This window comes from Bacteroidales bacterium, assembly GCA_012519055.1.
Lineage (GTDB): Bacteria > Bacteroidota > Bacteroidia > Bacteroidales > Salinivirgaceae > JAAYQU01.
The window spans coordinates 1-57671 of sequence record JAAYQU010000014.1; the positions used below are offsets into that span (position 1 = coordinate 1).

46 protein-coding genes and 1 pseudogene (1 of these 47 running past the window's edge) are annotated in these 57671 nt (G+C 36.0%); 5 read left to right on the forward strand and 42 right to left on the reverse strand.

Going from position 1 to position 57671, the window contains the following annotated elements:
* The 3 genes and pseudogenes from GX311_02765 to GX311_02775 all read right to left on the reverse strand — a co-directional run bounded on the left by GX311_02765 (window position 1) and on the right by GX311_02775 (window position 4624).
* Window positions 1-94: pseudogene (locus GX311_02765) on the reverse strand (bclB domain-containing protein).
* 708 nt (window positions 95-802) lie between these two features.
* On the reverse strand, window positions 803-3484 hold the full coding sequence (locus tag GX311_02770; protein ID NLK15297.1) for a hypothetical protein: 2682 nt from the start codon (window positions 3482-3484) through the stop codon (window positions 803-805).
* Window positions 3485-3535: 51 nt separating this feature from the next.
* On the reverse strand, window positions 3536-4624 hold the full coding sequence (locus tag GX311_02775; protein NLK15298.1) for a DUF262 domain-containing protein: 1089 nt from the start codon (window positions 4622-4624) through the stop codon (window positions 3536-3538).
* A gap of 133 nt (window positions 4625-4757) precedes the next feature.
* Between GX311_02775 and GX311_02780 the strand changes: the two genes are divergently transcribed.
* Complete coding sequence (locus GX311_02780) at window positions 4758-6113, forward strand: peptidoglycan synthetase (protein NLK15299.1); 1356 nt, start codon at window positions 4758-4760, stop codon at window positions 6111-6113.
* Here the strand turns inward: GX311_02780 and lipB are convergent.
* The 5 genes from lipB to GX311_02805 all read right to left on the reverse strand — a co-directional run bounded on the left by lipB (window position 6110) and on the right by GX311_02805 (window position 13633).
* Window positions 6110-6793: a lipoyl(octanoyl) transferase LipB gene (gene lipB, locus GX311_02785; protein ID NLK15300.1), complete on the reverse strand. Its 684-nt coding sequence runs from the start codon at window positions 6791-6793 to the stop codon at window positions 6110-6112. The two genes, GX311_02780 and lipB, sit on opposite strands and share 4 nt — an antisense overlap.
* A gap of 30 nt (window positions 6794-6823) precedes the next feature.
* The gene (lipA, locus tag GX311_02790; GenBank protein ID NLK15301.1) at window positions 6824-7666 is read right to left on the reverse strand and encodes a lipoyl synthase; all 843 of its coding nucleotides are present in this window, start codon (window positions 7664-7666) and stop codon (window positions 6824-6826) included.
* Window positions 7667-7843: 177 nt separating this feature from the next.
* On the reverse strand, window positions 7844-8980 hold the full coding sequence (locus tag GX311_02795; GenBank protein ID NLK15302.1) for an ATP-binding protein: 1137 nt from the start codon (window positions 8978-8980) through the stop codon (window positions 7844-7846).
* A gap of 553 nt (window positions 8981-9533) precedes the next feature.
* Complete coding sequence (locus GX311_02800) at window positions 9534-11750, reverse strand: T9SS type A sorting domain-containing protein (protein ID NLK15303.1); 2217 nt, start codon at window positions 11748-11750, stop codon at window positions 9534-9536.
* Between the two features lie 155 nt (window positions 11751-11905).
* Window positions 11906-13633 (reverse strand): hypothetical protein, encoded by a 1728-nt coding sequence (locus GX311_02805; GenBank protein ID NLK15304.1) that lies wholly within the window; start codon window positions 13631-13633, stop codon window positions 11906-11908.
* Window positions 13634-14497: 864 nt separating this feature from the next.
* Between GX311_02805 and GX311_02810 the strand changes: the two genes are divergently transcribed.
* The gene (locus GX311_02810; protein NLK15305.1) at window positions 14498-15124 is read left to right on the forward strand and encodes an inorganic pyrophosphatase; all 627 of its coding nucleotides are present in this window, start codon (window positions 14498-14500) and stop codon (window positions 15122-15124) included.
* 285 nt (window positions 15125-15409) lie between these two features.
* On the opposite strand, the gene GX311_02815 is transcribed toward GX311_02810, so the two are convergent.
* Together GX311_02815 and GX311_02820 are read right to left on the reverse strand one after the other, a co-directional pair.
* On the reverse strand, window positions 15410-16942 hold the full coding sequence (locus GX311_02815) for a GNAT family N-acetyltransferase (protein NLK15306.1): 1533 nt from the start codon (window positions 16940-16942) through the stop codon (window positions 15410-15412).
* Window positions 16943-17251: 309 nt separating this feature from the next.
* Window positions 17252-19297: a Zn-dependent oligopeptidase gene (locus tag GX311_02820; GenBank protein NLK15307.1), complete on the reverse strand. Its 2046-nt coding sequence runs from the start codon at window positions 19295-19297 to the stop codon at window positions 17252-17254.
* 138 nt (window positions 19298-19435) lie between these two features.
* Here GX311_02820 and GX311_02825 point away from each other — a divergent pair, with 138 nt between their 5' ends.
* Window positions 19436-20584, forward strand: a complete 1149-nt coding sequence (locus GX311_02825; protein ID NLK15308.1) for an MFS transporter — start codon at window positions 19436-19438, stop codon at window positions 20582-20584.
* 329 nt (window positions 20585-20913) lie between these two features.
* On the opposite strand, the gene asnS is transcribed toward GX311_02825, so the two are convergent.
* The 3 genes from asnS to GX311_02840 all read right to left on the reverse strand — a co-directional run bounded on the left by asnS (window position 20914) and on the right by GX311_02840 (window position 25321).
* On the reverse strand, window positions 20914-22356 hold the full coding sequence (asnS, locus tag GX311_02830; GenBank protein ID NLK15309.1) for an asparagine--tRNA ligase: 1443 nt from the start codon (window positions 22354-22356) through the stop codon (window positions 20914-20916).
* A 93-nt stretch (window positions 22357-22449) separates the two neighbouring features.
* The gene (locus tag GX311_02835; GenBank protein NLK15310.1) at window positions 22450-23928 is read right to left on the reverse strand and encodes a cysteine--tRNA ligase; all 1479 of its coding nucleotides are present in this window, start codon (window positions 23926-23928) and stop codon (window positions 22450-22452) included.
* A 46-nt stretch (window positions 23929-23974) separates the two neighbouring features.
* Window positions 23975-25321, reverse strand: a complete 1347-nt coding sequence (locus GX311_02840) for a phosphomannomutase/phosphoglucomutase (GenBank protein ID NLK15311.1) — start codon at window positions 25319-25321, stop codon at window positions 23975-23977.
* 550 nt (window positions 25322-25871) lie between these two features.
* Here GX311_02840 and GX311_02845 point away from each other — a divergent pair.
* A complete protein-coding gene (locus tag GX311_02845; GenBank protein ID NLK15312.1) occupies window positions 25872-26987 on the forward strand; it encodes a methyl-accepting chemotaxis protein in 1116 nt (371 codons plus the stop codon).
* Between the two features lie 221 nt (window positions 26988-27208).
* A complete protein-coding gene (gene ppk2 / locus GX311_02850) occupies window positions 27209-28087 on the forward strand; it encodes a polyphosphate kinase 2 (protein NLK15313.1) in 879 nt (292 codons plus the stop codon).
* A 6-nt stretch (window positions 28088-28093) separates the two neighbouring features.
* Here ppk2 and GX311_02855 read toward each other — a convergent pair whose 3' ends face one another.
* The 29 genes from GX311_02855 to GX311_02995 form a co-directional block, all read right to left on the reverse strand.
* Window positions 28094-29689, reverse strand: coding sequence for a hypothetical protein (locus GX311_02855; protein NLK15314.1), 1596 nt, complete (start codon window positions 29687-29689; stop codon window positions 28094-28096).
* Window positions 29679-30758: an undecaprenyl/decaprenyl-phosphate alpha-N-acetylglucosaminyl 1-phosphate transferase gene (locus GX311_02860; protein ID NLK15315.1), complete on the reverse strand. Its 1080-nt coding sequence runs from the start codon at window positions 30756-30758 to the stop codon at window positions 29679-29681. Before GX311_02860 ends, GX311_02855 begins: the two co-directional genes overlap by 11 nt.
* Before the next feature lie 248 nt (window positions 30759-31006).
* Entirely contained in the window at window positions 31007-31684 is a 678-nt protein-coding gene (locus GX311_02865; protein ID NLK15316.1) for a sugar transferase, read from the reverse strand.
* Window positions 31685-31697: 13 nt separating this feature from the next.
* Entirely contained in the window at window positions 31698-32915 is a 1218-nt protein-coding gene (locus GX311_02870) for a polysaccharide biosynthesis protein (protein ID NLK15317.1), read from the reverse strand.
* A gap of 5 nt (window positions 32916-32920) precedes the next feature.
* A complete protein-coding gene (locus GX311_02875) occupies window positions 32921-34111 on the reverse strand; it encodes a LegC family aminotransferase (protein ID NLK15318.1) in 1191 nt (396 codons plus the stop codon).
* A gap of 37 nt (window positions 34112-34148) precedes the next feature.
* The gene (locus GX311_02880; protein ID NLK15319.1) at window positions 34149-34907 is read right to left on the reverse strand and encodes a DUF218 domain-containing protein; all 759 of its coding nucleotides are present in this window, start codon (window positions 34905-34907) and stop codon (window positions 34149-34151) included.
* A 79-nt stretch (window positions 34908-34986) separates the two neighbouring features.
* Window positions 34987-35688: a sugar transferase gene (locus GX311_02885; GenBank protein NLK15320.1), complete on the reverse strand. Its 702-nt coding sequence runs from the start codon at window positions 35686-35688 to the stop codon at window positions 34987-34989.
* A gap of 74 nt (window positions 35689-35762) precedes the next feature.
* Window positions 35763-36833 (reverse strand): peptidoglycan bridge formation glycyltransferase FemA/FemB family protein, encoded by a 1071-nt coding sequence (locus tag GX311_02890; GenBank protein ID NLK15321.1) that lies wholly within the window; start codon window positions 36831-36833, stop codon window positions 35763-35765.
* Window positions 36826-37680, reverse strand: a complete 855-nt coding sequence (locus tag GX311_02895) for a DegT/DnrJ/EryC1/StrS aminotransferase family protein (protein NLK15322.1) — start codon at window positions 37678-37680, stop codon at window positions 36826-36828. The genes GX311_02890 and GX311_02895 overlap by 8 nt, the downstream gene beginning before the upstream one ends.
* A 50-nt stretch (window positions 37681-37730) precedes the next feature.
* Window positions 37731-38483: a GNAT family N-acetyltransferase gene (locus GX311_02900; GenBank protein NLK15323.1), complete on the reverse strand. Its 753-nt coding sequence runs from the start codon at window positions 38481-38483 to the stop codon at window positions 37731-37733.
* Window positions 38473-39642, reverse strand: a complete 1170-nt coding sequence (locus GX311_02905) for a glycosyltransferase family 4 protein (protein ID NLK15324.1) — start codon at window positions 39640-39642, stop codon at window positions 38473-38475. The genes GX311_02900 and GX311_02905 overlap by 11 nt, the downstream gene beginning before the upstream one ends.
* A 28-nt stretch (window positions 39643-39670) precedes the next feature.
* A complete protein-coding gene (locus GX311_02910) occupies window positions 39671-41071 on the reverse strand; it encodes a phenylacetate--CoA ligase family protein (GenBank protein ID NLK15325.1) in 1401 nt (466 codons plus the stop codon).
* Between the two features lie 21 nt (window positions 41072-41092).
* Window positions 41093-42349, reverse strand: coding sequence for an O-antigen ligase family protein (locus GX311_02915; protein ID NLK15326.1), 1257 nt, complete (start codon window positions 42347-42349; stop codon window positions 41093-41095).
* 12 nt (window positions 42350-42361) lie between these two features.
* On the reverse strand, window positions 42362-43648 hold the full coding sequence (locus GX311_02920; GenBank protein ID NLK15327.1) for a glycosyltransferase family 4 protein: 1287 nt from the start codon (window positions 43646-43648) through the stop codon (window positions 42362-42364).
* A gap of 806 nt (window positions 43649-44454) precedes the next feature.
* On the reverse strand, window positions 44455-45003 hold the full coding sequence (locus GX311_02925) for a GNAT family N-acetyltransferase (protein NLK15328.1): 549 nt from the start codon (window positions 45001-45003) through the stop codon (window positions 44455-44457).
* Window positions 44990-45805 (reverse strand): hypothetical protein, encoded by an 816-nt coding sequence (locus tag GX311_02930; GenBank protein NLK15329.1) that lies wholly within the window; start codon window positions 45803-45805, stop codon window positions 44990-44992. The genes GX311_02925 and GX311_02930 overlap by 14 nt, the downstream gene beginning before the upstream one ends.
* Before the next feature lie 28 nt (window positions 45806-45833).
* A complete protein-coding gene (locus GX311_02935) occupies window positions 45834-47114 on the reverse strand; it encodes an oligosaccharide flippase family protein (GenBank protein NLK15330.1) in 1281 nt (426 codons plus the stop codon).
* A gap of 11 nt (window positions 47115-47125) precedes the next feature.
* The gene (wecB, locus tag GX311_02940; protein NLK15331.1) at window positions 47126-48226 is read right to left on the reverse strand and encodes a UDP-N-acetylglucosamine 2-epimerase (non-hydrolyzing); all 1101 of its coding nucleotides are present in this window, start codon (window positions 48224-48226) and stop codon (window positions 47126-47128) included.
* A 14-nt stretch (window positions 48227-48240) separates the two neighbouring features.
* Window positions 48241-49377: a DegT/DnrJ/EryC1/StrS family aminotransferase gene (locus tag GX311_02945; protein NLK15332.1), complete on the reverse strand. Its 1137-nt coding sequence runs from the start codon at window positions 49375-49377 to the stop codon at window positions 48241-48243.
* Window positions 49378-49387: 10 nt separating this feature from the next.
* A complete protein-coding gene (locus GX311_02950) occupies window positions 49388-49954 on the reverse strand; it encodes an N-acetyltransferase (protein NLK15333.1) in 567 nt (188 codons plus the stop codon).
* A gap of 8 nt (window positions 49955-49962) precedes the next feature.
* On the reverse strand, window positions 49963-50925 hold the full coding sequence (locus tag GX311_02955; protein ID NLK15334.1) for a Gfo/Idh/MocA family oxidoreductase: 963 nt from the start codon (window positions 50923-50925) through the stop codon (window positions 49963-49965).
* A gap of 20 nt (window positions 50926-50945) precedes the next feature.
* Window positions 50946-52214 carry a nucleotide sugar dehydrogenase gene (locus tag GX311_02960; protein ID NLK15335.1) on the reverse strand — a complete coding sequence of 423 codons (1269 nt, stop codon included), beginning with the start codon at window positions 52212-52214 and terminating at the stop codon, window positions 50946-50948.
* Between the two features lie 155 nt (window positions 52215-52369).
* On the reverse strand, window positions 52370-53494 hold the full coding sequence (locus tag GX311_02965) for a Fic family protein (GenBank protein ID NLK15336.1): 1125 nt from the start codon (window positions 53492-53494) through the stop codon (window positions 52370-52372).
* A gap of 178 nt (window positions 53495-53672) precedes the next feature.
* Entirely contained in the window at window positions 53673-54653 is a 981-nt protein-coding gene (locus tag GX311_02970) for an SDR family oxidoreductase (GenBank protein ID NLK15337.1), read from the reverse strand.
* 167 nt (window positions 54654-54820) lie between these two features.
* Complete coding sequence (locus GX311_02975; GenBank protein NLK15338.1) at window positions 54821-55312, reverse strand: UpxY family transcription antiterminator; 492 nt, start codon at window positions 55310-55312, stop codon at window positions 54821-54823.
* Window positions 55302-56324 carry an NAD-dependent epimerase/dehydratase family protein gene (locus GX311_02980; protein NLK15339.1) on the reverse strand — a complete coding sequence of 341 codons (1023 nt, stop codon included), beginning with the start codon at window positions 56322-56324 and terminating at the stop codon, window positions 55302-55304. The genes GX311_02975 and GX311_02980 overlap by 11 nt, the downstream gene beginning before the upstream one ends.
* Window positions 56325-56326: 2 nt before the next feature.
* Complete coding sequence (locus tag GX311_02985; protein NLK15340.1) at window positions 56327-56761, reverse strand: hypothetical protein; 435 nt, start codon at window positions 56759-56761, stop codon at window positions 56327-56329.
* A gap of 2 nt (window positions 56762-56763) precedes the next feature.
* Complete coding sequence (locus GX311_02990) at window positions 56764-57387, reverse strand: HAD family phosphatase (GenBank protein NLK15341.1); 624 nt, start codon at window positions 57385-57387, stop codon at window positions 56764-56766.
* 43 nt (window positions 57388-57430) lie between these two features.
* On the reverse strand, window positions 57431-57671 hold the final stretch of the coding sequence (locus GX311_02995) for a hypothetical protein (GenBank protein NLK15342.1). Its footprint extends 812 nt past the window's final position; the window shows 241 of its 1053 coding nt (coding positions 813-1053); the start codon falls outside the window, past its right edge; its stop codon occupies window positions 57431-57433.

Sequence of the window (57671 nt, forward strand, 5' to 3'; positions counted from 1 at the left end):
CTTGTTGCCCAGCAGGTCCAGTAGGTCCCTGAGGTCCTTGTTCGCCTTGTGGTCCAGTTGGTCCAATAGGTCCTTCTGGTCCTTGATTACCTGTTGCTGCGTACATGGCGTATGGTACAGACATAACCGGAGATGTCCCCATATGAACGTAATCGTTGTTATCGGCTTTTAATTCAATTTTTATCAGTACTATTTCACTGCTCCAGGGAACATCGGCGAAATTGCCAGATAGTATTTGGCCTTGCCCTATTGTTAAGTTAACAATACCGAGATTGTTAGTTGTACTGTTGTGTAACTCAGAGTAATAAACGGAACTGTTACTTTGGTTAATCAGACTAATCCGTAAATGTACATCTTGGTTTTGAAGCGTAGTGCCATCTTGTTTTTGTATGGCTGCCTGGTAGTTAAATCCTTGTTGTTGTGCTGTTGCTGTTGCAAATACCGTTATGCACAATAAGATAGAGAATAAATATCGTTTCATAACACCTGACTTTTAGTTAATTATATGTTTTCATGTTTCTCGCAATGTAAATTAAAACAAAATAAATTAAAAATGCAATAGGTGTTTTTAATAAATGGACGAAATTATTTCCACCACCACCATAACAAGGTGATTGTCAGCGACATGAACCAGGTGTGTTTTGACAACAAAAATGTTAATGATTTGTTAATAAAACAAGAAATTAAAAAGCAGAAGCTTGAAATAAAGGCAATCAAAAATTGAAACCAAAGGGTATGTAAATAAAAAAATGAGGCTGTAACAAAATAGAGGCGATTTTATTTCAGATATATAAACAATCTTTTACTTTGTCTCCCTTATTAATTTTAATGATTTTTCCAGACCACTTTCGTGTTTTATATTCAGTATCATAGTAGAAGTTGAGAGAGAGTCTAAATTGAGCCTATAATCTCCTTCTTGTTCCATACGAATGTTTCTTATGTCTATGGTTTTACCTTCCAAAGTGTTCAGAGAAATAGTGTATTTGCCACTTCTGGGGAAGTATATATTTACATAATCTTTAGCAGGATTTGGGAACACGCGTAGCTGAGAAATTGAAACTTCATTTACAGATGTTCCGCTTTCTACTATTAGATCCAAATCGTATATACGCCCTTTATCCACAGGATCTGCTCCCAAGTCAGCGTAATGAGTTGGGCGCCATGCATCGGTATATACCACTCTTATTCTGGTTTTACCTAACTCTGCTGTAGCCGGAACAGTTATATTTTGTGAAATATTTAATACAGTAGCACTATTATTTGCTTTTCTTTTCCCAATAATGGCAATTCGTTCTCCTTCATCTGCAAAATCATAATCCTGATTCCAGTCAACTAAAATAATTGCTTGACACCATTGTAATCCATCAGATTGATCGGGAAGTGCGGTTAGATTCAAATCAAAAGAATTGCCACGCTTAACTGTCACTACTGTTGAGTTGTGATAAATATAGTGAGAAGGAGGTGGAGTTAAACTTGTATAATCAATATTTGTTTGCCCTTCTTCAGTAGTTATTTTTGTTACATATCTATCAGGTCCAACTGGTCTGTATTCTACCGGTATAGAATAACCTATCGTGTAGCTTGCTGATGACATTAGACTATTAGCCATTCCCTCTTTTACAGCAAATGCTTTTATGGTTGCAGAGTTTTCTAAAACAATTGGTTCTGTATATAACAGAGAGTTTTTATTTGGGACTGAACCATCAAGCGTGTAATAAATAGATGCTCCTTCTGTAGCAGATGACAAAGTGATTGTTTGAGGTGGATCATAGCTTCCTGATTCCAATGAAAATTCGGGTTGTGCCACGATTTCTGTTCCTACTTCTGTAAGGCTATCAGCACCATTCGTTAGCCAGTTTAATGAGAAGTTCAAGAAGTACATTTTGTATGGTACGGTCTCATCTTCTTCCAAGTAAACACCTATTGTTCCATCAGGAAGAATAGTAATTGATGAATAAGCTGATTGATTAGGCGCAATAGTCCTCTTTATAGGCCAAGTTGTTCCTTCATCGTAGCTTATCCACATGGTTACGTTTCTTCGATTGTTGTTATTTGGCAAAGTGTGTAAAATTCTATCTTTGTCGTAACCATCTTGGGTAGATGTGTAGCGGACAATATCTGCGTCACAGGCATTGCCCCAAATTTCCGACCAACTGTTTTTTGGTCCCCAAGTTACACCGCCGTCAGAAGATTTTGCCCAAAGTCTGTTTCCTGTTGTACGGCTACTCATTAGGATATCGCCACTGTTTAATTCTACGACCTTGGCTTCGTCGCCGCTAATAATTGCTCTTTGTGAGACCTGCCATGTTTCTCCATCATCGTCTGAGTAAACTGCATAGTTATGCAATCCGGATATTCCCGGTTCACGTACAGCTACTACAGCCATTAATCTGCCTTCTTCGGTACATAAAGCGTGACCCGAGCCAAAGAAGAGACCAAGCCACAGCTGACGAACAGGATCATCACATTCAGGACCGTAAATTTGCGGTGTAATATCTGTTGGGGAAGTCCATGTTAATCCGTTATCATCGCTTGTTGACATATAGGTGCGAATCAGATTATTAGGGTTAGAGTCCCATAATCCGTTTCCTCCTACAAAAAGCGCAACAAGTTTTCCGCTATTTGATTTAATAATTGCGGCGTCACCAAATCCCCCGCTTGGACTTCCTTGAGCCACCAAAATAGGCTCTGACCAGGTTTTTCCACCATCGGTACTTCTGTTAGCAACGATATCAATATCAGCAGGGAGGTCATTGGCGTTGTTTTTTCTCTTATCTGTCAATATCACCAACGAACCGTCTGAAGCAGTCGTGATAGCTGGAATACGATAGTTTGTTGAACCGTAATCTCCGGGAGCGTAAATCAGTTTTCTACCAAGCATAATTTCACGACTTCCAATAGGATTACCTTTATCAAATGTGTGAGTTTCAGTTGCCGTGGAAATAGAAATTGCCTCAGCATCAAGTCTGTTTCCCTCTTTGGCTGTCTCTTTCACTTTGAAAGTTACCCAAATATTATTGTTTCCGGGTGTAATATCTCCATTTAAAGGAATAACTATTTCATTTTCTTCGGGATTCGCAGTAGCGAGAAGTTGTGTAAACTCATTAATCGGGTTACGTGGGTCAAACAGAGTGGAGGTTCCTGTTGTGTAAATTTTGATCTCTTCAATATCATTTATATCAGTAGTGCCATTCAGATTCATTACTAAGTTCTCAAATGAAGAGGGGTTATTTCCTGTAGTTGTTAGTTGTATTCTCAAAATCTCTTCATTGTCATTTCCTATGCCGGAAAAGTTATTATCCTGAAATACGATTGAGCCCGTTATGTTAATATCTCCCTTTGTAGAAAATTCAGCAAATAAAGTAGGGTAGTTGCCTTTAATATCTGCAGTAACATTATCGGTAGTGTTTTCAAAACTATAAGCTGTAATAGCTACTGCTAATATAGTTATGCACAATGGAAATGATAGTAAAAATTTTCTCATAGTGGCTTATTTTTAATTAATTGCGTAATGTCACTTTTTTGGTTTATGGTATTATTCGCTTAGTAGTTCAACCATCCAAATAGCATCATCTTTAATTTTTTTGTAGGCTAATGTGCTGTATCGTTTGGCAAATCGGGAGTCCCAAAACCATTTTTCTACCGTTTTTCTGTGTTCCTCGGGTATCTCTGTGCTGTTGGTTTTAAAAAAGTAGTATTGTAAAACAATCAAGTGGGTTTGATAGGTTGAAATATCGGTTTTTATTGACATATCAATCAGGAAATCAATTGCTTTGCTAAGTGCATTTCGAGTTTTAGTCCAGATGTTTTTTGCAATCTCCGGATTTAGTTTAAGTTGCGAGCTTGAACGGCAATCGTCAAAAGCATTCATTGCGAGAGAAAAGGTGAAAACACGGTCGTTAAGTGCCCCAAGCTTAGCGACTTTCTGCATTGAATTAAACTCTTTCATCTTCTCTTTCAAATCAAACTCAGTGCTCCACGTAGTTGCATGAACAAGATCGAACGATGTTAATCGCTTGCCACCCTGGTTAATACGTTCGAATATCTCAACTACATCATCAATTTCATAATTCAGGGTTTTAACTATGCTGACAGGGTATTCAAGCAGAAGTTTTCGAGCATTTTTCCAGTTTTCGGCAAATCTTGGTGAATCTGCGGTAAGGGCATTTAGAGTCTCTTCAAACTCTTTTTTGTCAAACAGTTTATATGCGGGTATATTATATTTTTCGCTTTTGCGACGAGGCACCTTAAATTTCTTTCTGGCAGGATTAAAGCATATTTGCTTATAATCAATTCCTTCGGCTTCCAAACCACGGAATGTCCTGTAAAGAGATAAAAGCCTTTGCTGTCCGTCTAGAATAAATTGAAACTGTTGGTTTTCAGTATTATGATTTGGCAAATCGTCAACTGTTCTCACAAAACGGTTGTACTCCTGAGGTGCAATCCACATAAAAAATGTTCCTATGGGATATTGCAAATAGAGACTATTAAGCAACAGAACAATTTTTGGTCTTTCCCATACGTAATCACGTTGAAACATGGGGATTTTGATATTTCCTTTTTCCAACTCGTCAATAAGTTTTGGAAGTGTCCAACCGGCAACAATTTCAATTTTTGTATTCATGGGTTATTATGTTTAAGTAGCTCGAAAGCAATTAACAAATACCAATTTTGTAATTTAGTGATTAAAGTTAAAGGTTATTTCTTAAATAGCAATTTAAAAAACGTTACTTTTGTTTCGATTGAAAAAAACTGTTATGCGAAATATCCATTTTATAGCCATTGGTGGTGCAGCCATGCACAATTTGGCTATTGATTTAAAAAACAAGGGATTTAATGTTACCGGTTCAGATGATGAAATATTTGAGCCTTCACGTTCACGATTAGAAGCACATGGTTTGTTGCCGGAGAAGTTTGGTTGGTTCCCCGAAAAAATCACGCGTTCTATAGATACCGTTATTTTAGGGATGCATGCAAAAGCCGATAATCCTGAGCTTTTAAGAGCCAAGGAGTTAGGTGTTTCTGTTGTCTCTTACCCCGAGTTTTTATATAATCAGACAAAAGATAAACTTAGGGTAGTTGTTGCCGGAAGTCATGGCAAGACTACTACAACTGCCATGATACTGCACGTTCTGAAAACGCTTAACCGTAAGTTTGACTATATGGTCGGTTCACAAATAGAGGGTTTTGAGCTTATGGTAGGTTTATCAGACGACGCAGAAATAGCTGTCTTTGAGGGAGATGAATATTTGTCCTCGCCAATTGATTTGCGAAGTAAGTTTCATTGGTATAAGCCCGATATAGCTATTATAACAGGTATTGAATGGGATCATGTTAATGTTTTTCCAACTTTTGAGGAGTATGTGGCTACTTTTAGAAGCTTTGCGGATGCAATTCCAGAGACCGGCAAACTGTTTTGGTATAAAGAAGATATTGAATTACAACGTATTGCCAAATCAGCTGGCATAAAAGCAGATTTGAAACCATATGAGAGATTGGACTGGGAAAAACGCAATGACTATACAGTTATAAAATTTAATCGCAAGGAGTATAAGTCGCATCTGTTTGGAAATCACAATTTTCAGAATATGAATGCTGCAATGCTCGTTTGCAACGAGTTGGGCATAGATAGCGACAGCTTTTTAAAAGCTATGGGGGATTTTAAGGGTGCAAGCCGAAGGCTACAAAAAATTAAAGACGCGGAAAATCCCGTATTTTTCGACTTTGCACATGCTCCATCAAAAGTGCGAGCAACTGTTATGGCTGTGCGCCAAATGTTCCCTGACAAAAAGGTAGTTGCTTGTTATGAGCTGCATACATTTAGTTCGCTAAACCGAAAGTTTATACCTCATTATAGCAACACTTTAGATAAAGCTGATAAAGCTTTTGTTTACTACAACAGCGATGTTTTGAAACATAAAAATATGCCTGAAATAGAGCCTACTTTTGTGGCAGAAAGTTTTAAACACTGGAACCTTGAGGTTTATACTGAAAACAGTTTAATGTTTGAGCAAATTGCGCGTGAGTGGCAAAAGGGTGCGGTTATACTTTTGATGTCGTCTGGTAATTTTGGGGGCTTAGATCCTGTTAAGTGGTCGGAATTACTGGTTTAAATCACTAATTCAGCGTTAAAGACTTGGGCAATATGCTTTCGTAGCAGGATTTTCTCATTTTCGTAATCAAACTTTTTACCCTTGATTTTTTCCAAGCTTGTTACTCCCCTGTTGGTAAATCCACATGGGTTGATATATCCAAAATATCTTAAATCGGTGTTTATGTTTAATGCAAATCCGTGCATGGTAATGTAATGACTTGCTTTTGTGCCTATTGCACATATTTTTTCAGGACCTCTGTCGGCACTAACCCATACTCCTGTAGCATCATCTAATTGATAGGCAATAATATTGTGCTCCTTTTTCAAATATTGGATAATAGATTCTTCCAACTTGTTGATATATCCTTTGTAGGTTAATCCCATAGCTTCGAGATCGAAAATGGGATATCCTACAATTTGTCCCTGTCCATGATAGGTAATATCGCCACCACGGTCAACTTTGTAGTAGGTTGCGTTAATAGCTTTTAACATCTCGTCGCTAATAAGCATGTTTTGACTGTTGCCACTTTTGCCTAAAGTGTAAACATGTGGATGCTCAACAAAAATCAGATGGTTTTCGGTAGGTTGTTTCTCTGTCTTTAGCTTTACTTGACGGTTGAAGATTTCTTGCTGCATTTCCCATGCTTTACCGTAGTCGGTTAGTCCGTAATCAAGATATTTTATTGTGGATTTAGGCATGTTTTGTGATTTTGTTAAGTCTTGTTTCTCCTATAAATGTTTTTCGGCGTGATATGACGAACGTACTAAGGGACCGCTTTCAACAAATCGGAAGCCCTTTCGTAAGCCTATTTGTTTTAGTTCGTCAAACTCTTTGGGCGTTACGTAACGTTCTACGGGTAAATTTTTGGGCGAAGGCTGTAGGTACTGCCCGATGGTCATAATATGGCAATTGACGCTTAAAAGGTTGTCCATTGTTTGCAAAATCTCCTCTTTCGTCTCGCCAAGTCCGAGCATAATACCGCTTTTGGTGGTAACGCCTATAGAATCTAAGTAACGCAAAGTTTCTAACGATGTTCTGTATTGTGCTTTTGTGCGTACTTGATTGGTCAGACGTTCAACGGTTTCTAAGTTGTGTGATATGATATCGGGTTTGCTTTTAGCCACAATATCAAGCAGATGGTGTTTGCCATCGAAATCGGGAATAAGGGTTTCTATTGTTATATTGGGGTTTACCTCTCTGACTTTTGTAATTGTTTTTGCCCAATGGTTGGCTCCGCCATCTCCCAAGTCATCGCGATCGACTGACGTGATAACTGCATGTTTGAGCTTTAGAAAACGTATGGCTTCTGCTAATTTTTGGGGTTCGTCGGCATCGGGAGCTAACGGTTTGCCTGTGGTAACGTTGCAAAACTTGCAGCCTCGTGTGCATATATCGCCGAGAATCATAAAAGTAGCTGTTCCTGCTGCCCAGCATTCGCCCATATTAGGGCATTTGCCACTTGTGCATATAGTGTGAAGATTATTTTTTACGATTAAATCGTTTAAGGCTTTGTATTCGTTGGTTTTGGGAAGCTGTATTTTAAGCCATTCGGGCTTTCTGGATATTTTCATGTGTTTTAGATTTGTGAGTAGCAAAAGTAATCAAATTTTTAATTGGAACACTGAAGATGCGGATTTAACGGATTAACACAGTTTTTTAGTTAAACGCATTAGATTTTGGCACAACAATCCGTTAATTTGATTGAATTTGCGGATTATATTCCTTGAATTTGATTAAATTTGCGGAAATTATAGTTGTTCCATACCGATAAATTCATAAAAATTTTCAGGAGTGATAGTGGTGTAAATGGCATTTGGGTATGATTTTATAAAGTCGGAGGGAACACTCGTTTTTTTATTTTTACTCCATTTGATTTCAAAAGCATAGATTACACCATCTTTTTCTTCTAAATAATCAATCTCTTTTTGCGTTTGTGTTCTCCAAAACCACGAATTGGCATACGAGCGAGAGTAATGATTCTTTTTCTGCCTTTCAGAAATCAGAAAATTCTCCCACAGTGCGCCGACATCGTTTCGCAAGTTGACGGGATTAAAATTTGCTATCAATGCATTACGAATTCCATTGTCGTAGAAATAGATTTTTTTACTGAATTTCAACTCATTTCGTTGATTGCGACTGAAAGAATTTAATCGAAAAATAATATAAGCCTGCTCCAATAGTAAAATATATTTCTCAATGGTTTTGGCATCCAATCCGCATATTCTACCCAATTCGGTATATGAAACCTGCGATCCTACTTGAAAAGCCAACGCTTGCAGAAGTTTTACCATTCGGTCGCTTTTTTGGATATTCTCCCATTTTAGCACATCTTTGTACAAATAACTTGTGGCAAGTCCCTGCAAAACTTCTACCATATTTTCAGCCTTTTGCATTACCACTTCGGGATAGTAACCGTAAACAAGGCGTTGTTCCAACATGCTATATTCCTGAAAGACACCGTGATATGCTACCATTTCAGCAAAAGATATGGGATACAATTTGTATTCCCATTTTCTTCCTGTCAGCGGTTCATTGATTTTATTAGCTAAGTCAAAAGATGAGCTTCCTGTTGCAATTACCTGAATATCTTTCATTTGATCTATAATGATTTTCAACTTAATGCCGATATTCAGAATATTTTGTGCTTCATCAATAATCAAAATTTTCTTATTGCCAATTAGTGTTTTAGCAAATGGAAGGCTAAAATTCTCAAATAAGAGCTGTGTTTCCAAGTTATCACCTTCTAACCAAAGCACGTCAGGATTTCCATCAAATTTACTATAAAGCAATGATGTTTTTCCAACCTGTCTTGCTCCCTGAATAATAATCGCTTTTCCGTCAAACAAGCGTTTATCTATCTCTTTGCTTAAAATTCGAGTAATCATATTTCTAATTTTTTACGAAGATAAATAAATAATCCGTGAATTTGATGAAATTTGCGGATTATATTCCTTGAATTTATCAGCAATTAGTAATGCAGTGCAGTGAGCGTAGTTGTAGTGTGCAATGCGATGTACTGAGCTAAGCCGAAGTGAACAATTAACACTTAAGTGGCTAGTTATCAAAGAAATCACCATTCGATAACTTTATTTTTACATGTATTTCTAAAGTTGGACTTTAGATTTACAAAACTGAAACATGGTTGACACGGGTTTAGCAGATTAATTATGCCACCCCTTCGGGGTTTTATAAATCCTTAATATTCAATGGGCTATAATAATTCCATCCCTTCGGGATTGGCGATTAAAGTTAAAAGCGGTGCACTAAGTGTAGTATTTCGGCAGGCTCAATAACCATCTAAGTGTCGAAAGAAAATAGAACGCAGAACACACAGATTAGACGGATTTACGCAGAATGATTTTAGACAGCTTCTCGGATTTCACGCAAAAGAAAAGCGACTCTTGCGAGTCGCCTTCCTTGAATTCTTATGAAAAAATATTACTCTTTTACGATTTTTCCTTGCATATTGCCGTTTTTGGTGGCGATGTTGTAGAAGTAGATACCACTATTCAGTGCGCTGCCGTCGATTACAAATTCGGTGGTTTCGATGCATCTTATGCTTTCAGTATAGACCTGTATGCCGAGGATATTATATACACTTACCTGAGCCACACCGTTGACGGTTTCGCTTGAATTGATGCGAACCATGCCGCTAAATGGGTTAGGATAGACACTATGGCTGAGGCCTGAGATTTCAGAGATGGAATTGTAGTCATCAACGTAGAATAAGTTCTGAAGTTCTTGCTCTTGAAGGTTGCCCTCCTCGTCGGTAATGACAAACTTAACGGTGACCCACTGTTTGTTGACTTTCCCAATAAGTTGTGACATGGGTGCTTCATAGAAGTTACCGTAGTTGATATGAAACATAGCTGTGTTTTCAGTAAATTCAAATGGCTGATAATCGCTGTCGGCAGTCTTATAATAAAGCTCAATATTGGCTGCCTCTTCATAAACCATGTTCCCATACATTTCAAGGTCAACATGGAAATCGCCAGCGGCAAAATTTATCTTGCCATTATAATCAACAACAATCGACTCCTCATTTTCGCTATTTACAATTTGTAAAATTGTAAGTGTTGGTGGTACACCATCCGCCTTGTTCATGTCGTATGAGATATGCGCTGTGTTAGTCTTTGCAATGCCATCAACTACAAGATTATCGTTTACAATATCATATTCAACTTCGGCTGCATCAGCAAAATTCATCATGATTTTGTTTGCCAAATAGAGACTGTCGTTGAAAAATTCTACGCCGTTGTGTGTGATTCTCAAAGTGCGCTCTTCGTCTTTCATTCTTTGTAAACCGCCATCTCCTAAAAAACCGATTTTACCCCCAAAGAAAGACTCTTCGTCTGGGCTGTTGTCGGCGTTAGACGAAACAGCATGCTGATATAACATGGGGGTTCTGTAGCCAAAAGTCATAGTCTTCTCAGGATTGTAGGTGTACATTGCCGGTGTATAAGGAATGTGTTCCGGATAACTTGCTTCTCCAAATCCCGTTTTCAAAAATAAGCCATAAGGTTCTCGTATCATCTCTCCATCATCATTTAAGGCGTAAGGGAATAGAGTCATAGCATCAACAAAATCTTCATTAATACTAAAAAATAGATTAAAGGGATCAAAACTTTCATAGATTATTGGAGCAGCCATGAATTTCATCAAAGTACCATCAGCCGTCAAAGGCTCATCACTAACTTTTACATTGGTAACAACTGTTAATGGTTGGAAAGGATCAAATGTTTGCCAACTGTTCCAGCTACTAATAAAATAATAAGATTCTGGTCTAGGACCAAATTTATAGCTAATCAATGAAAAATAGGCACTGTCAGGATTGTTGATATTGTAGTACTCTTTATGTGAAAATAAATCTTGTGGATTGTTGGCTAAAGTATAGATTCCATTTATACCCTCGGTTATGGTAGGAAATAGAATGTCGTAAGCTTTTTGGTTTTCAACAGAAAACGACACTGTGTTATATATGGCGCTGCGATTGCCGAAATCATTGAATAACAGACCTGTATTATTGGATTCGTTGAAATCTTCTGCAATAAAAAGGCCTTTAATAATATGAAAGTTCCATGAGCCGTGACTCATTACAAAATAAGTATGAACTAAGATTGACGCTGAGTCGATGGGCAATTCCGCAAAAGCGGTTTCATTTTCATCGTAGCCGTCTAAGTGGATATAATTAGTAGCTTCACTCATTGAAGGATTGAATATGGTATCTCTTGCAACCTCAAACTGGTCATATACGAGTATTATGGGTATAGGTGCAAAATCTTCTGCACGACCCCTTACAACAATATCATAGTTGCCTTCTGAGACTTCCTGTTCGAAAGGACCATCCTGTCTGCGTTGATAGAATTCATATCCTTCGTCATTATTGACAATAATTTGTCTCCAATCTCCTTCAGGTGCGATTGTTAATGTGTAAGTTGCTTTGCCTTCACTCATGACAGAGCTATTTTTTACTTTTGAAGTGACAGTGACGATATTGTCGCTTAACTTTTTCACTATTTGGTCGTCAGATGTTTGAATTGTGCTCAAAAATGTTTTGCCATCGCCAATTTGGCAACGATTTTGGGCTTTAAGACCTGTGGCACCCAGCATTAAGGTTGCCATAAGAAGCAATTGGTAGAATTTTTTCATTTTCATTTTGCTAAAATTTAGTTTGAACTTTGTGATTGATTTTCTTATAGCAAAAATAAATCGCTTTGGGTTAGTGTCAAGAAATTCACGGTTTACTTGAGGTGTAAACGCAAAAAAAGCAGGTGTATATTAGGTGACACTCATATTTAATTTACAAAAAATCAATACTTTCCTAAAAATTTGGAAAGAGAGGCATAGGGGTCTGTAATACATAATTTTTTACGCAATCTACTGCGTGCTGTTTTTACGCTATCAGCACTGACGCCTGTTAATTCAGCCACCTCTTTTACATTCAGGTTGCTTTTAATATAGGCGCATAATCGTAAGTCATTAGGTGTCAAATCGGGGAAATCGGCTTGCAATTTTTTGTAGAAATCGGGGTGAACCTGGGTAAAAAAATAGTCGAAATCTTTTGCTGAGCCGTTGTCAATTAAGCCTTTTAGGTCGCGAATTGTAATATCTACAGCGTTGTTATTGCCTTTTGGATTGTTGGCAAAATAAGTGAGTTTAGTTACCACTTCTTGCAGTACCTGGTTGAGATGCATTTGCTCTAAAGTTTTAGAAGTTACTTCGCGATTGCGTGTATCAAGAACTGCAGCTATAGTTTCTAATTTACGCTTTCGGTTAAGCATAAAGATAACAGTTAATAAGGCACCCACTACAAACAAGAATGCAAATGAAAGCCATATAAGACGATGCCTTTGCCGCATAGCAGCCTGCTGGAGTTCGTACTGCTGTTCCATAGCCATGGTCTCTTGTTGGAATTTTTGAATTTGTACCTTCTCGACATTCTCCCTATTATTAAGGGTATCTGTTAGGGTAATAAAATAACGCAAGGTTTCCACTTCTCGCTTGTATGCCTTCATATTATCCAGAATATCTGACTTTAATTTCACTGCCATCCATTCAATATTAATTAAATTAGAGGTGTTCGCTATATCAATGGCATTGTCAATGGTTTTGAGAGCCTGCTCATATTTCCCCAAGCCATTCAATGCATCTGCACGAAGCAGTAATTCTCTTGAAAATAATGATTTGTCACCGTACTGAGCCGTATAATATTTAGATGCATCTAAACTTTTAATAGCCTGATCCCAAAGATTAAGATCTATAAAAACAAGAGCTTTTATCTGATAAGCTCTTATTAGCTGATATCCATCATTACCGTTCATTTTTTCCATCTTTGTTACATAGCTAATGACGGAATCTACATAAAAAACGGCAGAATCGTATTGATGGAGTTCTCTGTATGAAGCCGCTATATTTGGCAAAGCACTTAAATTAAATTTATTTTTTAGATTTTCTTTGAAAATATCAATGGCATCTTCATATTTTTCCAAATGCTCAAGCATAGCTCCCAAATTACCTAAAAAGAGGTGTTTCAAACTATGAAACCCATTCTTTTCAGCGATTTTTAAGCCATTGTTAATACTTTCCTGGCATTCTGGGAAGAGGTTGTTGTCGAAGAAGTAGGCACTTCTTGCCAAATAAATTCTTGCCAGAAGCAGTTGCGAAGCCTCGTTTTTTCGAAGGGTTTCTGCTATACGGAGTGCCTTGTTAGCATGGGCTAAGAACTCTGCATTGTAAGTATAGTAAACACAAAGCGCTTTGTAATAGTGGCTTTTTGCTATCCAATAATTGTCGTGTATGCTGTTGGCAACATCTCCCAATTCATTGATAAAGCTTGTGGCATCAACAATTCTGTGGTCGTCAAAATAAAACATAATAACATCATCTAAAGCCATGGCGCGGTTAAGGTCAGTGCCACGGTTTTCCTTCAGCCTCTCAACTAACGAGTCGGGGAGCTGTGGAGTGCTGTACTCTTCCTGTGCTACGGCTACAAATGAGAGAAAGAGACTAATCAGCAATATAATGATGGAGTGTTTCATTTCGCTTTTTACAGGTTGGAGTATCATACCAATCGTACAACAAAAATAATATAAATAGTTTAGAATATCGATTGTACAAATACATATAATCAATTCTGAAAGGTTGACATGATAATAAATGTAAAAAAATAGAAACAGTTAATTAGGGTTCACTGAAAAAGTCTATGCTGTTTTAGGGTGTAGGTTTTGTGATTGGTGGTTAGTGATTGGTGACGTTAACTAAATAACCATTAAGGAGTTAAGGAACATTTAGGAAAGATTGTGTCTTTATGATATGGTTGATTTTTGAAGATTCATATTTTCGGATTAGTGTTTGTTTTTTGTCCGTAGGACAACATATGATTAACCATAGGCGCAAGCCTATGGGTGTGCAACAGCACACAATCCCACCCGTTAGGGTGGCACATTACTTTAACGCATAAGTGTCGCCCTACGGGCGAAAGTCGGGGGGGTGTCGTTTCCGTAAGATAAATCTTACGGTTAATCACATGTTGTCCTACGGACAATTCCGACTTCTAATTAAATTTAAGTTTAAATATTAGTGCACGGATTTTTCGACAAATATTAGTAAAACCTTGCACTTAAATAAGGAAAAACGCATATATCTTACTTAAAATCAAAAGAATAAGACTTTTTCAGTAGACCCTAATTAACCCCGAAGATGTGAAATAATGTTTTGATAATCAATGTTTTCCGTTGTACGGATTAATTATGCTACCCCTTCGGATTTTGGTAAATATTTGTTATTCAACGGGCTTCCGAACGACCATTACAACAATATTATTTAGTTTCAAAAATAGTTTTGTACTTTTGTAAAAAAATCAAGATAAAATGGACAAATTTTCAGACCCAATTGGAAGATTAATGGGATTGCGATATAAATCTCACCCCTGGCACGGAATCGCTATCGGTGAAGACGCACCCGAAGAAGTTACAGCTTTTATCGAAGTTGTGCCTACCGATACTGTAAAATATGAGATTGATAAAATAAGCGGTTATTTGCGCGTTGACCGTCCTCAAAAATTCTCGAACGTTGTTCCGGCACTATACGGATTTATCCCCCAAACCTTTTGTGGGAAAAGGGTTGGTGAATATTGTGGTCAAAAGGCAGAAAGAACAGGAATCGTTGGTGACGGCGACCCAATGGATATTTGTGTGTTAACCGAAAAAGACCTTTCACACGGCGATTTATTGGTAAATGCAATTCCTATCGGCGGATTCAGAATGATTGACGGTAGTCAGGCCGATGATAAAATAATTGCTGTTCTAAAAAATGATGCAATATATGGACATTTCGATTGTATAGACGACCTTCCTGAAATTGCAATTAAAAGATTGGAACACTATTTCCTAACCTACAAGGATATGCCGAATGAAGACAGAAATACAGAAATTACACATATATATAAACGTGACGAGGCATTACATGTAATTCGTCTTGCTGTTGAGGATTACAACGAAAAGTTCGATAACATCGGATTAATGCTATAGCAATGTGCAATTAGCAATTAGCAATTAACAATTAAGTGACTGATTTTCAACTAGTAGCCATGTTTTTTTAAGTCTTGGAATGGGTTAATCTCAAACCCTGAATTTTTAGGTAAATAGACATTCGAAATACTTCGCACAGTCACCGTTACCGGTGGCTGAGCTTGTCGAGGCCACCACAAAGGAGCCTATGACAGTCACACTTCGGCAAGCTCAGTGCACCGCTTCGATGGTTGTTGAGTTTGTCGAAATACAGGCTTAGTGACCGTGCTCCAGTGCACCGCTACATTATTTTTTTTGTCGCCTTGACAAGTTGTAAATGTCTGTCCTTCTGTCTCTTAGGTTTCTTACGCTTCCGAATTGGTTTAGCTCGTTTAGCAAATCTAAATCCACATCGGCAATAAGTATCATTTCTGTGTTGGGTGTGGCTTCGGCTTTGACGCCGTTGGTTGGAAATGCGAAATCGCAAGGCGTGAAAACCATAGCCTGACCATATTGTATATCCATATTGTGAACTTTCGGCAGATTGCCCACACATCCCGCAATTGCAACAAAGCACTCATTTTCAATGGCACGTGCCTGAGCACAGTGTCTTACACGTGAATAGCCGTTCTGTGTGTCAGTTAGGAATGGGACGAAAAGAATTTGCATACCCTCATCGGCAAGCAGACGCGGAAGTTCGGGGAACTCAACATCGTAGCATATCAGTATGCCGATTTTTCCACAGTCGGTGTCAAAAGTTTTTACTATATCGCCACCTAACATTCCCCATACGCGGGCTTCGTCGGGAGTAACGTGGATTTTTTCGTATTTATCACGCGAGCCGTCTCGATGGCAGAGATACCCAACATTGTAAAGATGATTGTTGCGCAATTTAGGCATACTTCCTGTTATAATGTTGATATTGTACGAGATAGCTAACTCGGACATGTGGTTTACTATATCGTCTGTGTATTTTGCAAGTTCGCGAATGGCGTTTGGTTCGGAAAGGTGGTTGTATTTTGCCATCAATGGAGCGTTGAAAAATTCAGGGAATAGTGCAAAATCGCAATGATACCCAGAAACGGCATCAATAAAAAACTCGGCTTGCTGCATCATGTCGTCCAAATCTTTGTACGGTCGCATTTGCCACTGAATAAGCCCCAGACGGACAATCTTTTTTGCGATGGAGGCTTCGTCGCTTGGTTCTTCGTAATAGATGTTGTTCCAACGCATTAGCACGGCATATTCGTTACTCTCTTCGTCTCCTCGCAAATATCCGCGAAGTATCCGAACGGCTTGAAAGTTGTTCGATATTTGGAAATTTAGAACGGGATCGTCCATCTCTTTCAGGCGCACTCGCCTGATATATTCACGTGGCGAAAGCTTGTCGGCGTAGAGATGATAATTGGGCATTCTTCCACCGAAGATGATAGATTTCAAGTTTAGCCGCTCGCAAAGGTCTTTGCGGTAGTCGTACATACGTCTGCCTAATCGAAGACCTCTGTACTTTTCGCTTACTAAAACTTCGATACCGTATAGCACATCGCCATTTGGAGTGTGTGTGCTGAAGTTGTCGCCTATGATTTGTTTGTATGTGTGGTTATCTCCATATTTTTTATAATCTACGATAATGGAGAGTGCGCATCCCGCTAGCTTTCCGTTTACTTTTATGACTATTTGCCCTTCGGGGAAAATATTTATTAGCTTTTGAATCTGCTCTTTTCTCCAATATCCATCTGGTCCGTCTGAGTAGATATCAATCATTATCTGTTTTAACTCGTCGTAGTCGTCAATGCTTAGGTAGCTTAATTCGATGTTTTCGATATTACTTAAATCCATATTTAATCAATTAACAATTAGCAATGTGCAATTTACCACTCTGCGAGTGATAGGGTGTGTTTTCGCACATTAGGTTGGTTTGGTTTGCTGTTTGAAGGGATTATATATCACCCCCTTCGGGGTTAATCATTTCCTTTTTTCTGTATCTATAATCTTGTCATCCCTTCGGGATTGACAGTTATAGCAACTTGGAATAGCTCAAAGATACGATAAAAGTTCTGAAAACACAAGGTTTTTTGATTTATCAAAAAAGGTGTTTATGTTTCAATTACTTAAAGCATAAACACCTTGCATCTTATAACTTTACCATTAATTTAATCCTAAGCTTTTAATATAAGCTTCGTTGTTCGAGGGTCGTCCTAAAAACTCTTCAACAGCTTTTACAGCGTCACGTTGTTTGCCGTTTGATAAAATAAGTTTGCGGAAGCGTAAACCTGTGTTTAAATCGAGTAAGCCGTTTTTCTCGAACTCGGTGAACATATCTTGTGCGTAAACCTCTGCCCATAAGTACCCGTAGTAGTAAACTGGGTGCGTGTTTATATGTATCCAGCTTGCTTGTGGGTGTGTTCCCTCGACGTAGAAATTCATAATACCGAGCTCTTCGTCAATTTTACGCCATAACTCATCGGTGTCTAACGGTTTTTCAGGATTGTATAAGTTGTATAGGTTCATATCGTAAATGCAGTTCCTTAATGAGTTTAGTGCAAAATAGCCCGATGATACATTTTTCGCAGATACCATATTGTCAAACAACTCTTTAGGCAACACTTCGTTGGTTTTATAGTGTTTTGCAAAACGTTTCAGAATGTCGTAATCCCAAGTCCAGTTTTCGAATATTTGTGACATCGATTCTACAAAATCGGTTTTTGCTCTGGCTTGTAGTGCAAATTCGCCGTCGTATGACATTCCATCAACAATGTGCCCAAACTCGTGAAACAGTGTATTAAGCTCTTTGAAGCTTATAAGCGATGGCAATTCGTCTGTTGCAGGAGTGAAATTTCCTAACAGCATTGAAATGGGTATTTCATATTCCCCTTCTGTTTTTTTGCCAGCTGTTAGACGTACACCATAAAACCACGACTCTTTATTTGGACGAGGGAACAGATCCAAGTAAACGCGACCTTTTAATGTGTTGTTGTCATATACGTCGTACATCAAAACATCGGGGTGCCAAACCGAAGCGTTTTCGATTTTGCGGAACTCAAGTCCTAACAGTTCGTTGAAAATATCAAGTATCCCCTGTAAACACTGATCCATTGGCAAATATTCTCTTACCTTTTCGTAATCGACATCAAACTTTGTTTTTAGAATCTGATTGTTGTAGTAGGCTATATCCCACGGTTCGAGTTTACAGTTTTTGTTACCAGTTTCGGCAGCTTTTACTTGCCTTAGTTCTTCAATGTCTGCTTTGGCTTTTGGTTTGGCTCTTTCAACCAAATCGTTAATAAAGCTCCATACCGTTTCAGGATCTTTTGCCATTTTGGGGACTAAATTGTAATCTGCGTAGGTTTCATATCCCATTACTTGTGCAAGTTGGTAACGCTTTTGAACCAAGTTGTTTAGTATATCCAAGTTTTTGTCGGCTGCACGTGTGTTGTATTTTACGAAAAACTCTTTGCGAGTATTCTCACATGCTGCGTTTTTCAAAATCGGGTCGCGAGTGGCGTTGATAACAGGTATTTCGTAGCTGTTGTCCGTCTTTTTGTATGTGTTTTTGAAATTTTCGGGAAGACCTTCGGCTCCTTTTTCATCAACAACAACTGTTTCGCTTGCCGAGTTCATGTTGTTGGAATATTCTGATGTTAAAAGACCAATCTCTTTTGTTAACTTTTCATATTCAGCAAGTTTCTCTCCGTCTAAGTTTACACCAGATTGGGTAAAATGCAGAATCAAATCGTCAACGAATATTTTTCTGTGTCCTTGCAAGCTTTTGTACTCATCTGTTGACAGGAAAGCTTGCATTTTGTTGAAAATCTGTTTGTTTGAATAGAGTGTTGTCGATAGAGAATCGAGAGCTAAATGCCCTTTCAAACCAACTTCTCGCGATAGTGAATCGGGAGATGTCCAGTAGAGCATAAAACAGTTGTTGTCTGCGGTGTAAATTGTGCTGTAAATGTCATCTAAAGCAACAAAAATGTTGTCAAAAGTAATTTCATTGCAATTCTTCAACTGTTCAATTGCTTCGCTCATAGTTTTAAGCGTGTGATTTGCATAATCTTCAATGTCCTGGGCTGTGATTTTTGCATAGTCGATAGGTTGATTATCCTTGACAAAGAAGGGGTTTTTGGAACTTTGGTCTTGAGGCGAACAAGCCACCAAAATAGAGAACATAAGTAGATAGTTAATAAATTTCATAGGTTGCTTATTTATTGATTTTATTAAAACAAAGCTCAAATTTACCCATTTTTTACGTTAAATATCATAACACCGACACAAAATCGAAAATAAAGTGGCCCTGATTTTGTTAACTTTGCCGTTTATAAACTATAATCAATGGGACATTTAAGACAAAACCCTATGTACAAGTATCTTATGATGCTTGTTATTACGGCAAGTGCAGGATTACAGGGTTGGACAGTTCTTTACACAAATTTTGCCAAAGAAGTGGCAGGTGTTAATGGGTTTCAAATGGGTGTTTTACAGTCGGTTAGGGAGCTTCCCGGGTTTCTTACTTTCTTGGCTATTTATGTTATGCTCGTTGTTAGGGAGCATCGTCTTTCGGCATGGTCAGTTATGTTAATGGGATTTGGTATTGCTATAACAGGTTTTTTTACGTCTTTTGGCGGAATTATTTTTGCAACTCTTGTAATGTCAATAGGTTTTCATTTTTTTGAAACAACTAACAAGTCGCTTACAGTCCAGCACTTTAATCAATCCGACACTGCAACTGTTTTTGCACGATTACGGGGTTACGGAGCATTAGCAAACATAGCTGTTGGAGCATTTGTTTGGGTTTTGACAGTTGTTTTACCATACAAAACAATCTTTCTTCTGTTGGGAATTTTCGTTTTTGCTTCAGGACTTTATATGCTTATTAAAGATCCATTGAAAATAACGAAAGAGTATCAGGTGAAAAAGTTGGTAATTAAGAAGAAATATTGGCTTTATTATGTTTTAAATTTTATGACGGGAGCAAGGAGACAAGTGTTTACGGTTTTTGCCATATTTCTGTTGGTAGAGCGTTTTGAGCTTGGTGTTTCTACAGTTGCAGGGATATATGTCGTAAACTATGCTCTAACATTTTTGTTAAATCCGCAAATATCGAAAGCGATTGATAAATACGGCGAGCGTGTTGTGCTATCGTTAGAAAGCATTAGCCTTATAGTTGTGTTTTTGGGCTATGCTTTTATTCCAAATGTTTATGTGGTTGTTGGTTTGTTTATGCTTGACAGTGTTTTTATGAATTTCAGTATTGGTATTAATACATATTTGCAGAAAACTGCTGATAAAAAGGATTTAGGTTCCTTGACAGCTGTTGGATTTACTATAAACCACATATCAGCAGTTATCATCCCCCTTTTTGGAGGCGCGCTATGGCTTATAGACAGAAAACTGCCCTTTTTGATTGGGGCGGGGCTGACTGTGGTTTCGTTTATGTTTATACGGAAAATAAAGGTAAAAGCAATTAGCAATGTGCAATGAACAATTAACAATTAGTACACAGAGTATCAATCAATTGCCACGATTTTTAAGTCGTTGATAAGGTTGACACAAATATTTTTTGGGCTTAAGCCCTTAATCAATTAGCAATTAGTAATGCTTGCACTGAACGATGCCGAAGTGTGCAATGAACAGTTGAACGTGGGTGATATGGATTTGATGTTAGTGCGAGTGTTTTGGATGTAGAGACGGAGCATGCTCCGTCTCTACGTTGAAAACATTGCCTACGCGAACAATGTACAATCTACAGTATTGAATCTCCTTGCCCTAAAAGGCACGGATATTGAAATGCGGTTTGTGGGTTTAACTGCTTAAAACTCAGCGTTTTTTGGTGTTCTTGGAAATGGAATCACGTCACGGATATTGCCCATTCCTGTTACAAATAGCATTAGCCGTTCGAAGCCCAAACCATAGCCCGAGTGAACAACAGTGCCAAATCTGCGTGTATCTAAGTACCACCACATTGACTCAATTGGAATGTTCATCTCTTTCATTCGTGTGGTTAGTTTGTCTAAATCCTCTTCACGTTGTGAGCCTCCGATAATTTCGCCGATTTGTGGAAACAGAACGTCCATAGCGGCAACTGTTTTGCCATCAGGGTTTTGCTTCATGTAAAATGCTTTTATCTCTTTCGGATAATCGGTAAGAATAACAGGTTTTTTGAAATGCTTTTCTACTAAATATCTCTCATGTTCGGATTGTAGGTCGGCTCCCCACTCTTTGATTGGGTAGGCGAAACGGTTTTTCTTTTGGTCGGGGCTGTTTTTTAAAATATCGATAGCCTCGGTGTAGGTAATTCTCTCGAACTTATTGTCTAAAACAAACCTTAATTTTTCCCTTAAAGTCATTGCAGAGCGTTCGTTTTGGGGCTTCTCTTTCTCTTCGTTGATTAAACGTTGTTCAAGAAATTCCAAATCTTCTGCGCAATTGTCTAAAGCATACTGTACCAAGTATTTAAGCATATCTTCGGCTAAATCCATATTGTCGTGGATATCGGCGAAAGCTACTTCTGGTTCAATCATCCAGAATTCGGCTAAGTGGCGGCTTGTGTTTGAGTTTTCAGCTCTAAACGTTGGTCCGAAGGTATAAATTTGCGATAGAGCTAAAGCAGCAAGTTCACCCTCTAATTGTCCGCTAACTGTGAGGTATGTTTCGCGACCAAAGAAATCTTCACTCCAATCTATCTCTTTTTGAGGTGTGCGAGGTGGATTATTTATGTCGAATGTGGTCACTTGGAACATTTCTCCTGCCCCTTCGCAGTCACTGGCTGTAATTATTGGCGTATGAACGTTGTAAAAACCACGGTCATTGAAAAACTTGTGTATTGCAAATATCATGTGGTGTCGAACTCTGCTAATTGCGCCAAACAGATTGGTTCGGAATCGCAGATGAGCGTTCTCTCTTAAAAACTCTAAAGAGTGGCGTTTTGCCTGCATAGGGTATAAGTCGGGGTCAGAGTCGCCCAAAACTTCGATTTTTATGGCTTGTACCTCATTTTTTTGACCTTTCCCCATTGACTCCACTAACTTGCCCACAACAGAAATAGATGTGCCTGTGTGGATACGGCTAAATATATCTTCATTAATTGTAGAAAAATCGGCAACAATTTGTGCATTACGTAAACACGAACCATCGTTAAGAGCGATAAAGGCTACGTTTTTGCTTACGCGGACAGTTCTAACCCATCCCATTACAACAACTTCACTTCCAAAATCTTCGGAGTTTGTTAGTTCTGAAACTTTTATTCTTTTCATATTTTTATTCTTTTTTCGTTAAAAGGTTGTAATGTAGAGACGGAGCATGCTCCGTCTCTACTTAGTGTGTTTTATTTATAGGGGTTTATCTTGTTATGATAATTCCCATTCACAACCATCTTTTGTATCTTTTAATGTTATTCCAATATTGAGCATTTGGTCTCTAATTTTGTCAGAAGTGGCATAATCTTTTCTTGCTTTTGCCTCACTTCGCAGTTGAATCATCATTGAAACCAATTGATTAATTCGTTCACGATCGTTGCTGTTTTCATCAGAGGCTTTTAATCCTAAAATATCGTAAACAAAGGTGTTAATTGTTTTCTTTAAAATCTCTTTATCTCCTTTGGTAATTTTTAATGTACCGTCTGCTATACTGTTAATTGCTTTGGCTGCGTTGAAAAGGTGCGATATTAAAATTGGAGAATTAAGATCGTCAAGAATCGCTTCCCAGCACTCATCACGGAGCTTTTGAACTTCGTAAGTTGAAGAAGTTGACTCAGGTAAATTGTTTATTCTGTTTACTGCACGCATTAAGCGTTCAAGACCCTTTTCGGCTGCCTGTAATCCCTCGTTGCTAAAATCGAGAGTGTTGCGATAGTGGCTTTGCAAGACGAAAAATCGAATGGTCATTGGGTCGTAAGCCTTTTCTAACAGAGTGTGTTCGCCGCTGAAAAGCTCTGTAAGTTTTATAACGTTGTTATAGCTTTTACCCATTTTTTTGCCGTTAATGGTAATCATGTTGTTATGAACCCAATATCTTGCCATAACCTTTCCGCTGTGGCAGACACTGCTTTGTGCAATCTCGCTCTCGTGGTGTGGAAACTGCAAATCCATTCCTCCGCCGTGAATATCGAACTGATCTCCCAAATATTTATGGCTCATTGCCGAGCACTCAATATGCCATCCGGGGAACCCTTCGCCCCAAGGACTTTGCCAACGCATAATATGTTCGGCGGGTGCTTTTTTCCATAGTGCAAAATCAGCTTTATTGCGTTTTTCGTCTTGTCCGTCGAGTTCGCGCGTTGTCTCTAACATATCTTCCAAAACTCTGCCACTTAACTTGCCATAAGGTACTTCGGACTTATATTCGGCAACATATTTTTTCAGATCGAAATAAACGTTTCCATTGATTTCGTAGGCGTACCCTTCCGCCAGAATTTTTTTAATCATCTCGATTTGTTCGATAATATGCCCTGTAGCTGTTGGTTCGATCGTTGGGTCGATATTGTTAAACTGTCGCATTGCCCAATGAAACAGATTGGTATATTTTGTAACCAACTCCATTGGCTCAAGCTTTTCGAGTATGGCTTTACTACTAATTTTATCTTCCCCCTCGCGTCCCTCTTCCTCGAAATGCCCTGCATCAGTTATGTTTCTCACATATCGAACTTTGTTTCCCATGTGCGTTAACAATCTGTAAAGCAAATCGAATGTGATATAAGGGCGAGCATGTCCCAAATGGCTTTCCCCGCTAACCGTAGGTCCGCAGACGTACATTCCAACGTGACCTTTGGTTATCGACTCAAACTTCTCTTTTTTGCGACTTAGCGTGTTGTATAAAACCAAATCCATAGTAAAAATTCCTCTGTTTAAAATTTTGTGCAAAGATACAGTTTTGTTAATTAAATGTTTGAATAATATTCTTAACAGTCTCTATTTTTTCATCAAGTAATTTGCGTGATTTTGCTTCGGCTATAAAACGCAAGTATGGTTCAGTATTCGATGGGCGTATATTGAACCACCAATCGGGGAATTCAACACGGTATCCGTCAAAATCCATTATAGCTGTTGGCGTTTCGAGTTTGATGAAATGGTTTTTTACAGCATCCATAGCCTCTTTTTTCTTGTCGATTTTGAAATTTATTTCGCCCGAATTGGCATAGGTTTCAATTTTCGCAATTGCTTGTGAAAAGGTGACTCCTTGTTGCTTGAATTTTTTTATTACATTCATAATCAATATACAAGCCAATAAGCCCGAGTCGGAATAGAAAAAATCGCGAAAATAGTAGTGTCCTGCTAACTCTCCGCCGTAGATACCGTTAATTTCGCGTAATTTAGGAGCAGCAAAGGCGCGACCAACACGCCATGTGTGCATTTTTCCACCCATTGGCAAAAGATACTCCCCAACAGCCTTTGATGTACGAATATCCTGAATAACGTACCCTTTTTCGCCTCGCTCCTCCAAAAAGTAATGACCTAAGAGTGCTATCATAAGGTCTGGCGATACAAAACGGCTATTCTCATCGACGAACATAACTCTGTCACCATCGCCATCGAAGATTATTCCCAAATCGCTTTTGTTTTCTTTAACAGCTTTTTGCAAATCGACAACATTTTTTAAATCTAGCGGATTCGGCGCGTGGTTTGGAAACGTTCCGTCGATATCTTCGTACAGAAATTTTGGGGAATTGCCAAAAATATCGCGAATAAGTAAGCCTGCCATTCCGTTTGAACAATCAATTGTGACGTTCATTTCTGAATAATCGGTTATGTACTGTTTCAAAAAGCTTAGATATTGCTCTTTGACCTCAAAATCAACTATTTTACCCTTTTGTTTTGCAGGGGTTATTGGGGCGTCTTCGGTGATTTTATCTCTTATTATGTTTAATCCGGTGTCTAATCCAACAGGGAGGGCGTTTTCGCGCGAAACTTTCATTCCATTATACTCACGTGGATTGTGCGAGGCTGTAATCTGCACTGATGCTTTAAAACCATGTTTGGCTGTGGCAAAATATACCATTGGCGTGGTAGACAAGCCAATGTTATAAACATCGGCACCTGCATCGACAATGCCTCTACTCAGATATTCATATATTTCGGGCGATGATGTGCGAGCATCGCGTCCTACTAATACCTTGTTGGTTTTTAGCAAGTTAACCAAATGGAATCCTATTTTGTATGCATCGTCACGATTAAAATCTCTGTTATATACCCCTCTGATATCGTATGCGTGAAATGCTCCCATAATTTTTACGTTTAATAATGATTTTAATTCAAGTTTAGGAATGACAAAGTTAGTGATTATTTGCTTCGGCTTGTAGGATATTGTATGAATATTAGTTGTGTGTGGGCTTGAAATGGCAATCATTATACGAAAAGTTTTTCATTTGTTATAATATAATTAATTCAAACAAAAATCAATTATGTTTGTTTGTCTTATTCTTAAAAACATTTGTAATTGTGATTGGTCTTACTTTTTTATTATTTTAATATCAAAATACTGATTTTGTATAAGACTCGTATTGTTATGACGTGAATATGAGATATTCATCTACTAAAATAGTTGGTTAACATTTAAAAAAGTGCAACTTATAAAATATGCATAAAGAGCTAAAATATAATACCAATAAGCGCAAATGTAAGATATACAGTGATTTGCAGGTAAATATACTACAGATTGTTTTTTTTATTTAAGGTTTTGGAGAAACACCAAAACACCTTAGTTGTCATAAATATTTGCTAATATTGCAGGGGAGTGCTTTTTATTTAATTTAACTTATTTAAACATTTATATTATGAGTGATTTAACATTTTTTCTTATTCTAATGTTTGCTGCAATTATAACGGTAGTTCCTGTGTTGTTGGTAGTGTTTCGTAAATCGTTTCTAAGAATAGCTTTTGTAGTAATTGCTTTTATAATTGTACTTACTGCCATTGCTGGTTATGTTGCGCCTGTTTTTGGTAATTGGGTGATGTGGATAACGATACCCTCGATTATAACAATTGGATTTACAGCTTTTTTTATTATTTTACGTATGGTGCAAAAACCTATACGTGAGCTTATTTCGGCAATGGAGGAGCTGGCAAACACTGGAGACTTCACAGTGCGCGCTTCTAAAAGCTTTACCCAGCGTATTGATGAAATAGGTCAGTTAACACGTGCATTTGAGGGAGTGGTGATAGAGACTCACAAAATTTTGCAGGAAAGTAATAATGTATCGCACACGCTAATTGAAGCGAGCGAACAGTTTAAAGTCCAATCTAATTATATTGCAACCAGAGCAAACGATCAATCTGCGTCTACTGAGCAAATTTCGTCGGCAATGGAAGAGATGTCTAGCAACATAAATCAAAACTTAGAAAATGCAAATCAAAGTGCCAATGTTGGGAAGCAGGTAAACGTTGAAGTGAAAGAGGTTAGTGAGGCGTTTAATAGAACCTCAAAGGCAATGGATCACATTCGCGAAAAGACAGTCAATGTAAGTGAAATAGCCCGTAAAATTAATGTATTAGCAATAAACGCAGCAATTGAAGCTGCCAGAGCCGGAGAGTATGGAAGAGGTTTTGCAGTGGTAGCGGCTGAAGTGCGACATTTGGCTGACCAAAGTCAAAAGGCATCTAATGAGATTGATGGTATTTCACAAGAAAGTGCCAAAGCTGTGGAGGAGATGGGGTTGAAGCTTGATACCGTTGTGCCAAATATACAAAAGGTTGTTGCCATGATTAATGAAATTGCAGCAGCGAGTGGAGAGCAACGACAAGGAGCTGAACAGATTAGCACCGCGCTAAACCAGTTAGTGCAGATTACTAACGAAAACTCAAGTACCTCGGAAGAGCTTAGCGCAGGAGCTGAACAGTTGGTTGATTTGGCGAACACCATGGGGCAGACGCTGACTAGGTTTACAATATAACGCAAACAGATAATAAAAATTAAACAATTAAGTTACACCGCATAGGCATAAATGCTTTTGCGGTGTTTTTTTGTCTGTATGTTACATCGCAGCAGTTGAGACGCCATGCTATGGTGTCTATACAAAAAAACGTGTATTATTTTTAATTTTTTTGATTAAAAATGTTCTAATTATCATTATCAGGTTGTATATTGTAGGGCATTAATCAAAACATTAGAGTTATGTCGAAAAATAAAAACAAAAATGGTGAAGCCAAGAGTCATAAAAAAGCTTCTGAGGGTAACGATAACAAAGATTTGCATTATGAGGTAGTTACCGATAAAAAAAAGATAGATAATAAGTTTTATGAAGAGGAGCTTTACAAGCTTCAAATAGAGATGATAAAGCTTCAGGAATGGGTAAAAGCTAAGAAGCTTAAAGTAGTTGTGATATTCGAGGGGCGCGATGCAGCGGGCAAAGGAGGGGCTATTAGCACTATTGTACAGAGGTTGAATCCTCGGTTTTGTAGGGTAGTTGCTTTAGGGATACCAACAGAAAAAGAGAAAACACAATGGTATTTTCAACGATATGTTCAACATTTGCCAGCAGCTGGGGAAATGGTATTGTTTGACAGAAGTTGGTATAATAGAGCGGGTGTAGATCGTGTCATGGGTTTTTGTACAGAGGAGGAATATCTTGAGTTTTTGCGTTCTTGTCCCGAATTTGAGCGCATGTTGGTACGCTCGGGTATTAAGTTAATAAAATATTGGTTTTCAGTCAGCGATGAAGAGCAAGAGCGTAGGTTTAAATCAAGAAATGAAGATCCCGTAAAACGTTGGAAACTAAGCCCTATGGATATTGAATCTCGAAACCGATGGGTTGAATATTCAAAAGCTAAAGATACTATGTTTGCTCACACCGACATTAAACAAGCTCCTTGGTATGTTGTAGTGGCTGATGATAAGAAGAGAGCAAGACTTAACTGTATTCATCATCTTTTGCAACAAGTTGATTATGAAGACATAACTCCTCCGCCAATAACATTGCCAAAACGTGTTGACGACGGAGCATATGTCAGACCTCCAATTACAGACCAAAATTTTGTGCCAGATGTTTATTGAATGTCATTAAAAGTCCCAATAGAAGTTATGTAGAGATGTTCTAATTCCGAAGACAATTAATTTCTGCTGTCTGTTAATAGTAGACGAAGTTTCGTTTCGTACAATTATTCCGGTATAAACGTTTAGGTTGTATGCAGGATTAATTAAGAAAGAAACAGTTGCATTTAGGATTTTTAAATTAACCTCATCAGCTTGGAAGAACTTGTTGCCATAATTTTGAGCGTAAGTAGAGTAAGGCAAAAACAGGTTGTTTCCGTAATTTAAGTTTGCGGTATCGGCTCCGTGTTTTGCAAATATTAATTGAACATCAAAAAAGAGGCGTTTATATCCGTATCGCAAGAAAGTAACAGCTTCGGCAAAATTTGATCCTAAAGGATGTGCAAGAGGTTGATTAAAGTGTGTATAGTTTGTAACGGGGTCGTGTGAATACATAAATGGTCTAACCACGTTCAGCTCGGTTTGAAAATCTAATCGTTCAACACTAAAAAGGTCGTAAGATTTTAACCCGGCTTGAATACCCCATTTATTACCGTGCCAACCATCTCTTTTTCTTAATTCACTTATTTTAAATTCATCGAACACTAATTGTCCGTACAGAGCTGTTTTTTTTAGTAAAGTAATCTTACCTGCAGCTCCAACTATAATATTATCAGGCGATCCAACACACCACTCAACAGGTCGTAGATAAATTACTGGATTGGCGTAATGAATATCGAATCCACGATGCCCCCTTATTGAGTCTTGATCGCGCCATATAACGGCTTCAAAAAGACTTAAGTTTAGCCATTGTGTTACATTCCAACTCAAGTATTGAAAAGCACCCCATTTTTTTGTGTTCATGGCTACATCTGGCCTACTGTCGCGTAAATGCTGAAACTGTGCCCAAAGGTTTACATATTTAATCTGCCAAATATCTGTTGTGATTTTGAAATGTGGATAGTTAAATGAATTGTCCGACAGCAATAGCGAACGATATCCATCTCCAAAAAAGTTTTTACCTGTACCTAATTGAAAGTTAAAGTATTTTGAGGGGCTGTAAGAGATGTAGGCGTCTGAAAAATAGTAGTCGTAACCATTTGGCTTTTGCTTAAAAATTTTTGAAAGTCCTTGACCCGGGATTACTCTTTGAGTTAATTGTTTTATCCTGTCATTTCTCAAATCGTTAAACATAGCCTGATTTTCCAAAAATTGGGTTCCCATAGCAAAATTGTCTCCAATCCCAGCCCTGATAAATATTCCACGTGTATTAACCCAGCTTTTTTGATCATAGTCGTTATCAAATCCTAGTTCTAGATTTATTGCGGGGTCAATACTAAACTCAAAATGCTTATATTTTTTTTTAATGAGGCTCTTATTAAATACTATATCCCAAATTTTCTTTGTGGTCTCAATCTGCAACACATCATCATAATTTGATATTGTATCAGTTTGATTTTTTAAATATGGTTTTATGGCAGTATGGAAACGTGAATCAGAGTTATATAAATCACGCTCAATATGTTGGTATGAGTGGTTGAAAATTAAATTGTAGGGTTGTTGTGCATTTAAGTAAGTAAACGCAAGTGAAAGAAAAACTAAAAATCCGAAAAACTTAATTTTCATTTTTTTTATTCCTAATACCTTTGATACGATTGATTATGTTGGGAATGCAAACCACAAAAAAACCAACAGAAAGAATAACAAATGTGGTTAATCTACCATTATATCGTTGTAATACAATCGATATCCATATTAATAAAATAGAAGCTAAAGACAAAAGTGCGGTAGCTTGCATGTGTGTTAATCCAAGATCAACCAAAAGATGATGGACATGTCTTTTATCCGGAGAGAAAGGAGATTGACCCCTGAATATTCTGATTAAAAAGACTTTAAGCATATCGGCAAGAGGTATGGCTAAAAAGCCGATAGCAACAACTGGAGAGTATCGTAATTTAAAAACTCCTTGATATGTAGCGTTAACCTCAATAAACATAACAGCCATAAAAGCAAGAATATAGCCTAGCATTAGAGAACCTGTATCACCCATAAATATTTTTGCAGGAGTTACATTAAATCTTAGGAATGCTAACAAAGAACCGATTATTGCTGCTGCAAGAGTAGTAAGTTGTATGCTAACTTCACTACCTTCTAAAATAAACCAAAAACTGAAAGCAATAGAAGAGATGATTGTTAATATAGCGCAAAGACCATTTATGCCGTCTATAAGATTTATCGCATTAATGATCGTCATAAAAACGAGTATAGTTAATAGTACACTGGGCCAGTATCCAATATCGTATATGCCCAGAATTCCGTAAAAACTTGAAATTCTAACATCGCCTAGAATAACCAGAATCCCTACGGCAACGAGTAATCCCAAAAATTTTGTAGAAGCAGACAGAGCAGTAATATCATCTTTAATTCCCAAAAAGAAAATCAGAATCATTGCAAATAGAAAGTACTGCAAGCTTGGGAAAGATTCAAAATTTGAAAATAGGGTAAAGGAGAGGATAAAACCTATGAAAATACCCATTCCTCCTAAATTAGGGACTAAGCTTGTGTGTGATGTTCGTTCATTTGGTTGAGCAACCAAGTTTTTATTAACCGATATTCTAATTATTGCAGGAATAACTATATGAGTAATAATAAATGCAGTAAAAAAAGCCGATAGAATATTGATATAAGGTATCATGTTCCGTGATTTTTTACAAAAATAAGCAAATAGCTCATTAAATACTTATTATGACAATAAATTTTACGTAAATTCAATAAGATTTGTTTGGGTTTCTAGTGATTAAAACGAGAAAGATAGGGGTAATATTTTAGCGTAGAGATAACTTCAAACTTCTCATTGAAAAAACAGGTTGTTAAAATTTGTCAAAAAATATAGGTTCGGATAATTTTGACTAAAATAAAACCAATGTTTTTAGACCGAGCAAGCTAGGTTAGGGAAAATTCAGGAGGAGTAGGGGGAAGTTCAGGCAGTAGTCTGTAGGCAAGGTTGCTTTTAGGAAATATAATTACCCAAGCTGTTAAGAATATGATTTTTAAATCGGTACCAAAAGACGCATTTTTTTGATACCATATTTCAAGTTCTCCTTTGAAAGGAGCTAATGAATTTTCAAAGTTTTCAACGCCATCTTTTTGGGCTTTGCTGCGCAAGGTTTCTTGATCACGCAGAATAATTGATCCAATACCGGTTATTCCGGGTTTTGATTTGTAAATTGTTTTTTGCATCTCTTCGGGATATCGTAAAAAATCGACTTCCATAAGTGGGCGAGGTCCGACTATCGACATATCACCAAGCAATACGTTAAAAACTTGTGGCAATTCGTTAATTTTTGTTTTTCGCAAGAATCTGCCGAATGGGAATACTCGGGGGTCGTTTTTCAATGTTATGCTACCTGTTCCTATGTTTGGACTGTTTTTAAGCATTGTTGCAAACTTCCAGATTTTAAACGGTTTATTATTATATCCAATGCGTTTTTGTTTATAGAAAACGTAGTGTTCGCCGGTTAAAAGCAAAATTATTATTACGGGCAACAATAAAGGCGACAGAATAATAATTGTCAACAGAGAAATAATAATATCGAGCAAACGCTTAAGAAACTTGTACATAGAACGTTAAGATTTACATTTTAGAGTCAAGACCTTTTCCGGTTTCAATATGATCAAAGTTAGGAAGATATGATTTAAGTGCCGCAACAATTTCAGATTTATCGGATGATGGCTTATCAAAAACTGCGCGCAAAGATTTTATAATTTTGTTGATTTCCTCGACAGAACGTTTTTTTGAATTTTTAACTATACCTAATGCATGGAATGTGTCAGTATCAAGCTCCTCTTTTTCTGTATAAAATTCCTCGAATGGTTTTTCGCCCGATGTATCAGATTCAAAAAAATAGATAGGATAACTTTTTGAATTTTCGTTTAACAGAAGTGCCTTTTCCCTTGCTTCATTTTCGGTTTTACAAATATCGGCGGTGTAGCCTAATGTTTTAAGTAAGTCTATCGCAATTTCGTCGAAGGGGATCATATCAGTTTCCGGATCTAACTTCGGAAAGAAAATATCGCCAGAACTACCAAGAATAGAGGCTATTAGACACAGTTCTCCCGACTCTTGTGGTGACACGAAAAAGCGTCTAATGTTTTTTGGACACGACCAGGGTTGTTTTTTTGCTAATCGTTCGAGAAATCCCAACGGGAGACTTCCGTTTGAGAAAGCGACATTTGCAAATCTGGCGGTGGTAATAGGAATGGTTTTGGAATATGCCATAATTAGCTCTTCCATAAGCTTTTTGCTTGCCCCCATGATGTTTACAGGGTTTGCAGCCTTATCAGTTGAGACACAGAAAAAGTGTTCAACGTTTGATTTTGAAATCAGTTCAATAAGTCGTTGTGCTCTTAGAACATTGTTTTCAACCATTGCCTCAATTGAAAAAATATCTTTCTCACTTCTGACATGTTTGTGTGCTGCAAAGTTTGCCACTATTTGAAAAGGACCGTGATGTTTCAATATTTTTTCAAAAACGGGATCGGCGAAATTTACTGGATAAGTTATAAAGTCGTTTGGTATATGATATTGTGTTGAGCTACGCAAGTCGCGTACAAGTTCAGTAAGTCCATTTTCATTTATGTCGACAACAATAAGTTTGGCAACTTTGAATTTTAAAAGAGCCTTAATATACCACGAGCCAATGGTTCCTGCTCCTCCAATAACCAAAACATTTTTGTTGGTTAATCTTTCAGACAGCTGTTTGTTAAATTTTTCAAGGTCGGCTTTTAGTAAGCTCTCATCACGCTTAGTAACGTGTTGACTAATAAACTCTTCGAGGTTGAAACGTATCATTGTTTTTATTTTGTCAAAGGATTAGTATGGTTGTTTTTATATCCGGGGATAATTACACTGCTTGGTAAATTAACAACTCTATCCGCCAGCCACTCTGAGTTGTCAAGGTTCCCTTTTTCGCAGTTTTTAAACATTGGCAAACGGGTCATCAATTCCCACAATGGGCGTGTCATTATATCGTTTTGATTCGTGTAGCTTAAAAATTCGTTTCGTTCATTTAAGTCTTTTAATATTAGTGCATTGAGCCAATAATTTGATTTAGCTTCTTTGAGTTCTGTGAAAAAATCGAAATCGGTATTTTTAAAGAAACTTTGATATTTTAGTGCAAGTTCGCGCTTTTTTTCAACAAAAAGTGGCAGTTGTTCAATTTGTGCACATCCGAGAGCTGCCGCGATGTTTGTAAGTCTATAGTTGTACCCTATTTGATCGTGAACAAACTCCCATTTATGAGGTTTTTTAGCTTGAGTAGTAAGGTGTTTAGCTTGTTTAGCGAGTTGTTCGTTATTGGTTAGAATCATACCACCACCGCCAGTTGTAATTATTTTGTTGCCGTTAAAACTTAGAGTTCCCAACAAACCAAAACTGCCTGTATGACGGTTTTTGTATGTACTTCCGAGGCTTTCCGCAGCATCTTCGATACATGGGATATTAAACTTGTCGCAAATAGTTACTATTTCATCTATTCTTACAGGGTGTCCGAAAGTGTGCATTGGTAGGCATGCAGCTATTTTTCGACCTGTGTTTTTGTTGTATGTGAATCCGTCTGCTTTAACTTCACAGTTTTTATTCAGAAAATCGGAGAGCTTTTCCGGTGACATTCCCATTGTATCCTTGTCAACATCAATAAAAACGGGATATGAACCAGTATATGAAATGGCATTTGCTGTTGCAATAAAAGTAACGGATTGTGTTATAACCTCTTCGTTGGCTTTTACTCCAGCGACAATTAAAGCCATATGGAGAGCTGCAGTTCCGTTTACAGCAGCCACGGCATATTTAACACCCGTATATTGAGCGCACAGTTGTTCAAATTTCCCAACATATTCGCCAACGCTCGAGACAAAGTTTGAATCCATTACATCTGTCAAATACTTACGTTCATTACCAATGAAACGTGGGTCGTGTAAAGGAATAAAACCAGTAGGCTCCTGGAATGTTTCACGGATAAAATCAACTATTTTATAGTAACGTGTCATAGAATTAATTTTAGTTTGGCTATTATGTTATAAACCATTAATTACCACCAATATATGCCCATAAAAGTCCAATGTATTCGTGCATTGTACGCTCTACATTTACTATATTTCCGCCCGAAGGTACGATTTTTTTATAGAATGGGTTATTAGATTTTTTAACAATAAAGTTGACGGGCGCAGGTAATGGATTTAAACCAATATTTTTAAAGTGATATAGTGAACGATGCATATGAACAGCATCTGTAACTAATATTAGATTGTGTTGTGTCCCAAATCTTTTATGGTATTCCAAGGCTTCGCTTTTAGTATTCCAAGGCTCACTTATGGTTATAATTACGCTGTCAGGTATTCCGTTTTCTAACGCAGCTCGTTTTAGAACTTCGGCTTGTGGCATTATTTGATCTGCACTATAGCCTGAAGTGATAATCTTGCAGTTTGGTATTTGTTTGTATAATCGAATGCCTTCAATAAGTCTGCCATAAGCTATACCGTTAAGTTGTTCCCGAAACGGCAGAGTAAAGTCATTTTCGTGACCACTGCCTAAGATTAAAACGTGTGTTTCTCGATGTAGAACGGAGTCGGGAACAATAATTAATGGGGTATATTTTTTTTCTAAAAAATTAGTAGGATAGTTTGATATCAATTGTGTAGTTATAATAAAAAGCCATGCAAAAGCAGAAATAAAAATAGCCTTTGCCCATCGGAGTTTCTTTTTATTGTACAATATCAACGAAACTACAATTAATATAATAAAAATAAAAAGAGGTGTAACTAATAGAGAAATAATATATCGCATGCAAAGTAGAATTAATAAAATTGAGGTTTATAATATAAGGAAATAGATAGATTCACAACTAACGAGGAAATGCTTAATGTTATAACACGCTGGTTTTTAGGCAATTGTTAACAGATTGAGGCAGATTTTTAAAGAACTTATTATAAAGTTTACTTTTAGGAAACAGAATGACCCATGCGGTAAGGAAAATAATTTTAAAGTCAGTAATCATTGAAGCGTGTTTTTGGTAATACATCTCCAATTCGCCTTTGTAAGGGATTATTATTTGGTCATAAACGGTAAGAGGGTCCATATTATATGAGGCTACTAATGTGGGCTCATCACTAAAGACAACTGAGCCAAGGCCGGTCATACCGGGCTTTACATTGTAAATATTTAAACGGATATGTTCAGAATACCTTTGCCAACCAAAATTTGAAAGAGGTCGGGGTCCTACAAAGGACAATTCTCCTTTGAGAATATTAATCAGCTGAGGTAGTTCGTTAATATTTGTTTTTCGTAGAAACTTACCAAAGGGTAAAACTCTTTTGTCACCTGGCAAAGTGGTAGGATGTTTTCCAATGTCTACTCCACTCTCTTTTGTCATGGTAACAAATTTAATTAGTTTGAAAGGTCTATTTTTATAACCAACTCTTTCCTGACAGTAAAAAACCAAGTGTTCTCCTGAAAAAAGAAGTATTAATGATACAAGAATTAACAATGGGGAAAGAACAACTAAACAAATTAACGAAACAGTAAAGTCGAACACTCTTTTTACAATTATGTATGATTTTTTCTGCATATAATAAGTGATAATCAAACAGTTCTTTAAGTGCTATAGAACACTATTCCAATAAGTGTGTATAAAATGAAAAGTTAATCTTTTTTATTGTATAAGGGGAAATAATTAGAATTTTCAATGTCCAATAAGTCTAAACCGGTTTCTTGTCTTTTTTTATTAGTTATTTCAACCAATTCGCGATAAATTTGATTGTTAACTATTTTTCTTCCTGTATAATAGGTAACAATATCGTTTGGGAAAAAAGATTTTTTGTAATTATAAATACCATCTTCATATCCATGCCCACCACCTAATACATAGAATTTTTTATTGTTATCTCTAGCCCAATTAATTGTTTCAAATTTAAGAAAGTCATTTGGTCTTTTATCAAAGTAGTTTTCATCAGTTCCTCCAAGAAAAGAGAAAATTGAATCGTCAGAAACTAATATTAACTCAGAAGAAATAATTTTATCTTGAAAATAAATATTACAAACTGCAGAACTTTCGGGGTTGTTTTGAATAAAGAATAAGAAGTCTTCAAATGGAAAGAAAAAACGTTTTTGAGCATTTGTTCTCTCCATAGTGTGAATATATATGTCATGAAAGTTTTTTATTTCTTGTGATGACACTTCTTCTAAGTGGAAAATTTCGCTTCTTAAACCCTCTTTTTGGGCTCTTTTTACATTCTTACGTACCTTATGTTCAAAATTCGACCATTGAGTTTCGGCATCAATAATTTTACCTTTTACATTTAATAGTGTGGGAATTAGATTCCCATCGTAGTTTTTTTCATTGCCATACAAGTTGAACCTTAAAAATTCGGTTATAACATTGTTATTTTGGTACCATGTTCCCACATTTCTCCAAAAAAACTCAATTTCGTGCTTTGTCGCATTTTCTGACATATGCGGTCCAGTATATCCGTAGGGAGCAACAAAATCATAATACTTTTCAGTTGTTTCTATATCAATTTCGTGAAGATATCCGGGTAAAATTATTACAGAACTGTCGGTTTCGTATGCAAAACAGATTAACTCTTTTTTTCTATTGTTGAATACGTTTATATAGTCGATTAGAAAATATGGATCCTTTTTCCCTATTTTACAATATAATTTTTCGTACTCTTTTACATCTTCACCTTTCCCTAAATCTAATATTTTAAACATACAATATGGATTTTAACACAGTTACCATTTCTTGAATATCCTCAAAATTAACATCTTGATGAATAGGAAAATTAGAAATTTTTTTTGAAACTTTATTAGTGAGTTCATACTTGCTATCTTGAAGTTCTTTAATCATAGTATGATACAAACTGACCATGCCAAACCCTCTGTCATTCATCGTTTTGTAAAGCACATCCCTATCGAAATCATCTAATATTATCGGAAGTGTTTGAGGACAAATATTCCCTAAGTCGCTATGCAATATTTTAAACCCCTTCATCTTCTTTAATTGTTCTAATAGATAGTTGTAGTTGTCCCTTCTTTTTTTGTATATTGATAAGAAATCGTAACTCAACTCAACAAAGGGGTTTCCGTCAGAATCTGAGTTTTCAGGATAATTATTTACTAACATTCCACCTTTATCCAAAGGTAAAAGTTTATGTAATGAATAAAAAGAATAGTTTCCTTTACGTCCACATTCACCCGTTATTAAATCTGTTAACCAAGCGTGTGCACAATCTTCAACAAAGAAAATTTTCTTTTCAAGTAAATAATCGGAAATATTCTCATAATTTTTATCATAAAACCCAAAATAATGAACGAGCAGTACTAAAACATCTTCATGGACTTTAATTTTGTCCTTTAGGTCTTTAAAACATATTTGAAGCTCACTGTCTAACAAATAAAAATCAAAAGACATTTCAGAATTTAGCACAGAATCAAAAATACCACTACCCTCATTTGACGACCAACCAATATATGATGGCAATAGAATTACTCCATTTGGATTTTTATTCTTGTATATTTCTATTATTAAACTCCAGGCTTCTCTTGCAGACTCTGTCAAATGCCAGGTTCTTAGATAATTATTAATGTTAGTTGCTTTTTTGGTTATCATTATAGTTTAAGTTTCATTCTTAAAATTTTGTCTTTTAATTCAAAGCTGCTAAAAGGACAATTATCTCCGATAAAATAAACATTTTTTATAGGTACTATCTTTTTTAAATGTATAATAATTGTTTCCAGCTCTTTGTTTTTCGAGCCTCTTATTATTAAATCACTGTCAATGTATCTAACTGATTCTTTGTGGTTTCCATATTGCAACTCTATAAAGTAAAAACCATAAAATTTGTTGACAACTTTGAATTGAGGGTAATTTAATATTTCAAAATCAATTGAATTATTGCTCTCTTTTATGGTTACTTTACTAAATGGAGTTGTGTTTTCTATTTTGAATCCGAGTTTTGAATACCAGTTTAAGGCAGTAGTGTTCGATGCAAACACATCCAGTCCAATAAACCCAAATCCTTTATCTGCGAAAAAATTTCTTGTCTTTTCAAATAATATCGTTCCTATGCCTAAGCTTTTATAGTCATTCCTTATTGCAATCATATTTAGAAATGACAAATTGTCTTCCTTAAATAATTTATACTCTACGAAGCCAACCAAGATATTATTTTCATATAACCCCATATAATAGTATGGAGAAAATGAATTTTCTAATTCATTTTGAATATGAGAGACGATGCCATGTCCTCTATAAATAGACGCATATAAGTATTTCGGATTAAAAGATGAACGAACAATAGATACTGCTTCCGAAATATCTTGTTTGTCTATAATTTTTAAATTATATTTTTCATTCATCATCTGTTTTTTTTAATTTCTGATACTCTTTCAATACGGCTTCCCATACAATATGTTGCTCATACCGAACTGTAATTAATCCTCTTGAGTTTTTAGCCATTCGCTGCACTTCCTCAATATTTTCTAAAAAGTACAGCATTGCATCATAAAGCTGTTCTTTATTCTGTGGTGAAATAATTACTCCATTCTCTTTTTCAATAATTATCTCATTACAACCGTTTATATCTGTGACAATACTGGGCAATCCCATGGCTCCGGCTTGCATAACCACATTAGGGAATCCTTCACGGTAACTTGGAAACACAAGTGCATCTGAAATAGCATAATATGGACGAACATCATCTTGCCAACCTAATGAAATAATATTCTGATTATTTTTAATTTCATGTAATGTTTCCGGCAATAGTGGGTCAAGTTCTTCTTCAAAAGTACCTATTAGCAAAAGCTTTATGTTTTGTGCTTTCAATCTTGAAAAAGCAGAAATCAATTCATTTACTCCTTTATCTCTTACTAGTCGTCCAACAAAAATAAAAACAAAGTCTGATTTGGAAATATTTAACTCTTCTCTGAGTTTTCCGGTCTCTTTATTTGTAAAATGTGAAGGTGAAAAGTAGTCGGTATTTATGCCATTAGAGCTACCATTTGCCAACACATCAAGTTTGTGGGCGGGAGCTAATTTTTCTTTAATAATAATATCTTTCAGTGCGTGCGAATTGGGATAAACTTTGGTAGCACACATATAAGTTGTTCGTTCCACGAAATTAAGTATTCTCCTTTTAATTCCTTTATGAACAAGTAAGGGCATTCCGGCTACAGTATGCAGGCGAATAGGTACACGTGTTATCCAGGCTGCCAACATTCCAACTGTACCAGCTTTAGGGGTATGTGTGTGGATAATATCAGGTTTTATTTTCCTGATTAATCGTGCCATTTCAAATAGAGCCAAAAAATCTTGTACAATACTTACGGGTCTTGTCAAGTGTTTAAGTTTAAACGCCTCTACCTCTTCCTGTGCGGCAGCAATATCTATTATGTTAAAAGGTTCTCCTGAAGCAACACAAACATCCATCCCTTGTTGCTTCATATATTTCAGTTGTCCTTTTAATAGTCCTATAGATACCGAGCTGGTAAATACGCGTAAAACCTTGCTCTTTTTCTTCATATTACCTAAGTATCCTTAATTATCAGGGTTAATAGTTGTTCTCTATTATATCCTTAATATTATTTTTAACTATCCGAAACTTTCCGCTTTTCTCTACTGGAATATCATCTACGTAACGGAAGTCAATTTTCATTTTATTTCCAACACGGTCACGCCAATTTTGTATAAATTTCTGTTCTGATTTTTCGTCAAACTCCTGTTTGTCAATTACTGTGAGTATTTCCAATGCATTTAGTTCATTCTGAATGGCTTGAAAGCGCACAATGCCTTTCGTATCTTTCAAAGTGTTAGAGACATTTCCCAAATTTATTTTTCCATTTTCCGGTGAATAGACAAAGTCATCTATTCTACCCAAAATCTCTTTTACTAAGGGGTTATTATTTCCACAAGAGCAAGTTTTATTTGTATCTTCTAAAGAAATATTGTCGCCTATGTCATAACGAATTAATGGTGTTCCTTCAGTTGTAAATGCTGTTACCACTAATCTTCCGGACGTAGCGGGCTTATCACTGTCATCCAAGACTTCAAAAACACCGCTTTGTAACTCCAAATGTAAATTTCCGTTTTTGCATTCAAAAATAAAGGGTGCTCCCTCGGATGAGGCATACTGGTCATACATTTTACAATCGAAAAAAGGCTCAATGATGTTCCGCATTTCTTGAGTGACACTTTCTGCTGTAGGGAAAATCGCTTTACAAATTCCCCTTGGAAAAGTATAGCCATATTTTAAGCCGTACCTGGCAATTTCTATGATAGTAGACGGAAAGCCAACCATGTATTCCGGTTGAAAACGGATTATATTTTCTACATAATATTTCAAATAGTCTTCCTTGATATGAAAGGTAGAATAATATCGTACTTTGTATTTGAGGTCTGTCTTCCAAAACCTGTTTTTACGAATATCCCTCTCTGTCAATAGGTTTTTGCCACTAAACCAGGCTGTCCGTTTCCCCAGCTTATAACCATACCAACCCCGAAAATTATCTAACATAGCGAAGCGCTCTTGAATATTATCATGAGTAAGGTAGATTTTTAAGGATTTGCCTGTTGTTCCTCCTGTTTTGGACTCAATAGCATCTTTTTTATTCTCTATGGTACAAATCTGATTTATATTTGCTCGTAACTCCTCTTTACTTAAGATGGGCAGTTTATGGATGTTTTCAATTTTATAGAATTCTGGTATATTTTCAAATTGTACCCGATAGTAATCGGAATGTCTATTAGCAAACTTTAAAAAAGTTTCATGCCGTTGAGCTTGTAGTAACAATAATTCATTTCTTGATAATTTTTCACGATTTTTAAACAGATTTAAATATTCAAAGTATTTACTATCATATCGTTTACGATATGCCAATATATTAAATCCCGTTACAAAAATATTGTGAAGGAAATGGGGTGACAATTTATATAGATACTCCAAAAATGCCATAATAGTAGTGATTAAAATCTCTTATTGTGAATGGTTTTGTTTTAATCCCGTTTTAATTCTATTGTTGATTTGTACACTTTTAGCAAAATAATCTGCGATAAAAATAATTGCAAACATAATCCAAAACTCACGCTTTCGCATATGATAAGTGTAAGCCCATGAAACCAAACAACCAATAATAAAAGGTAAAACAAAATACAAAAATTCGGAGAACATATCTTTGTGTTTTTTATACCTCAGTTTTTTCATAAAGAAAATCATAAATATGATATAAGCAATAGAGCCAATTATACCGGTCTCACCAATCATTTTAAAATAGGTGCTATGGACTTCATATTTATCATAATGACCACCTCCAAACGCTCCTATTCCCGTTCCCGAAATGGGATTATCCCTAAACGCAGTCATTGCTTTGGATAGGTTGTTTTGAATAAAGCCTTCTTCATCAGTTAAGCCCGACTCTCCTTCTAATGTTCCGGCTAAACGTGTTTCATATTTATATGAAATTCTACTATTAATATCTGGAGCTATTTTGGGGAGCTCCTGGATTACAACAAACAAAATCAATCCAACAACTAAAGAGATTAAAAATGTTTTGTAATTTCTTCTCATTAAAAGGGAAAGTAAAAAACCTATACCAAAACCTATATACGCAGCCATTTTTCCTGTTAGAAAAAGGAATAATGATACCATCACTAAACTAATAACAAGTGTTCTTTTTTGTTTATTGTTGAAAAGAGTATATACTTTTGATATAATAGCCGGTATTAAAATAGCTAAGATAATCATGGCATAAGAGCCAGCTTGTCCTGCATTTCTAAAACCTGATAAAACCTCACCTCCTGTTCTTTCGGGAAAAATCCGTGGCAAGCCGAAAACAACTGAGAAGTAATCATATATACCGAATCCAGAAGCCAAAATGCCCGCTAGAGAAAAATAATATATTAATTCGCAAAAACCACTTACAGATCCAAAAAAATCTACCAGAACTAAGAAAATAAGAAGTAAAAAAAGTAAAATAACAACCTCGACAAATGACTGTGAGAGGTTTAGTCCAACAAGACCACCTATAAACAGCGTAATAATGAAAAGTATCATAGGTTGATTATATGAGAAATTAAAAGATCTTCCGCTTAAAACAAAAAATAACAATCCCAATGCGCCGGCAATATCAGGCGGAGTAATACGATAAAGAATTCCCGACTCACTTAAACTTTGTGTTATAAAGCTAGTCAAGATAAAAAGTATTATAAAAAACTTTGAAAACTTTAAAGCCATATATCCATATGTTTATTTTATCAACTGCCCGAAAGCCAAAGCCTGATAGTACCTACTATACTTCTTATTTTCCTTGATAAGACTACTATTATTGCTTTTTGTGTAGAGTTTTTCTACAATTATTCGTTTTAAGATTTCTACATTATATGCTTTATCTCCCAAATTATTTGATAATATCCAACCTGCAGCTAACTCTTCAATCATAATTGCTGTCTCTGAGGTATCAGGAGCAAAACATAAAATTGGTCGGGTGGACTCAATGTATTCAAAACTTTTTAATGGGATACCGGCACTATGGTCAATTCCTTCACCAACAATAAGCCAAAGCAAGTGTGAGTCTGCTAATTTTTCTAGAACTCTTTTTCTTTGTATTATACCAATAAAATTGATTTGCTGATACAGTTGATATTTTTCAAGTTGATTTAATACTTCGGTATCAATACTTCCAGCTATTTCAATAATTACATCAGATAATTGCAATATCCCATCATCGACTAATTTTTGCAAAGATTCTACTAAAGGAAGAGGAGAACGGGCACCTCCGTAAAAATTGCCAGCATAGAATATTTTAATGGGCATAGATGAAAATTTGCTTTTGTCAATTAACTTTTCATCTAAAACTTCCTCGGGATAATATCCGTTATAAATGGTATAAAATTTATTTGAAAACTTTGGATAAGCCTCAGCATAGAGCTTCTTCATTGATTCAGAAATAAATACTATTTTATCCGCTCTCTTTATGATTTTCCTTTCAAGCTTAAGATGCAGTCTAGAATTACTTGCTATCATACTATTATGAGTATAATGAAAATCTCGAAAATCAGCAATCCAATGTGTTCTGAATAAAAGCTTCACAAATAGACCCAACAGACTATTTGTTACTAGTGGAGAAGTTGTAATAAGTGTAGTCCTGATAAATTTACGAGGACGTAATAATATCCAAAGAGAAGCAAATGGGAACCAACTAATTCCCTTGTCAGGGAAGACAAGTCTTCTTAATCTGCTAACGATCTTGTTTTTACCGATTTTTGTTTTTTTATTTCCATCACTGTTCGATGATTTTTTAGTACCACTACGAAAACGTTTTATTGAAAAACCACCCACTTGGTAGTGTTTAAAAGCTTTGGGTTTCTTGTTGTCATTTGACCCAATACCCATTGAGCTGTCTTGGTTTTTACAACTGAGTACAGAAACATCAAAACCTTCTAACCCCAGATAATGGGCGATTGAATATGGACGTTGTGCTGCAGGTGCATTAGCTGGAGGAAAGGAATAAGATATGATAAATAGCTTTTTCATATGCTTGTATTTTTTCAGTTTAAGGTTTTTATTAACTAACAACGTGCAATGAACTATCTGGTTTTAAAGATAAAAGTTAAAAGTTGATTTTTTACTCTTATCCTTTTCTCCTTATATAGAGGATTTGTAAGTTTTTGTTTTATTGCGTTTTCTTGAATTCTATTCTTTCTTTATTGAGGCATTCCGTCAATTCTTCACCAACAAACTCACAGTCTGTAATAAGGTTAGCAATCGTGTCACGACCAAAAAGCTTGATATATTGGTTAACAATATCAATTCTATCATATGTGTTTGAATTTCCATGTTTTGGCAACATGCTAAATAAAACAGGAAAGGCTATCCCTTTGTAGCAAACGTTCAAGGTTAAGACATTACTATCTTATGAACCAAATTTCCAAATGGTTCTGTCCATCGCCAGTATGTAGTGAGGGTCATGAGGCAGAAGCGAAAAAATCAATTTAGCTATCAGATCGATACTGAGTACATATTCAGCCATAAATCGCAGAATGCGCCAAAGCGATGATTCTTTTCTAGCAGTATGGTCAAAACTGGCAGCTAATCTTTCAAAACATACATTTTGAACCTTACATAATGCCTTAATAAAGAACCATTAGTTTTATTCGGGCAAGATTGATGCTTTTCTGAAATTTTCTGCTAGAATTTCAGTTAAATAGCTACTTTTGTATGAGGCCTTGAGTTCTTCTGTTTTCTTCATAACTATCCGGTAAATAATAATAAGAAACGAAAACTCAAGGGTTTGTTCACAAAGACACGTTTACTTTATTGACATTCAAATAATTATATTGTTATTGTTTTTGTTGTGTGATGAGCAAATTATTAAAATCCTCTCTTAACAAACCACACTGGTAAACATCTTTAAACTTTCCATTATGGAAGTAATGTTTGACTAATAAGCCTTCTTTTTTGAAACCTAATTTTTCGATTAAATTAAGAACAACTATATTATCTACAAACGAGTCCGAAATAACCTTATTTAGGTTTAATGTATTAAAGCCGTAATCTAACATTAGACTAAAAGCCTCCTTTGCATAACCTTTACCTTGTTGTGCAGGATCTAATCGAGCTCTCAATGTTGCACGTTGATGTCTGGTTTTTATATCAAATAGACCTATATTTCCAATAATTTTCAACTCACTATTTTCCTTAAGGAAAATAGCAAGTGCTACGTCTGTCTTTTTAAGACTATTGTACCAATCCATTTGATCTCTATATGAAATTGGATCGTGAATAATAACATCTTCCATTTCTTTATTCCATCTTAGATCGAGTAGATATTTCAAATCTTCAATTTCGATGGGCTTTAGTAATAGTCTTTCAGTTTCAAGTATTCTCATTATTTGTACCTCCTATTATTTTATAATATATTTCATTTAATGACATAATCGGATAATTATTTTCTTTTACAAATTTTACAATATCAATTATAGTCTGCCCAATACCCACTTCTCTGTTTTTTAGCTTACTAATGGTATCAAACGTAATATTATTGAACTCTTCTCTTGTTAATGTATCTTTTATTTGACGCATAAAAGATATATTTGGCGAGTTAAAAACTAAATTCATCGGATGGAAGCTGATGATTTTTATTCCTGGTGTAACAAATAGATCAAGATATTTTTTAAAATCTAAATCTAATTGATTATATAAATGTGTGCCATCTTCGAAAAACACAGGTATATTAATCAAACCAGATTCGTGCAATATCGGCCTGATGTACGACTGCATTATGGTACCCATATTAGAGAAGTATTTATAATTATATTCATTTTTGAGCAAATGAGTAATGTCTGTTACGTCAAAAAATCTGTGGCTTCTAAATACGTATGATTCTGGAGCAAACTTTATACAAGTCTCTATAACTTCTCTAAATGAATTTCCATGAGAGCTGTTTTCTAGAAAATTGGGGTGAATGCCGCGTTCTATTTTACCTGATTTAAAATTTGAATCTATGATTTTAGACTCATGAGTAACGAATAGAGTTGGTTTAATATCAAGAACATTCACAATGTCAAAAAATTCTGACATCACATCCTCTGAAGCCCAATCTACATCGGAAGTAAAACAAAAAACAGGTATTTCGTCCCAAATTTGTTTTTTATTGATTTTACATAAAAGTGTTTCAATTTTTTCTTTCATTAGTTAGTAATTTTTTTGTTTTAAAAATTTATTGTCGTGTGCAAAATGCAATTTTATAATATATAATCAAGAAAATCGCGTAAGCTACAGTTAAAGATAGACTGTACAGTATAATAAAATTTAATATATTTAATTTTAGAAAGTAAGCAGTGCCGAATGTAGCCAAATTAATAAATAGTAATATTATGTTGGTAATCAGCCCTATTTTTTGTTTTTCAACCGCATTAATTGTAACTGATAGTGTAGATGAAACGAACCTAACAGCCATTAATATTGCCAAAAAGCCGGCAAAAACTCCAGCATCCACCCAATCGAGTCCAAAAATAAAAGGGAAAATCCACTTACTTACAAAAATCAAAGGGATATAAATGGGAACTACAAGAACAATGAGTTTTTTCAGTGTGGATAAAAAAATTGATTTGCAATTTCCGCGAATTTTTATTTCTTCACAAGCTTTTTGATAATAAACCTGTGAAACACTCTGAGCGATGAGTACATTCGGTGCTCCTATTATTCTGTTTGCTAATGAAAACTGACCTACGTCATTGACTGAATATATAGATGTGATTAATAAGTTAGAAATATTCAACGTGGTTGCATTAGCCAATCCTGCGGGGAAAGCGTAGCGCGGGAAGTCTCTATATCTATGTAATACTGTTTTTAAATCCTTGTATTTATAGCTTATCATCTCTTTGTATTTAAAAGAGACATTTAGTCGTAACACTCTATTACCTAAAATATATGCAACAAATTGTCCAATAATTAATCCGCTATCTAGTAGCAACTTAAGAAAACCAAACAACAATTGAACAATAGTCATGGAAAAGTTTTTTATCACAACTGACCCGGACATCGATTTGTAATTTTTGAATCGATTATTAAGATTAATTAAAACCGTATTAAAGCCAATGAAATAAGTAGCTAATGGAATAAAATATAACCAGATTGGTTTTGAAGATTCAATATTAAGGGCATTTGCTATTGGATCAAAAAAAATCACAATGCAAATAAAAATAATTAGCGAAATAATAAAGTTTAAATAATTTGCCAGATAGGCTATTTTATACGCATCACTCTCTTCTTTTGGAAGCATTATAGCCTGTTCATATTTTAAATTGATATTACTCCCAATAATTGCTGTTATTGACAAAAAAACAGCAAACGCTCCAAAGGCTTCAGGCGTATAAAGTCTTGTTAGTACAGGGCTTATCAATACCAGAATAAACTGGGAAATAGCCGTACCACTGGAAAGTATCAGCACATTTTTATTGAACTCAGAACGAAATATTTTATTAAATATTTTTTTCACTAAAAATGCTCTTATTTCATCAATATTTCAAATATGCTTTCTCCAGTATTTCCACTTCCATAATAACTTGGATATGATTTAGGTAGTATGTTGCAACTATTGTACACTGATAAAATCTTGTTTTTATCCGTCCCCACAATTGTATTCCACCCACTCTCCACGGTTTCCACCCACTCTGTTTGATCACGTAATGTGATACAAGGTTTTTTCATAAAGTAGGCTTCTTTTTGTACTCCACCAGAGTCAGTGATTATGCATTTACACAAAAACTCGAGTTCAAGCATTTCAAAATAACCAATCGGATCAATTACAGAAACGTTTTTACTAAATGAAAGTCCAAAACTCTCTACCATTTTTTTTGTACGAGGGTGTAATGGCAAAACAACATTGGCAGGCAGGTCATTAAATGCCTCTATAATTTGACTTAGTTTTTCGGGATTATCTGTATTTTCGGCTCTATGAACGGTTGCTAAGACAAAATCATTTTGTATTATTTCTTTATTTAATCCCCTTACATTGTCCAATCTGTTGACACCCCGTTTTTTCTCATCTTGTAGTTTTTTAAGATAAAACAAATTGGAATCCAACATAATATCACCTACATTATGCACACCTTCTGTAATTCCTTCGTTTTTAAGGTTTTCAACAGCGGTCTCAGTTGGACAAAATAGAAAAACGCTAATATGGTCTGTTAAAACTCTGTTTTGTTCTTCCGGCATATACTTCCAGAAACTCCGCAACCCCGCTTCCACATGAGCCAAAGGAATGTGCAACTTGCTTGCAGCTAACGCTCCTGCTAATGTGGAATTAGTATCGCCATAGACTAAAACAATATCGGGTTTTTCTTTAAGGAGTAATCCTTCAATTTGTATTAACATTTGCCCCGTCATTTTTCCATGGAAACCTGAGCCAATATTTAGATTGTAGTTAGGATGTGGAATTCCCATATCTTCAAAGAACACATCTGACATAGAGGCATCATAATGCTGTCCGGTGTGAACTAATACCTCTTTAAATTTATCTTTCCACTCTTCAGTTTTAAGCAATCTGCTTAAAACAGCAGCTTTTATGAATTGTGGTCTTGCTCCTACAACAGTTAATATTTTTTTCACAAATATGTTACTTTCTATTTATTGAGTTTGAGAAAAGAATTAATAGCATTACAAACAAGATTAATATCTTCTTCAGTTATATATGGGTGAATCGGCAATGAAAGCACTGTAGCACAAAGTTGTTGTGTAACAGGATTGCTTTCGGCTGAATACTTCAAATGCTTGTATGCAGTTTGACCATGCATAGGGGTAGGATAATATATCATACTCGGGATTCCTTGCTCTTTCAGATAAGTCTGCAGCCCATCTCGTTGCTCTCTGTTTTTTAGCTGAATGGTGTATTGTGCCCAACTGGAATAGTATCCTTCGGGGATAATTGGAGTTGTCACTATACCTTTCAGTTTTTTGGTATATAGTGCTGCTGCTTTATTAATATCTTTCAATTCATATTTTTTGAAAGCATCAAATTTCACTTGCAGAATAGCTGCCTGAAGTGTGTCTAATCGTGAATTTACACCGATTCGCACATTATCGTATTTGAAAGAACCTTTACCGTGTACTTTTAGAGAATTCATAATCTCTGCCCACTCATCATTATTGGTAAAAACAGCACCTCCATCGCCGTAACAGCCAAGAGGTTTGGCAGGGAAGAAGGAAGTAGTGGAAATATCTCCGAAACTACAAGCCATTCGGTCGTTAATTTTACCACCGAACCCTTGTGCGCCATCTTCCAAAATAAGAAGATTGTACTTGTCGGCGATTTTTTTAACGGCATAGTAATCAGCAGGAAGTCCGAACAGATCGACGGTAATAATAACTTTGGGTGTTAGCTTACCTTCTTGTAACGTCTTTTCAATAGCTTTTTCAAGACTATTTACGTCTATGTTGAAAGTTACAGCATTCACATCTACAAAAACAGGGGATGCTCCTTCCAGAGAGATAACTTCTGCCGAAGCAAAGAATGTGAAATCAGGCACAAAAACAGCATCTCCTTTACCTATATTCCACGCCTTTAGGGCAAGTGTGAGAGCATCCGTTCCATTAGCACAACTAATGCAGTGCTTAACTCCAACATATTCTGCAAGCGAAACTTCTAATTCCGTAACTGCTTTTCCCATAATGTAACCACCGGAAGCAGCTGTATTTATCATAGCCTTGTCTATTTCAGGCTTTAACACATTGTATTGTTTTACCAAATCTCTAAACTGCATATAATTCTTTTTATTTTATTTCAATTAATCCTTTTTCTGTTTCTTTGTATTTTTTGCTGCACTTTTGGCAAATTAGTGTATTGTCAAGCCTTTCCCCGCATTCGCACACCCAACCAAGTTGTTTGGCTGGCACACCTGCCATTAATGCATGATCTTTTACATTTTTAGTCACTACTGCACCAGCTGCAATTAAAGCACACCGTCCTATTGTATGACCACACACAATAGTGGAATTTGCCCCTAAGGTGGCTCCCCATTTAACTAGGGTTTTTGCATAATTACCATGTACAGAATAATGTGAGCGTGGCGTAGTAACATTGGTAAAAACACAGGAGGGACCACAAAAAACATTGTCTTCTAACTCCACACCTTCATAAACCGAAACGTTGTTTTGAATACGTACTCCATTGCCAATTTTTACGTTATTTGCAATATTTACGTTTTGTCCAAGTGAACAGTTTTCCCCTAGAATAGCACCTTTTTGAATATGACAGAAATACCATATTTTTGTTCCTTTGCCAATAGTTACACCCTCATCGACGTAACTACTTTCGTGTACGAAAAACTCTTTCTCCATTTGTAATTTTATTTGTTTTTAGCATCAATTAATTCTTGGGCTTTCTCAAGTACTTTCACAACCTCTAATCCAGACTGCCCATTTGCCACTTCAATTTTTTTATCAAGGTTTTCAACAAAATATTTTAATTCTTCCGTCAGTGGTTGTTTTTTTTCGTAAGAAATAATCTCTGTTGGATTTTCTACTTTTATAGGAATTCCCTGTTCAAACTCAATACGTTTGTCGTAGAATTTTATCTCTTTTTCTTCCGATGAATCGTCAAAAGAGATCATTCCTTTGCTTCCAATGACAACCAAACGTTGTTCTTTGAAAGGATGTAACCATGAAACAAAAATGTGAGCATGAATATTCCCTGGATATGTAAGCTGTGTCATTGTGTAATCGTAAACGTTTTTTTGCAAAAATTTAGTTCCTTTAGATTCTATTTTTTCTGATGGTTGTCCCACAAAATAATCTAAAACAGAGATGTCATGTGGAGCAAATGACCAGAACACATTTTCTTCTGTTCTAACTGTACCTAAGTTTAAACGTGTAGAATACAGATAATAAAGTTGACCTACTTTCCCGGAATCAATTAACTCTTTAATCTTTTTTATTGCAGGATGAAATAACAAAACATGACCCACCATCAGTTGAACGCCATTGTTGTTTGCAATTCTTACTAATTCGCCTGATGTCTCTGATGACAAAGTCATTGGTTTTTCAACTAAAACACTTTTCCCGTTTTCGAGGATTTTTTTTGCTATCTCGTAATGCAGGTGTGCTGGAGCAGCAACAGTATATCCATCAAAATCTTTTTTTATTGCTATATCTAAATCCGTAAATCCCTCAACCGGGAATTGAGACAAAAGTTCTTTTAATCTAGACGGATTTGATTCAACGATTCCTCCCAGATTTCTCATTTGAAAAAGTGTTCGAATATGGTTTTGTCCCCATTTTCCTCCACCAATGACACATATTTTTTTACTCATATTTAATTCATTTAATACAATTATAGTGTTCCGTCAACAACAGTATCCAAAACCCCTTTCACATCATACACTACCCTATTTCCATTTGTAATTTTCGACAAGTCTAACTCTTTAAATTTATTATGAGCTACTGCCAAAATAATAGCATCATACTTGTCCTTTGGCAGTTTGTTTGTAACCTCCACTCCATACTCATGTTTTGCAATATCGGGATTTACCCAGGGGTCGTATATGGTTACTTTAGCACTGTATTCTTTTAATGTATTGACAATATCAATAACTTTAGTGTTGCGTACGTCTGGGCAATTTTCTTTAAAAGTAAAACCCAGCACAAGAATATGAGAACCTAAAACTTGAATGCCTTTCTTTAGCATTAATTTAACAACTTGGTCAGCTACGTATTCGCCCATGCTATCGTTCATTCTACGTCCTGCCAAAATTAGTTCGGGGTGATGTCCGTGACGTTGAGCCGCTTGTGCTAAGTAAAATGGATCTACGCCTATACAGTGTCCTCCAACTAATCCCGGTTTAAACGGTAAAAAGTTCCATTTTGTTCCGGCAGCAGTCAGCACATCTTGTGTATTAATGCCCATTTTATTGAAAATTTTTGATAGCTCATTTACAAAAGCTATATTGATATCGCGTTGAGCGTTTTCAATAACTTTAGCGGCTTCTGCCACTTTAATTGTTGGAGCCAGATGTGTTCCTGCGGTTATTACGGAGCCGTAAACTTTATCAATAATTTTGCCAATTTCAGGTGTACTACCTGATGTAACCTTCAATATTTTATCAACTGTATGTTGTTTATCTCCCGGATTAATGCGCTCGGGGCTGTATCCTGCAAAGAAGTCTTTATTATATTTTAGACCACTCACGCGTTCCACTATGGGAATACATTCATCTTCTGTTACACCTGGATAAACGGTAGATTCATACACCACTATATCTCCTTTGGAAATTACTTTCCCTACCGTTTCACTGGCTTTAATTAGCGGAGTTAAGTCTGGATTATTATTTACATCAATAGGCGTAGGGACGGTTACAATGTAAAAGTTCGCACCTTTTATGCTATTGATATCCGAACTGCAGGTAAAGCCATTAGCTATAGCAGACTGGAGCAATTCGTCTTCCACTTCGAGCGTGGAGTCGTGACCACTCATTAATTCTTTTACCCGCGCTTGGTTGATATCGAAACCAATAGTAGTATATTTTGTTGAAAACAGGCGTGCAAGTGGCAAGCCTACATAACCTAAGCCAATTACGGCAATTTTTACATCTTTATTATTCATTAATATTTTATTAAGTTTACAGTTGTATCGTTGATTGTTATCAAAATAAGTATTCAAAAAATCAATAATGTGCAGCTTTAGTGTTATTCAGGTTTTCAATACATATATTATTACAATTATAGCACCAATGTCATTTGAAAATTGATGAGGCGTTTTTATTTAAACAATTGCACATATTTTTCGAACATATATATTTTCCCCCTTTGTCCACCTGTAATCTCTTTCAGTATTCCTAAGTCTTCCATATCGGAAATTAATTTATAGGCAGAAACTGCGGATTTCCCCACCACCCTTTCCACTTTTGCTGCATTTATTATCGGATTGCTAAACATCTCATTTATTATTAAGCGAGCATCTCCAGAACGATTCCCCAGAGGTTTAAGTAAGTCATCTAAAGATTTCTGAATTTGCAAAATATTATCAAAAGTATCTACACCGTTTTTTGCGGTTTCGACAACTCCGGTCAGAAAAAATTTAAACCATTGATTTATATCGTTGTGGGTTCTCACACGCATTAGATTATCATAGTACAAAGATTTGTGTTTTTCAAAAAAATCAGATAAGTATAAAATTGGACGTTTTAATATTCCTTTGGAGACTAAATATAAAGTTATCATCAATCGTCCGACTCTTCCGTTCCCATCTAAAAAGGGGTGTATCGTTTCGAATTGATAATGAATTATGGCTATTTTTAATAAATCCGGCAGTAAATGTTCGTTGTTGTGAGCAAATTTTTCAATATCCGACATTAGACGACCCAATTCGGAAGCAGGGGGAGGTACAAAGATAGCGTCATTGATACTAGTTCCTCCTACCCAGTTCTGACTAGTTCTGAATTCGCCAGGAAGTTTATTTTGTCCTCTTACACCCGATAAAAGGATTTTGTGTGTCTCTTTTATTAATCTACTCGAAAAAGGTAGTCGGTGTAATTGCAAGACAGCTTCATTCATTGCCTGAATATAATTTTGTACCTCTTCCCAGTCATCTCTTTTTTCAGCCGAAATCTCATCTTTTTTAAGAAAAGCATCCTCTACATGTGTTTGCGTTCCCTCTATTCGAGAAGATTGCGTGGCCTCTTTGGCAATGTGCATAGATATATACAAATCAATATTTACATATTCTGAGTACATATCCAAGCGTCCGAGATGCCTGTCAGCCTGACTGAGCAGTGTAATTACGTCCATATCATTTATCTCCCATTTTCTGTTTATTTCGTTGGGAATAAATGCTTTATAGTAGCCTTGATTGATAAGTTTTCCTGATAAAAAATTGTTACTCATCTGTGTAAAAATAGCAAACGCATGGTACAAGACAATCTCCTTATTTAAGTTTTTGCCCATAAAACTTAAATAAGGAGATTGCTTATTTAAGTTTACTTAAGATAAATTGTTTTATGTCTTGCAGAATTATCTTCAACGTTAACAATGTTATTAAAGTGAGTGCAAAATGAAACTAGAGCTACAAATTCTCCCAATACCACTTTACAGCTTCCTCCAAACCCTCTTTGATATTAAACTGGGGATTATAACCCAACAAATTCCGTGCTTTTTCTATACTTGCAAGTGAATGAGGTATATCCCCGATTCTGTTAGGTCCGTGGATAACTTCTATTTCTGAAATTTTAGGGTCAAATTTTAACAAACACTCTTTCAGATAAACAACTAACTGATTTAGCGTTGTTTGCTCGCCGTATGCTGTGTTGTAAACCTGATTTATCGCATCGGGATTTGTTGTCTCCATAGCCAGAAGATTCATCTGTATCACATTGTCAATGTAGGTAAAATCACGGCTATGTTCACCATCTCCGTTGATTACGGGTGATTTGTGGTTCATGAATTGCTTTACAAACAATGGAATAACCGCTGCATAAGCACCGTTAGGGTCTTGTTTGCGACCAAAAACATTAAAATAACGTAAGCCGATATACTCCATGCCGTAAGTCTTCGAGAAAACATCAGCGTATAGTTCATTTACATATTTGGTTACCGCATATGGAGACAAAGGTTTCCCTATTTTATCTTCTACTTTGGGAAGTGCTTTACTATCGCCGTATGTTGAGGAGCTTGCAGCGTAAATAAATCTTTTGATTTTTGCGTCACGACTTGCCATTAACATATTCAAAAATCCCGAAATGTTTACTTCATTTGTTGTGATTGGGTCGTTAATGGAACGAGGCACAGAGCCTAACGCTGCCTGATGAAAAACATACTCAACCCCTTCAACTGCTTTTTGACAATCTTCCAATTTTCTGATATCACCGACAATTAATTGGAATGTTTCAGGATAAGATTGAATCAGAGGTTGTATGTTCTCCTTTTTACCGGTAACGAAGTTATCTAAACAGACCACTTTGTGTCCAAGCTGCAACAAGCTTTCACAAAGATTGGAACCTATAAATCCTGCTCCACCGGAAACTAATATTTTACTATGTTTTAACATAAAGCTAAATAAAAACTTTATTCAATGTTTAGGCTTTGACTAAATAAGTTGTTACTATTTCCTTGTTATTTACAATCGGTATCGCACAGCTCCGCCCTTTCACTCACACGTTTTGTGTGGCTACTAAGGTACTTTAGGACACAAAGATACTAAACAAAGCGTTGTGTTTACAGATATTTTGACGAAATTTCGACACATATCATAGTTGACATAAAATCTAAACGAACAACCAATATTTGATTGCTTTTTTTTCTGATTATTTCACCTTGAAATCCACTAAAAGGGCCGGAATCTATTTCTATGTAATCACCTATTTGGAGGTCAATATCTTGGACTTTAACATTTTCAGAGTTTTCTGTTAAAATACGTAGATTTTCTATCTCTTTATCTTGAACATAAGCCGGCTGATTTTGAAACATTAAAAAACGAACTACTCCTGCCGTTTTTAATACTTCTAGATGGTCATCGTAATCAATCCTGACAAACACATAACAAGTGATTAAAGGAATATCAACTATCTTTTTCCTATCACTCCAATGACGGACGGTTTTAATTACAGGCAGATAAGTCTCTATCCCCTTTTCGGCAAGTAGAAGTGCCACTTTTTTTTCGTGACGTGAACGTGTTGATACTGCATACCAGCGTAAACTACTGCTCATTTCTGTTACTTGAGTTTAGCATGTTGTCAATTTCGATCTGTAAATCAGAGTATTGGAATCCGAGATCACGTACGATTTTTTTGCCGTCAAATCTGCTGTGTTCAAATCCCGATTTTACAATTTGTCGAGTCAATTTTGGAGATATATTAAATATCCAGGCAAAAATTTCGTTTAAAAGAGAAATCGTCCAAAGCATTTTTTTATTTATGAATCTTGGTTTTCGCTCTTTGTTCAATGATTTCTGCACCATTTCAAATAATTTCTGATAGCTTAAATTCTCAGAACAAAGTATATACCTCTGCGATTTTATGTCTGTATCTGATAAAATAATTGCGGCTCTGCACACATCGTTGACAGAGACGTAACCAGTGGTTCCATCAGTTATAAAGGGTAATCCAAATGCCATTTGTTGTAAAAGTGCTGATGAGCTTTTCCCCGAGTTGGCATTTCCCAAAATAATGGCGGGGTTTAGTATCACAGCATTCAATCCCTCTTCAATTCCGCGCCATACTTCAAGTTCGGCTAAGTATTTAGATTTGCCGTAATGGCTCTGTTTCTCGTTTTTTTTAAGGAGATGATTTTCGTTGACTATTTCTTCATTGATAGGGTCTCCTATGGCAGCAACGCTACTTAGGTAAACAAGCTTTGTTGAACTGTTCTTTTCTTTTAGAAGCGCATTGACGATATTTTTTGTTCCATTGACATTTGTGTTGTAAATCTGTTTTTTTGCGTGTGGATTGAAAGAGACATATGCAGCTGTATGATAAAAAATATCAACACCTTGTATAAGGTTATCAACACTCTCTTTGTTTAATATATCGCCAAAAACAAATTGCAGATTTTTGAGATTATCGGCACCTAAAAAGGTTGTGAGTTCTAATTTTGCTCTGTTTGAACGTATAAAGGCTTTTACTTTTACGTCCTTTTCAAGCAACACTTTTATTAGATGCGATCCTACAAGTCCATTCGCCCCGGTTACGGCAACATTCATAGCAAAAACTTTGGTATGCAAATTTAGCAATTTTTCTGCCAAATTATCTTTTTCCCAAAGCCAAGCTTATTGTTGGTTAGTTTAAGATGTTGAGGGTCAAGTATCCATAGGTTTAAATCAGAAATGCGAGCGTATGGAAAGCGTTTTAAATATGTTGTTTTTGCGATCTCTTCGTTAGTTTTATCCACAGGAAAAGTAATTCCTGAGATTTGTAGCCCTTGAATTTTCATAACAATGCGAGTTTCTAGAACGATATTCGCTGCTACGTTTTGGTTCTTTAAGGCTTCTATACCATGTCGCGTGTCGTGGTCGGTTGTGTAAACAAAAACGTTCTTATCTTTTATCCAAGCGTAAAAGCACGATGCACACCATGGAATGTTTTTGTCTGATGTTGCTATTGTAAGCACATGATGTCTGCCAATAAAATCAATAATATGCTTGTCAATTGCGTTTTCCATGTTTAGTTTAACTTGTTAAGAACCAGTTCTGTAATTTTGTTTTTGTCGGTAAGTAAAATGGTTTGGATTCCCAACTTTTCAGCTGCTATTGTGTTTGGTTCAAGATCATCGATAAAGAGTATCTCTTGTGGCAAACATTTTAGCTGTTCTAAAACGTGTTGGTAAATTTCTTCCGAAGGTTTGCGACAACCTATTATATACGATAAAAATAGTCCATCGAATAGAGATACCAAGCTTTCGGCTAAATTTTGCTCGGCTATTTTTTGGTTGCTGTGGTTAAAGTGGATATTATTAGTATTACTTAGTAAGTATAGTGGGTATTTATTTTTTAGAGAATGTAGTAGGCTAATGGCTTGACTGTTAAAGTCTAACAGAAGTGCATTCCATGCATTGTCAATGGTTTTATCATCAACGTCGACATTCAAATTTTTTCTGATTGCACTGCGAAACTCATCATCGGTTATTGCTCCTGATTCGTAATTTAGATAAACATCTAACAGAAGTTTTGAATCTCTTAAAATCTCTTTTGGGTTACCTGTAATTTTTGAATAGGCTTCGAATGTTTTATCAAAATCGATATCCATTAAAACTCCGCCTAAATCGAATATGATGTACTTAATCTTCATTTGTCTACAATTTTTTCTATCTAATGTTTTATGTAATTTTTTGTTAAGATTTGGCTGTAAAAATAGTATCTGGTACTTGAATTTCTGATATATTAAAGGATTGAGCAAACGGCTCTAGTACTAAGTTAACATAATTTTTAATATCCTCGGGTTTATCTATGATATAAAAACCTTTTTTACTACTCAAATGCTTTGCCAAGTATTCTTGTTCCCATTGATTTTTTGTCGGAAGCATTATAAGTGGTTTTGAAAGTACAACACAGTCCATTATTGTTGTATACCCT

Excerpts from the sequence above, each read along its gene's own strand:
- GX311_02860 (NLK15315.1), bottom strand. The coding sequence starts at position 30,758 with ATGATACCTTATATCAATATTCTATCGGCTTTTTTTACTGCATTTATT.
- GX311_02845 (NLK15312.1), top strand. The coding sequence starts at position 25,872 with ATGAGTGATTTAACATTTTTTCTTATTCTAATGTTTGCTGCAATTATA.
- GX311_02965 (NLK15336.1), bottom strand. The coding sequence starts at position 53,494 with ATGAGTAACAATTTTTTATCAGGAAAACTTATCAATCAAGGCTACTAT.
- GX311_02805 (NLK15304.1), bottom strand. The coding sequence starts at position 13,633 with ATGAAACACTCCATCATTATATTGCTGATTAGTCTCTTTCTCTCATTT.
- GX311_02915 (NLK15326.1), bottom strand. The coding sequence starts at position 42,349 with ATGGCTTTAAAGTTTTCAAAGTTTTTTATAATACTTTTTATCTTGACT.
- GX311_02925 (NLK15328.1), bottom strand. The coding sequence starts at position 45,003 with ATGAGAATACTTGAAACTGAAAGACTATTACTAAAGCCCATCGAAATT.
- GX311_02815 (NLK15306.1), bottom strand. The coding sequence starts at position 16,942 with ATGGATTTAAGTAATATCGAAAACATCGAATTAAGCTACCTAAGCATT.
- GX311_02825 (NLK15308.1), top strand. The coding sequence starts at position 19,436 with ATGGGACATTTAAGACAAAACCCTATGTACAAGTATCTTATGATGCTT.
- GX311_02905 (NLK15324.1), bottom strand. The coding sequence starts at position 39,642 with ATGAAGAAAAAGAGCAAGGTTTTACGCGTATTTACCAGCTCGGTATCT.
- GX311_02910 (NLK15325.1), bottom strand. The coding sequence starts at position 41,071 with ATGGCATTTTTGGAGTATCTATATAAATTGTCACCCCATTTCCTTCAC.
- GX311_02920 (NLK15327.1), bottom strand. The coding sequence starts at position 43,648 with ATGAAAAAGCTATTTATCATATCTTATTCCTTTCCTCCAGCTAATGCA.
- asnS (NLK15309.1), bottom strand. The coding sequence starts at position 22,356 with ATGAAAAGAATAAAAGTTTCAGAACTAACAAACTCCGAAGATTTTGGA.
- GX311_02870 (NLK15317.1), bottom strand. The coding sequence starts at position 32,915 with ATGATACGTTTCAACCTCGAAGAGTTTATTAGTCAACACGTTACTAAG.
- GX311_02865 (NLK15316.1), bottom strand. The coding sequence starts at position 31,684 with ATGTACAAGTTTCTTAAGCGTTTGCTCGATATTATTATTTCTCTGTTG.
- GX311_02770 (NLK15297.1), bottom strand. The coding sequence starts at position 3,484 with ATGAGAAAATTTTTACTATCATTTCCATTGTGCATAACTATATTAGCA.
- GX311_02810 (NLK15305.1), top strand. The coding sequence starts at position 14,498 with ATGGGATTGCGATATAAATCTCACCCCTGGCACGGAATCGCTATCGGT.
- GX311_02775 (NLK15298.1), bottom strand. The coding sequence starts at position 4,624 with ATGAATACAAAAATTGAAATTGTTGCCGGTTGGACACTTCCAAAACTT.
- lipA (NLK15301.1), bottom strand. The coding sequence starts at position 7,666 with ATGAAAATATCCAGAAAGCCCGAATGGCTTAAAATACAGCTTCCCAAA.
- GX311_02835 (NLK15310.1), bottom strand. The coding sequence starts at position 23,928 with ATGGATTTGGTTTTATACAACACGCTAAGTCGCAAAAAAGAGAAGTTT.
- GX311_02890 (NLK15321.1), bottom strand. The coding sequence starts at position 36,833 with ATGTTTAAAATATTAGATTTAGGGAAAGGTGAAGATGTAAAAGAGTAC.
- GX311_02880 (NLK15319.1), bottom strand. The coding sequence starts at position 34,907 with ATGCGATATATTATTTCTCTATTAGTTACACCTCTTTTTATTTTTATT.
- GX311_02795 (NLK15302.1), bottom strand. The coding sequence starts at position 8,980 with ATGATTACTCGAATTTTAAGCAAAGAGATAGATAAACGCTTGTTTGAC.
- GX311_02975 (NLK15338.1), bottom strand. The coding sequence starts at position 55,312 with ATGAGCAGTAGTTTACGCTGGTATGCAGTATCAACACGTTCACGTCAC.
- GX311_02875 (NLK15318.1), bottom strand. The coding sequence starts at position 34,111 with ATGACACGTTACTATAAAATAGTTGATTTTATCCGTGAAACATTCCAG.
- GX311_02800 (NLK15303.1), bottom strand. The coding sequence starts at position 11,750 with ATGAAAATGAAAAAATTCTACCAATTGCTTCTTATGGCAACCTTAATG.
- GX311_02970 (NLK15337.1), bottom strand. The coding sequence starts at position 54,653 with ATGTTAAAACATAGTAAAATATTAGTTTCCGGTGGAGCAGGATTTATA.
- GX311_02985 (NLK15340.1), bottom strand. The coding sequence starts at position 56,761 with ATGGAAAACGCAATTGACAAGCATATTATTGATTTTATTGGCAGACAT.
- GX311_02960 (NLK15335.1), bottom strand. The coding sequence starts at position 52,214 with ATGAATAATAAAGATGTAAAAATTGCCGTAATTGGCTTAGGTTATGTA.
- ppk2 (NLK15313.1), top strand. The coding sequence starts at position 27,209 with ATGTCGAAAAATAAAAACAAAAATGGTGAAGCCAAGAGTCATAAAAAA.
- GX311_02885 (NLK15320.1), bottom strand. The coding sequence starts at position 35,688 with ATGCAGAAAAAATCATACATAATTGTAAAAAGAGTGTTCGACTTTACT.
- GX311_02990 (NLK15341.1), bottom strand. The coding sequence starts at position 57,387 with ATGAAGATTAAGTACATCATATTCGATTTAGGCGGAGTTTTAATGGAT.
- GX311_02855 (NLK15314.1), bottom strand. The coding sequence starts at position 29,689 with ATGAAAATTAAGTTTTTCGGATTTTTAGTTTTTCTTTCACTTGCGTTT.
- GX311_02840 (NLK15311.1), bottom strand. The coding sequence starts at position 25,321 with ATGGGAGCATTTCACGCATACGATATCAGAGGGGTATATAACAGAGAT.
- GX311_02945 (NLK15332.1), bottom strand. The coding sequence starts at position 49,377 with ATGCAGTTTAGAGATTTGGTAAAACAATACAATGTGTTAAAGCCTGAA.
- GX311_02820 (NLK15307.1), bottom strand. The coding sequence starts at position 19,297 with ATGAAATTTATTAACTATCTACTTATGTTCTCTATTTTGGTGGCTTGT.
- GX311_02950 (NLK15333.1), bottom strand. The coding sequence starts at position 49,954 with ATGGAGAAAGAGTTTTTCGTACACGAAAGTAGTTACGTCGATGAGGGT.
- GX311_02900 (NLK15323.1), bottom strand. The coding sequence starts at position 38,483 with ATGATGAATGAAAAATATAATTTAAAAATTATAGACAAACAAGATATT.
- GX311_02955 (NLK15334.1), bottom strand. The coding sequence starts at position 50,925 with ATGAGTAAAAAAATATGTGTCATTGGTGGAGGAAAATGGGGACAAAAC.
- lipB (NLK15300.1), bottom strand. The coding sequence starts at position 6,793 with ATGCCTAAATCCACAATAAAATATCTTGATTACGGACTAACCGACTAC.
- GX311_02930 (NLK15329.1), bottom strand. The coding sequence starts at position 45,805 with ATGAAAGAAAAAATTGAAACACTTTTATGTAAAATCAATAAAAAACAA.
- GX311_02780 (NLK15299.1), top strand. The coding sequence starts at position 4,758 with ATGCGAAATATCCATTTTATAGCCATTGGTGGTGCAGCCATGCACAAT.